Origin of the sequence: Microcoleus sp. (assembly GCF_041354475.1) — a bacterium.
Taxonomy (GTDB): Bacteria; Cyanobacteriota; Cyanobacteriia; order Cyanobacteriales; family Microcoleaceae; genus Microcoleus.
The window spans coordinates 1-57370 of record NZ_JBGJZU010000037.1 but is presented as its reverse complement, the minus strand read 5'-3'; the positions used below and the strand labels follow the sequence as shown (position 1 = coordinate 57370).

Here is a 57370-nt window from a genome sequence, read left to right as displayed (position 1 = left end):
TACAAACCCGATCGCACACCTGCTTTGATAGCAGCGCGAAAAGATTTAAATCCAGTCTGCAAGGATTAAGTTAAATCGGGATGACAGGATTTGAACCTGCGACATCCTGCTCCCAAAGCAGGCGCGCTACCAAACTGCGCTACATCCCGGTGTGGTAGTTATCCACCCCATGACCATTAACACATAAAACCAGGAACTTGTCAAGCTATTTTTTCATTTCTGCTCGAAATGTACTTCCAAGGGTGATGCCAGCGTCAATCTGGCCTTGCTGCCAAAAATCAACGCTGACGTAGACCGATCGACTAATCTGGATACCAGAACATACCTTTAATCCCCTCTGGATCTGACATAAAGCCCAAATTTCGGTAAAAATCCACAACTTGAGGGTCAGCAAATAAGGTAATGTTGCTGATGTCTTCACTACGGAGTTTTTTAATGATGTATTTCATCAGTGCCTTGCCCATACCCTTACCTTGGTAATCAGGATGAACTACCACATCCCATAGCGTGGCATTAAAAGCATGGTCTGAAGTCGCTCTGGCGAAACCTACCAGCCGTCGCTGGGTGCCCCGGATCTCCCACATAGAGACGACTAAGAAGCTGTGTACAATAGCTTTTTTGACTTTTCGCAGGGGACGGCGGGACCAACCAACTGCATTACAAAGTTCTTCGAGTTCGTAGAGGTCAATATCCCGATCGCAACTAAAAAAGATGCGAGCGTTGCCGAGGGAGTTGGGCTTGCGAAAAGTTGGGGACAGCGGATCGCCAGACCCAACAGTCACATCTTCCTCAAATTCTGCTGTTTGGGGTACAGAGGCAGACTCAGAACTACTAAATAAGTTTTTCCAAAAACCCATGCAGGCGCGGTTAAGGTAGTAGAAGTTGGACGACGTTACAGAGAGCCCGAAAGATAGACCCACTCCGATCGGGATGGGATGAATTGCGGGTAATCTTTTCAGCAACAGTTTACGGTACACTCATCTTACGCCGAAAAGACGGATTTGTCGTCCCACATTGAGTCTCCACTATTCTGATGCTGATCAACTTGGGTACAAATTCATCCGTGGAGACTTTAAACCTCTTCGCATCGTTCCTGTGCATGGCGACCGGAACCTAGTATATCTCCCGCACCTTCCCCTCAATTATGGCTTCGGGTTTAAAACCATCTACACTAGAACTGCTCAAGCGCTTTAACCGAGCGTTTCCGCAGTTTTACGAGCAATTTGTCAGCAGTGAAATTCAACTGCAAAACCTCAAATTAGCTTATCAACTGTATAAAACTAGACAAGCAGTCATCGAAGTCAGACCGGAAGGTAACAAAAGTGCCCTGCATTTTGCTTATCGCAACCAGTCTTTTTTGTTGAGTGATATTTTTGGAGTCCTGGCCGCCTATGGACTAACGATTCACAGTCTGAGTCTATACGGTCAAATTTACCCGCCGATGTTGGTATTTATCAAATTGGTAGTATCTCGCGGAGGCAAGGTACTGGCAGATAAAACCGCAGAAAACGTCTGTAGGGCGGTTAGAGAGGCCTTGGCAGGACATTTTGAAGTTGAAGAGATGTTGGCGGTAGAATTTAATCTAGACGCGGGTTTAGAGGACGTGGCAACGGAATTCTACGTCGATCCAGTGTTCCACTTGCCAGCTTTGCTGATTGAAGCAGACAACCAGCCTGGACTTTTTTACAAAGTTATGTATGCCATTTGGCAAGAGGATTTGTTGGTGGTGAATGCTAATTTACTGGTTTGGCGGGGGCGGACTCGCTTAATTCTCTACTTGTTGGGCCCCAATGAAAGTTTAATTCCTGAGTATTTGGGGCAGAAAATTGCTGAGGGGGTGCGCCAAAGATTGCTGGGCGATCGATTTTAAACAGGTGTCAGTGGTTGACCAAAAATCCGCTGTCGGCGAACCCTTCTTGAATTAGGATAGGACTATGGCAATCATTGACATCCTAGGGGTTCGGCACGCCTACGATTTGACAGCACCGAGAACAACTCCCCACGTTTTAGTTTTTGTCCACGGCTGGCTGTTGAGCCGTCACTACTGGCAAGCGACGATCGCACGTTTGGCAGATAATTATCAATGTCTAACTTACGATTTGCGCGGGTTTGGCGATTCCATTGCCTACGATGACACTCACGGGATTTCCCAACCTGGGAATTCCTCCTACACTCCTGCTGCTTATGCTCGTGATTTGGGAATTTTATTAGAAAAACTCGATATTTCCAGTGTTTGGCTGGTGGGACATTCTCTGGGGGGTACGATCGCCCTGTGGGGAGCTAGCCAATTGTCCGATCGAGTTAAAGGTGTCCTCTGCGTTAATGCCGGTGGTGGCATCTATCTTAAGGAGGAATTCGAGCGGTTTCGAGCCGTGGGCAAGCAGCTAGTCAAACTGCGCCCCCTCTGGTTGTCTTACTTGCCCTTACTAGATTTTGTGTTTGCCCGTGATTCTGTGGCCCACTCCATCGGTCGTGCCTGGGGAAGGCAGCGGTTGATAGATTTTGTGGCGGCTCGCCCAGAAGCGGCTACTGGGGCTTTGCTGGATTCCACCACAGAAGCGGAAATTCACCGCTTGCCAAAAATTGTGTCCCAACTCAAACAGCCTGTTTATTTTATTGCCGGCACTAAAGACCAAATTATGGAACCCAAATACGTGCTGCATTTGGCCAGCTTTCACTGGCTGTTCCAAGGTTGTGGCGAAAATGTGCTTCAGATTCCAGATTGTGGTCATTTGGCAATGCTGGAACAGCCGGATGCAGTGGCTAATTACCTGACCAAAATCCTCCACGAGCATGATTAAATGGCAACGGGCATCGGGCATTGCTACGATCGCCAAGGAATCACAAATAACCAATAACCCATAACAAATCAGTTGTTTCTTCTGCTATAACTGAATAGTGGCAAATTGTTTGAATTCAAATTCAGCTTAAATATCTGTGCGCGTCAACCTCACCGATCGGCAACAACACATCCTGTGGGCAACGGTTCGCCACTATATTGCTACAGCCGAACCCGTTGGCTCAAAAGCTTTGGTTGATGAGTACAAACTCACTGTCAGCCCAGCTACAATTCGCAATGCGATGGGAACTCTCGAAAAAGCAGGACTCCTCTATCAACCTCACACTTCTGCAGGACGTGTCCCCTCTGATTCTGGCTACAGACTTTATGTCGATCGACTGATCCAGCCTTCAGAGAAACTCGCCGGTAAGGTGGAACAGGTACTCGACCAGCTCAATTGGTCTGATGGTCGTCGCTCGGCGGTACTTCGAGGTGCCGCTCAAATTCTGGCGACTATTAGCGGTTACATTGCCCTGATCACCATACCCCAAACCAATATCGCTTGCTTGCGACACTTGCAACTGGTGCAGCTAGAACCCGGAAAGGTGATGCTGATAGTGGTGACAGATGCCTACGAAACCCAGTCAGTGTTGGTGCAGTTACCTCAAGACACAGAAGGTAAAAAGCTGGATGTAGAAATAGTCGATCGCGAATTACAGATTTTATCCAATTTTTTGAACTCTAAATTGCGCGGGCGCTCGTTCTCCGAACTCAGTACGATCGCGCTTAGCGAATTAAACCAGGACTTTGAACTGTACGCTGATTTGATGGGAACCATGCTGGCGGCCTTGAGCCGTCGGGCCGAGACTCCCACATACACGCGGATTTTGATCGGCGGTTTGGCAGAAGCATTACGTTTACCGGAGTTCTCCCAGTTGCAGCAAGTTCAAACCCTCGTTCAACTCCTCGAACAAGAACAGGAACTACTTTGGCCTTTAATCTTTGAATCTCCAGACTTGGAAACCCCCGGTAGACGGGTGACAGTCAGAATTGGCTCGGAAAACTCCCTAGAACCAATTCGCGGTTGTACTCTGATTTCTTCCACTTATCGGCGGGGATCTTTGCCTGTGGGGAGTGTTGGGGTTTTGGGACCGACGCGGATGGTGTACGAAAATGCGATCGCAGTTGTGGAAGCAGCAGCAGATTATTTGTCGGAAGCCATTGGCGGAAATCGAGCTAATTTTCCTGAAGCCAATCCAGAGATGCCGCATAGTAGATTCATAGATGCACCCTGATTTGATACCCCCAAGTTTAACTAGCTTGGGTTTTTTTTGGGTATATTATAGCATATTTTTCCTTCATATTTTGAAGTTCAGGGGCGGATGTAATAAAACTAAAGTTAATATTCATTAGTCATCTGCGACTCTGCGGGGTCTGCCACTATTCCTCTGTGCCACTGCCCCACTTTCAGGGCCTAGGCTATTTTCAAAAGAAAAGTCAAAATATTAAGACATTTTTTAGAGTTGGTCAAAAATAGGTAAAAAAGATTAATGTGGTTATTAAACCCCTTTGTCTGTTGGGAATAACCAGGGTTGGCAAATTGCAAATAGCTTCCAGCAAATTTAGCAAAATTGCCACTCCAGCTAAGGTTCAACTCTTAAGTTAAGATCGAAGGCGAGATTTAGGTAATTTTTTTTAGGATTAAATGAAATCGATCGATAACAGTAAAAATACCTTTGCGATCACAACCCCTCTGTACTATGTAAACGATATACCTCACCTTGGCAGCGCTTACACGACTATGGCTGCTGATGCTATAGCCAGATTTGAGCGGCTGCGGGGTAAGTCAGTTTTGCTAGTTACAGGGACAGACGAGCACGGGCAGAAAATTCAACGCACCGCCGAGAGTTTGGGGCGATCGCCCCAGGGTCACTGCGATCTAGTTGTTCCGGGCTTTGAGGCGCTTTGGGAAAAATTCAACATCCAGTACGATCGTTTTATCCGCACGACATCCAGACGCCACGAGTATATTGTCAAAGAATTCTTCCAGCGGGTTTGGAATTCCGGCGACATCTACTTGAATCAGCAACAAGGCTGGTACTGCGTTTCCTGCGAAGAATTTAAAGAGGAACGGGACTTGTTACCGGGGCACCGTTGTTCTGTCCACACCAGCAAAGAAGTTGAGTGGCGCGATGAGGAAAACTACTTTTTCCGCTTGTCGCGCTATCAAGAGCAACTTTTAGCCCTCTATGCTGAACGTCCCTATTTCATCGCGCCGGAAAGTCGGCGCAACGAAGTTCTCAGCTTTGTCAACTCTGGACTGCAAGACTTTTCGATTTCTAGGGTGAATGTGGCATGGGGTTTGCCGGTGCCGGTTGACCCTAGTCATACCATCTATGTCTGGTTTGATGCTTTGGTAGGATATATCACCGCCCTGGTGGATGCTGACATCGACCCCACTTTAGAGAATGCTTTATCTAAATGGTGGCCAGTTGACCTCCACTTAATTGGCAAAGATATTCTCCGTTTCCACGCAGTTTATTGGCCGGCAATGCTGATGTCTGCTGGTTTGCCGATGCCTGGTCGTGTCTTCGCCCACGGCTTTTTGACCAAAGACGGCAAAAAAATGGGTAAAACTGAAGGTAATACTTTAGACCCAGTGGAATTGGTCAATAAATACGGTGCTGATGCGGCTCGCTACTATTTCTTAAAAGAAATTGAGTTCGGACAGGACGGCGATTTTAATGAAACTCGGTTTATCAATACATTAAACGCTGAATTAGCAAATGATTTGGGAAATTTGCTGAACCGTACTTTAAACATGGCCCGTAAATATTGCGGTGGTTGTGTTCCTAATGTATTGGGCGAAAACATTTCCAGCGATAACCTTCTCAAGGGTATGAGCCTGAATTTGGGCGAAGAAGTCGCTGGTTTTTATGAAGACTTAGCTTTTAGCAAAGCTTGCGAAGCCGTACTGGCTTTGGTTCGAGCTGGAAATAAGTTTATTGACGTACAAGCACCTTGGAGTTTGTATAAACAAGGACATTTAGAATCTGTCCAACAAGTGTTATATTCGGTTCTGGAATCTGTTAGACTGGCATCTTACCTTTTATCGCCGATAATACCCAATATCAGCAGTGCGATTTATCAGCAGCTCGGTTTTTCAATTGACTTTAACGATAAGGTAGCAGTTAACAGTTTAACAACATTTGCGACTCACTCGGTATGGGGTGCTTTACCAGCAAACCAAGCTCTGGGAGAAGCTCAGCCTGTTTTTAGGCGACTAGAACTGCTGGAAAAAGTACCTTCTTAGTTGACATTAGGCGATCGGGGTGCGATGACCGATCGCAAATTAGCACTTATTTCATTACCTAATCTTTCATAAAAAATTGAGGCATAACAATCATGTTGAATAGAATAGAAAGCAACGATCTTTTTACGCCGGAACAAGTTTTAGAAAATCGCGGACGAGTGGCAATCTTTATTGATGGCTCTAACCTGTTTTATGCTGCTTTACAATTAGGGATTGAGATTGATTATACCAAGCTTCTGTGCCGTTTAACGGCTGGTTCCCGGCTGTTGCGGTCTTTTTTCTACACTGGTGTCGATCGCACTAACGAGAAGCAGCAGGGGTTTTTGCTGTGGATGCGCCGCAACGGATACCGGGTAATTTCTAAGGATTTGGTGCAATTACCAGATGGTTCTAAGAAAGCGAACTTAGATGTAGAAATTGCCGTGGATATGATGGCTTTGGTTGGCTCCTATGACACGGCGGTTTTGGTCAGTGGCGATGGCGACTTGGCCTATGCTGTGGATGCTGTCAGCTACCGTGGCGTGCGGGTTGAGGTGGTGAGTTTGCGATCGATGACCAGCGACAGTTTAATTAATGTAGCCGATCGCTACATCGATTTGGAAATGATTAAGGACGATATCCAAAAAACATCGCGCCCTAACTATGCTTATCGCCCCTTGTCGGGCTTGAGCTTGATGGACGAACATGACGATAGATAGGAAGTAGGAAATCGGTAATTGGGAATGGGTAATGGGGAATGGGTAATAGGGAATAGGGAATAGGCAATGGGTTAAATAATTCAAAATTAAAAGTCAAAAATTTAGATAAAATATTAGGAGATTTTAAATTTTTGATTTGCTTTTTTTAATTACTAAATTACAAATTACCAAATTACCAAATTACCAAATTACAAATCACCCAATTACAAATTACTAATTATTAATTACTAAATGATTAATTTGCCATCAAAAACTTCCAATTTCTCATCCCCAAAAGTGATGCTACTAACTTTAGTTGCCTTGCTTTTGGGGATTGGTGCTTGTGGCGCTCCTTCCGACACTCAAAAAAGCAAGTTAGCTGAAGATCTCAAAACTGCTGAAAAGTCAAACAGCACTTTAACATTGAACAAAGTAATTCTAGAGCAGGCCAATGAAAAAGGCGAGTTATTCTGGAAAGTGAGGTCGAAGGATGCTGTTTACAGCAAAGACCAAAAGATAGTGAACGTTCAGAAACCCGTGGGCAAATTGTTTCAGGACGGCAAAGAAATTTACGATATTCAAGCAGAAACAGGAGAGGTATTTCAAGAAGGAAATCAGGTATTTCTGAAAGGCAAAATAGTTGCTACTGACCTCAAAAATGGAGTGGTGCTCAGGGGGAATGAATTGGAGTGGCGGCCGAAGGAAGATGTGTTAGTGGTTCGGAATAATCTGACTGGAGACAACAAACAGGTGAGTGCTTCTGCGAAGGAAGCGCGAGTTTTCACTAGAGCCAGAAGAATGGAGTTATTCGGCTCTGTAGTCGCAGATATTAAAGATCCAGTTTTGCAATTGCGAACAGAGCATTTAATTTGGTTTCTGGATCAGCAAAAAGTCAGCAGCGACAAACCGAGTCAACTGGACAGATATAAAGATAAAAAAGTTACAGAAAGCGGTTTTGCTGACCAGACAGATGTAGACTTAAAAACGAAGATTGCGACGCTGACCAAAAATGCTCAATTGATGCCATCCGATCCGCCACTGCAAATAGAAAGCAGTTTGATGAGTTGGAATTTTCCCGCACAAAGTGTGGTTTCGCCGGGGCCAGTCAAGGTGTTTCACCGGGTGGAAAAGGTGACGATGACTGGGGATACTGGTAGGGGAGATTTAGATAAAAAAGTTTTTTATTTGACGGGAAATGTGCTAGGAATAGGGCAGAAACGTCTATCTCAGTTGAATAGCGATCGGGTAATTTGGTATTTAACTAATCAGACTTTCGATGCGGAAGGAAATGTGGTTTATCGGCAATTAGATCCGGTGTTTAATTTGACTGGGCCGAAGGCTTCGGGACAGCTTAAAGATCAAACTGTGATTGTCAAAGGTGACGGTGGGGGTGGCCAAGTTGTGACGGAGTTTGTGCCGGATGAGCATAAAGCAACTTTGGGACAGTAGATAGGATTGGTGATATCGTTGACCGTTGCATCGGAATGATTTAACCTTACTAGAACACAGAGAACACAGAGAGCTCAGAGAGAAATGAATAATTCCGATGAAGAGAGGAATTGATATGACAACTTAACGTCAAACCGACAGTCTTTCTTGTTTGTGTCGAAGTCTAGATCCCCCCTAACCCCCCTTAATAAGGGGGGACTTGAACGCTGATATAATGAAGATTTAATTGAGTAAGGAGCAGTTGGGATGACAACAACTTTAGAAAAGTTAGAAAGGCTCGATGAACCTATCTTAATTGACGAATTGAGCTGGAGAGAGTTTAAGGTGGTTGAACAGTTGCTCTCACGCCCAGGGGTGAGATTGTCATTTTTAGATGGGGTATTGGAGATTAGACGTATGCCTGGAAAAAAACATGAAACTGTTAAGCAGCGGATTTCAACGCTGTTGGATTTGTATTTGGAATTCGGAGGGATTGATTTTACGCCAACGGGTTCGGTGACACTAGAAAGTGAAACTGGAAGGGTGAAGCGAGAAGCGGATTTGTCTTACGAATTGGGGCCTAATCAAGAACTTCCTGATTTGGTGGTGGAAGTGGTGGTGACTAGCGGCGGTATTGACAAGTTGGAAGCTTACAAACGCCTGCAAATTCCTGAAGTTTGGTTTTGGGAAAATTGTAGACTGCGTTTGTATTCGTTGGGGGCTGATGGATATGCAGAGGTCGATCGCTCTTTGGTGTTGCCAGATTTAGATATTGTATTATTGGCGCGGTGTATTAATATTGAAAATCACCTTCAGGCGATGCGGGAATTTAAACAAGCGATTCAAGGTTCTTAGAAGCCTGTTTTGAGAGTTGATTATTGAACCGCGAAGACGCGAAGGAAGAGTTGAGTGGGGGCGGGTTTAGGAGATTATCGGTTTTAGGCAATTATTGTTGCTGAAACCCGCCCCTTGTATCTACTTTTTACAATTGTCCGAAACCTTTTTTGGGTTTATCTTTTTTCTTTTTCTTTTTCTGTTGTTGGCCGCCCATGTAGCCACGGGCACCGGGCTGCATTCCTGCCATTCCTGGCATTCCTGGCATTCCCGGTAATCCTCCCATACCTGTAAAGTTACCTTGACTCATTTGCTGCATCATGGTACGCATTTTTTGGAAATCGCTGACGAGTTTGGTGACGTCGTTTTCTGCATAGCCTGCACCTTTTCCGATGCGACGGCGGCGGGATGGTGAACTTGCTAATAGTTCGGGATTGCGGCGTTCTTCCACTGTCATGGAATTAATCATGGCTTCGGTGCGTTTTAGCTGCACTTCTCCTTGTCGCATTTGTTCGTCGGAGAGTTTGTTCATCCCTGGTATCATTTTCATGATGCCGCCTAGGGAACCCATGTTTTTTAGCAGTCTGGTTTGTTTGAGAAAGTCGGTAAAGTCAAACTTTGCCGTCAGCATTTTCTCTTGCATTTTTTCGGCATCGGCGATGTCGAATTCTTCTTGGGCTCTTTCTACTAGGGTGAGGACATCGCCCATGCCGAGTATTCTCGATGCCATGCGATCGGGATAAAATGGTTGCAATGCTTCCACTTTTTCGCCGACTCCGACAAATTTAATCGGGGCACCGGATATTTGCCGTACTGACAAGGCTGCACCGCCGCGGCTGTCACCATCTAATTTGGTTAAGATTGCGCCGGTAATGCCGATTTGTTCGTGAAAGGTACGGGTTAAATTTGCTGCTTCTTGGCCTGTCATGGCATCTACAACTAACAGTGTTTCGTGGGGTTGTACTGTTTGTTTGATGCGGCCTAATTCTGCCATCATGTCTTGGTCGATTTGCAGGCGGCCTGCGGTATCGACGATGATTGTATCGACGCCTAGTTGTTTGCCGTGTTCGATGCCTTGGCGGGCTATTTCTACGGGGTCAGTATCGGTGCCTAGTTCAAATACTGGTACGTCTATTTGTTTGCCTAGGGTGAGCAATTGGTCGATCGCGGCTGGTCGATAAATGTCGGTTGCAACCAGCAATGCGGTACGATTTTGTTTGCGGAGGTGCAGTGCTAGTTTGGCGGTGGCTGTGGTTTTCCCGGTTCCTTGCAAACCAGCCATCAGGATCACTGTGGGCCCGGATTCGGCGATGGCGAGGGGTACGTTGGTTTCCCCCATGACGCGGACGAGTTCGTCGTGAACTATTTTAATGAATTGTTGGTCGGGACGGACGCCTGAGACTACTTCTGCTCCTTGTGCTTTTGCCGTTACTTCGGCGATGAAGTTTTTGACGACTTGGAGGTTGACATCTGCTTCCAGGAGGGCGCGGCGGACTTCTTTGAGCGCGTCTTGGATGTTGCTCTCGGAGATTTTATTCTGTCCGCGCAGTTTTTTCCAGGTGGATTCGAGTCGATCGGCAAGGGCTTCAAACATAGGGCTTTGTTGGCTAGTCAGTCTTTTTTATTTTAAGGGTAAATGGCGGTGTTTGGATTCATGTTTTGCTAAAAGTGGGATTTTTTATGTATGAATGGGGATTAGGGCTGATGAATTTGGATATTTTTGAACTTATTTGATGTGGCTTTTTTTGTATTCAGGACTTAGGCACTCTATCTACCTCTGCGCTTGAAAATAGGAGCGTATACCCTATAAAAGCTTCTGTTAACATAACTCCAAAAATCGGGCGTGCCACAGTTTGCCACTCTCTGTCAAACCTTGCGATCGCACTTTAATTTTGACGTTTTTGGGATTCGCCTCATAGAGTCGGCTAATTTCCTGCATTTCTGTGGCGCTAAACCCGGTTCCGACTGCTCCCATTGGCACTAATTTGCCCTGATTTTCTTGAGCTACTTCGATCGCACTAAAGGGTCTTCCCGCAACTTTTGTCGGTGTTAACCCCACAATCCACAGCTCGAATTCCAGACAATATTTTGTCCTCACCATGGGGAATTTTTTGATATCTTTCCCCCCTACATAGGGGCAGTTATGCAAAACCCACACTTCGCCTTCTTTATTTTCCGATTCTTGCTGATTTGCTAGTAAAAGTTTTTCGGTGGCGGTGCGAAAGGTCGGTACAATTTCAAATTCTTTAGATAAATTCACCAGTATTTCGCCAATTTCTACTCCCGCAGCAATTCGTGCTGATTCCGGCAACGGAGTTAGGTCATTTCCTTGGTAAAACAAACATTTAAAAATAGCATAAATTGCTGAGGGTGCCAGGGTGGGAAAACCTCTTTCTATATTAACTGTAGCAGCTTGGGAGCCTGTGCGGTGTTCGCTGCCGGTACAGCTTTTGTAATATAGTTCGCCGTCTAAAACAAAGATGCCTATTTTAGTTGCTGTGTCAATTAATGCTTGCTCTATTTCAATGGATGGCTGTTGGCGTAGGTTGGTTGATCGCGATTGGTAGTATACTTTGTCTGGAGTGGCGATCGCGACTACTCGATTGCCGTCGCGTTTTGGCTGTCCCCAATAATCTGAATTTTCGATGTAATAAGAACGTGCATTCGGTGCGTCTACGGGCTGCATTGTCACAACTTTTCCCGGCTGTAAGTGTGGCGGTAATTGGGCAATTATGGGATTGTTGACAGTTGTTTCTATTTTGGGGGCGGAATTTGATTTGGCGTTGGCAACGAGATTGGTGGTAGCATTGGGTTCTTCCTTGAGAGCGAGTGGCTGTTGTCCAGTTTCCAATTCAAAAGCTTTTTTCCAAAATCCCATCGCCATGTCTGGATATCCTTCCGACTCCGCACAGAGTGCAAAACTAATCACTTTCGCCGTACCAATACCGCGCCCGTAATCAGCTAAATATTGTAGGGCCCCCGCTTCACCCATCAAGTGTAATTCTCGCTTAACGATGCGATTGTTCCAGCGTTCTCGAATGTCGGCACTGATTTTTTTAGCTGCTTTTCGTTTGGCTTCGACGTATTCGGTGCAGTTCATACTGCCTCCTGTTTGTAGGGCTATTTATACATTCTACAAAAAAATAATTTATTAGTCAAGTTTATAGCAAGAAACATTAGGGTGTCAGTAAAAATGCTAAGATAGACTCGATCGTATACTCACATTAATGATGCGGGGCTTGGTGGATTGCTAAGTGTAGTTAGCCAATTTGCGATCGCAGGTTGGAAAATTTAAGATCGAGTCTAATTGTAGTAGATGATGAGATTGATTTTGTACAGCAAACCTGGATGCCACTTGTGCGAAGGGTTGCAAGAAAAACTGGAACAGATTGAAAGCATCAAGTTTCAATTGGAAGTGCGAGATATTACCCAACATGATGACTGGTTTCAAGCTTACCAGTACGAAGTGCCAGTTTTGTTTAAAGTGTACCCTCTCGGAAACAATTCTGCCGATGTTGCATCCTCGCCCCTAGAACAATTACCCCGTCCTTCTCCGCGCTGCACAGTCGCACAATTGGAGCAAATGTTACAGAAATATTTACAAAGCGATGGGTCAAAATAGATTCAACACAGTTTAATGAGGAGTGATTGACATGAAATTGAGAGAATTATTAGCAGCGGTTCCCAGTATTTCCTTTGACTTGCAACATCCCGCCCTCGATGCGGAAGTCCAGGGTTTATCGACTAATTCCCACGCTTGTAAGTCGGGGGATTTGTTTTTGGGAATGCCGGGAACGCGGGTAGATGGGGGAGATTTTTGGCAAAGTGCGATCGAAGCTGGTGCTGTAGCTGCCATAATTTCCACCTCAGCCGCCCAAAAAATACCCCCCCAACCCCCCCTTGGCAAGGGGGGGCTAGAAAGCTCGAAAATACCCCCTCAACCCTCCAGCCACGGGGGGCTAGAAAGCTCGAAAATACCCCCCCAACCCCCCCTTGACAAGGGGGGGCTAGAAAGCTCGAAAATACCCCCTCAACCCTCCAGCCACGGGGGGCTAGAAAGCTCGAAAATACCCCCTCAACCCCCCCTTGGCAAGGGGGGGCTAGAAAGCTCGAAAATACCCCCTCAACCCTCCAGCCACGGGGGGCTAGAAAGCTCGAAAATACCCCCTCAACCCTCCAGCCACGGGGGGCTAGAAAGCTCGAAAATACCCCCTCAGCCCTCCAGCCACGGGGGGCTAGAAAGCTCGAAAATACCCCCTCAGCCCTCCAGCCACGGGGGGCTAGAAGAGGTTCCCTGTGTGATTTCAGCAGGGGATATGGCTCAAGTTTGCGGTCAAATAGCAACGGCATTTTACGGTAGTCCTGCTAGCCAATTGAAACTGGTTGGTGTTACGGGTACTAATGGCAAAACTACAACTACTCATTTAATCGAATTTTTGCTGAATCAAATGCAGTTACCTGCGGCGATTTTCGGCACGCTTTATACTCGCTGGCCTGGCTATGAAAAAACCGCACTTTACACCACACCTTTTGCTGTGGATCTGCAAAGAGAATTAGCAGAATCTGTCAAGGAGGGATGTAAATATGCGGTGATGGAAGTCAGTTCTCATGCTTTGGTACAGCAGCGTGTTTTGGGCTGTAATTTTGATGTTGCTGTGTTTACCAACTTGACTCAAGACCATCTGGATTTCCATAGCGATATGGAAGATTATTTTAATGCAAAATCGCTTTTGTTTAGTCCAGATTATCTCAAAGGTCGGGCGGTTGTGAATATTGATGATGCCTACGGAAGGCGAATCATGAAAAGTCTCAAGTCTGAGCAAGTTTGGAGTTACAGCACTAGCGATCAAACTGCTGATTTATATGCTGATGATTTGCAATATCAGCCCAACGGCGTTAAAGGAGTCTTGCATACTCCTAAAGGAAAAACTGCTTTTGTTTTGCCTTTGGTTGGTCAATTCAATTTATCAAATATGTTGGCTGCTGTTGGTGCTGCTTTGGAGTTGGGTTTAGATTTGTCGGCAATTGTAGAGAAATTATCGGAATTTGTGGGAGTTCCGGGACGGATGGAACGGGTGCAAATAAGTGCCGACCAAGATATTAGTGTAATTGTCGATTACGCGCACACTCCTGATAGTTTGGAGAACTTGTTGAAGGCTTCGCGGCCGTTTATTCCGGGTCAGATGATTTGTGTGTTTGGTTGCGGTGGCGATCGCGATCGCACTAAGCGTCCAAAAATGGGTAAAATCGTGGCAGAATTGGCAGACTTAGCTGTTGTTACTTCCGACAATCCGCGCACTGAAGTTCCTCAGCGGATTTTGGAGGATATCCTAGCAGGAATTGGACCGGAAGTCAATCCCATCGTCCAGTGCGATCGAGCTGCTGCAATTCGCACTGCGATTATGGATGCTAAACCCGGAGATGGCGTGCTGATTGCGGGTAAGGGACACGAAGATTATCAGATTTTGGGTACTGAAAAAGTTCATTTTGACGATCGAGAACAAGCCCGAAATGCTCTCAAAGAAAGAATGTATGGGGTTGGCAGCTAGTTAAAAACATACCCAGATGCCAGATTTATTTAAGAAGTCTGGCATCTCAACAGCAATAAATCACAAGTCATACTTAACAAAAAAAATATAATAAACCAGTAATTATACTTACACCGTATTTAATCGACCTCATTATAATTAGATAAAACACTTTAATAAAAAATAGAAAACATAGTGATATAAGTCACTGTCTCTCGAAGTCTCGATCACATCCAATCAGGTATCGATATTACTATAATTAGGTTTTAGCAAAGACTTTTGTAACGAACAAAAAATCTTTATCAAACTATTTTACAGCTAACACTAAAATCATGACGAATTATCCCAATTTGGTAAGTTCCACATCCTTCGATCCTCTGTCACCTTCGGTAGACTTATCTGTTTCCTTTCTACCCACGCTATCGCTGTCTTTCTGGGCCTCTCAACAGCCCAAATATTCGCACATCCAGCATCCGCGATGTCGAGATGTTTCAAGTCTATATGTGGGTGTGTCTGCTGGAAGGAAATTTGCACGCCCTAGAGACGGAACTGTTTCCGCTGTGCGTCATGATTTACCCCAAACTAAATGTGAGTTGGGAACTTGTCAGCCAAATGACTCACTTACTACGCAAGGAAATTTGTGCCTGTCTGTCACCCGAACAAGCAAAATATTGCGAACCTTTCTATGAGATTCTGCGCCGTATGTTTTCAGCGGAAGTTTTTCCGAACGCTTGATAACTACTATCATAAAGATTAAAGTTTCTGCGGGCAGCACAATGGAAAAAGCTACGTTTGCAGCGGGTTGTTTTTGGGGGGTTGAAGACAAGTTTCGATCGGTGCAGGGGGTGTTATCGACTTGGGCGGGCTATACGGGCGGTCATTGGCCACATCCCTGTTACCTCGATGTTTGTGCGAGAATTACGGGTCACGCTGAGGCCGTGCAGGTAGAGTTCGATCGCTCTGTGGTAAGTTACGAAGCATTGCTGAATGTCTTCTGGAACTGTCACGATCCTACTCAAATCAACCGCCAAGGGCCCGATCGGGGAGAACAGTACAGGTCGGTGATTTTTTATCACAATTTAGAACAAGAAAAAGCGGCGCGCTTGTCTAAACACAAGCTGCAATTATCAGGGAAATATGATAAAGATATTGCTACGGAAATTCAACCTGCTGGTGAGTTTTATATGGCTGAAGATTATCACCAGCAGTATCTGGATAAAAAAAGGCGTTTAAGTTGGCAGACATGAGGCGATTGAAATTGGGGCGATCGCGCCTTAACACAGCTTGAACACCGACGTAATTGATGGTAGGAATCGGGAATTAGGAATAAAATTAATCTCCTCCGATCCCCGACTTTTTAATAAGTCTGGGAGTACCACTGGGTACGCATCAAAAATGACTGTGTTTTTTTCATTAAACCTATAGCAGTCCTAAATGAGTCGTAAAGTTTTTTACCCCACCCCAACCCTCCCCTTATTAAGGGGAGGGAGTAAGAAATTCACAAATGATTTAGGATTGCTATAGTATAACATAGTAGATAAGGGTGCAGATTTGGCTGGAGCTTAGGCGAGGATTATTTGATAAATATGAAGGATGACTAACCTATGGATGCGATCGCTGTCATCTCGCTAAGCAGCCAATTCCCGCAGATAAAATCAATCCTGAGATTCCGCTAGTTTTATCGGAAATTGTCAGTAAACTAATGGAGAAGAATGCGGAAAACCGCTATCAAAGTGCCTTGGGGCTCAAGCACGATCTAGAGATTTGTCTGGCTCAATTGCAAGAAACTGATGAAATTCAAGGGTTTGTTTTGGGTGAAAACGATATTTGCGATCGCTTCATTATACCAGAAAAACTCTACGGGAGAGAGAGCGAAGTAGCTGAATTATTAGCCGCATTCGATCGAGTAGCAAACCCTCATTCCCAGGCAGAATCTCGTTCCCAGGCTCCGCCTAGGAATAAATATCAGGAGGCTCTGTCTCCTCTTTCAGTGCCTATTCTTTCTCAACTAAATCGCGAGGCAGAGCCTCTGGAAATGCGTTACCAGGCAGAGCCTGGGAACGAGGGAACAGAGCCTGGGAACGAGGGAACAGAAGGCTCCCCCCTTATTAAGGGGCTAAATCGCGAGGCAGAGCCTCTGGAAATGCGTTACCAGGCAGAGCCTGGTAACGAGGGGAACGAGGGAACAGAGCCTGGGAACGAGGGGAACGAGGGAACAGAAGGCTCCCCCCTTATTAAGGGGGGCTGGGGGGGATCGAATTTATCCCGCAGCGAAATGATGTTAGTTGCAGGATTTTCCGGCGTTGGCAAAACCGTTGTAGTCAACGAAGTTCACAAACCCATAGTTCGCCAGCGCGGTTATTTCATCAAAGGCAAATATGACCAATTTCAACGCAACATTCCCTTTAGTGCTTTTGTGCAAGCCTTCCGAGATTTAATGGGGCAATTATTGTCAGAAAGCGATGCTCAACTTCAGGAATGGCAAACCAAAATTCAGCAGGCTGTTGGCGAAAACGGTCAAGTTATTGTAGAAGTAATTCCTGAACTAGAACGAATTATTGGCAAACAACCGCCTGTCTCAGAACTTTTGGGAAGTGCCGCCGAAAACCGCTTCAATTTAGTGTTTCAAAAATTTATCTCTGTCTTTACCACAAAAGAACATCCTTTAGTAATATTTTTGGATGATTTGCAGTGGTCAGATTCAGCATCCCTCAAGCTTTTGCAACTGTTACTGGGCGAAAAAGATAGCCAAAACTTAATAGCACTTACGCAAAGAAACCGGGTTTCTCTGAAAAATCCTGGCTTTCTCAAGTATAGATCTAGGAAGAAACTTGGTTTCTGGCATCGAGCTGCCTAACTCCTGATAAAGTTATCTAAGCATAACAAGTTATGGTAAAAACTGCCCGACAGGAGGTAAAGATTGATGGGAGATGCCGATCGCATCTGGGAAAGCGCAGCCGCAGACTTAACAATATCGAGCACAGACATTCATATCTGGCGCGTTAATCTCGATCGACCCCTATCGCAGATCCAAAACTTAGCACAAACCCTCTGTGATAGCGAATTACAGAGGGCAGAACGCTTTAGGTTCGATCGAGACAAAAACCATTTTATCGTTGGCAGAGGCGCGCTCAGAGCCATCCTGAGCCGCTATTTGAAGGTCGCTCCCAACCTAGTGGAGTTCAGTTACGGCCCCTGCGGCAAGCCAGAAATAGCCGCCAATTTGGACAGCACACTTAGTTTTAACTTGTCTCACTCTCAAGGCTTAGCTTTATATGCCCTGACTCGGAGCCGCCAAATCGGAGTAGATATCGAAAAAATCCGTCCCGTTCCCCACATGGAGTCAATTGCTGAGCGGTTTTTTTCCCCCCAAGAAAACACCGAATTTAAGACAGTTTCAGCCGAGGAAAAATTAGTAGCATTTTTTAATTGCTGGACTCGCAAAGAAGCTTACATAAAGGCGATCGGAGACGGATTGAGCTTTCCCCTCCATCGGTTTAGCGTTTCCCTAACTCCAGGGGAACCCGCACGGCTTTTGAACGTCGAGGGCGATTCCCTACGGGATGGGGTCGCGCCTACAGCACCGAATTTATGGTATTTAAAAGCGCTGATTCCTGCACCAAATTATCTAGCAGCAATTGCTGTAGAAAGACGGGGTGCAGAGTTGAATTGCCAGCATTTGTTACTGGATTGAATTCGATTCAACAACAATCTCATCATGAGCCATAACTATTGCAGTGGCAAAAACACCGTCATCACCTCACCCTTTTGGGGCCGCTGACGAATCACCAATTTTCCCCCAGCCGCCCGAAATAAATTCTTAGTGACGCTCAAATTTAAACTCAAACTTCCAGTTTCTGGCTGCACCATCAACAAAGGTCCGATCGACCGCAAAGGACTATTAGCCTTAGTGGCAAAAGTTGAGGTATCATTACCTTCAGATAAATGTTCCGATTCCAACTGCAACTTTAACTGATTTCCCGCCAATGTTACCCCCACTTGAATGTGACTCCCCGATGGCAAAGTGCGAGTAAAATTTTCAATCAAACCAGTTAAAACCTGGTCTAACATAGTCGGATCGCTAACTACTGTCGGCAATTTTTTCGGGACAATTACTTCCAAAGTATGATTCCGCTGACTTGCTTGTTTTTGCCAGCGCGGAATGCTATCCAGCAGCACTTCACCGAGGGACATGGCTGTTAGTTGTACGCCGGAATTTTTCGCTTGAGACATTTCCATTTCTACAGCCCGGAAAATTAAGCCGAAGCGATCGATCTGAGCGGTACACTCGGCATCAATCATTTCCAAACGCTTGACTACCACGGCATCTAGTTTGGGACGTTTCAGCAACAATCTAGTGAGAGTGCGAATCGTCGCCAAGGGAGTGCGGACTTCGTGGGCGATCGCCTGTAGCAATTCCACCTCTTTAGTAGCGTGAGGAATCGGAGATTTACAGTTGAGATTCTTCCCCTGTAATTTTTCATGTCTGTCTCTCAAACTATCATCAATTCTTTCCTCTTTAAATCTGCCTGTTTCTTCTTTGCCAATCGGCAAATTATGCAACAACAAGCGACTGAACTGCATGACTGTTTGATAATTTGGCTCCACAGGAGAAAACTGCTGAAAAATTGCATCTAATTTAGTAGAATGAGCAGTAAATTGACTCACATCTAAATTGATGGCGCTGTCAAAATTTCCTAGCAAACCTTCACTTTCAGTCACCCTGCGTCGCAAAACTTCCCAAGCTTTTGCGACTACTTGGGGATCGAAAGAAAATAGAAAAGCTGGAATGCCCAGAGCATTTTCGCCTAAAACCATCACCAAGCTAAAACTAGCTGTGAGAACCAAACAAAACTGCTCGTTAGCTAAAGGATCGCCCATCGCCAAAGCCAGTGCAGGCGCAGCAGCCGGGCCTGAGATTTGCACATCACCCGCCGGCAGTAAAGCTAAAGTTTGTCGGGTCCGAAAAGACCACAAAGCTGCATCGTTGTCGGGAATACTGGTAAAAATCCAATTGGCAAAGCCGGAAGCCACGGCTGGGTTAGTTAAAACGGAAGATGGACCCGATAGCACTAATCCATGGCAGGAATTGGGAACAGTCGAGGGACAATTTGTTCCCCAGGAATCAGTTTTTTGTCCCTGTTGTTGTCGATCGAGCATTTGATTTAAAGTGGCGATCGCACCGTACCATTCCTGTTCCGCTTTCAGCCGGGAAGCCCCGCGACTACCTGGACAGCGATGGCGGTTGTTTTCTCCCGCCAACTTCCCATCACAGAAGCTGAGCTCATGTTCTGGGCCAGAGGCGGCTAAAATTTCGCTTATTGTCGGTAAAAAGTAAGTATTCACAGTTATAAATCCACCTTCGGAGGCATGAAGGATGAAGTATTTATTTAATTTGAAAGTTCAGGAGTTAGGATTGAGGCACCACAAGGATTAACAAATTGCGTTAAATTTTTGCCTTTCCCTCCTGACTCACAGCATATCTACCTTTGTCAATTCCCGATATTGGCACAACCGTACCAAGTAAGCCGCAATCTCCGCGCTAGGGCTGATATTTTGGCTCAACTAGACCGATCGCCCTGGCAAAAGTGCAAAATAGATGCAGTTAATCACCTGCTTTCCTCATGCCCACCTCGATTGCTGACTCAAAAAATCTGCTGTCCGACTTAATGGCACGCTACCGCAACCAGGTAGATTATCTAGCAATTCGCCTAGAAGAAGCCGAAGGTACTGACATCCTGCTCCGGGGTGAAAAAATTGAAACCCTGAGTGAAGGAATTTCCATTGGCGGCCAAGTTCGAGCTTGTCACAAAGGCGGCTGGGGCTTTGCTAGTTTTAACCGACTTTCCACCCTCGCCGACAGAATTGAAGAAGCCATCGCCTCCGCCAAACTGATCGGCGAGTCAGAAACAATTCTGGCACCTGTCACCCCAGTACAGGATATTTGCTTCCTACCGCTGACTGGAACAGACCCCCGTCTGGTTCCCCTGATCGAAAAAAAGCAATTGTGCGATCGCTACGCGGCAATTCTGCGCAGCATTGACCCGCGCATCGCCACCATCTCCGTCCGCTACGGCGACAGCACCCAGCGCATCATCCTCGCCACCTCCGAAGGCACAATGCTGGAACAAGGTTGGGCAGATATGGAAATGCGTTTTGCCGCCACAGCCCGCAGCGGGGAAACCGTACAAACCGGCCGCGAAACCACCGGTTCCCGCAAAGCTTACGAAGACTTAATCGATCTCGATGTTCAAGTTCGCAGCGCCGCCCAGAGAGCTGTAGATTCCCTAGCCTTACCCCCCGTCTGTGGCAACACCTACACGGTGGTTATTGACCCAATTCTGACCGGATTATTCGTCCACGAAGCCTTCGGCCACCTCTCGGAAGCTGACATGGCCTACGAAAATCCCGACATCATGGAGGTAATGACCCTCGGCCGCCAATTCGGCCCAAAAGAGTTGCAAATTTTTGACGGCGCAGCACCTGGGGGACACCGGGGTAGTTATTTCTACGACGATGAAGGCACTCCGGCTACTACTACTCAGTTAATTAAGGATGGTGCTTTAGTGGGAAGGCTGCACTCCCGCGAAACTGCTGGCAAATTGGGAGAAGTACCGACTGGGAACGCTCGCTGTTTGGATTATCATTATCCGCCGATCGTCCGCATGACTAATACTTGGATCGAACGGGGTACGACACCGGTGGCTGATTTATTTTCCGGCATCACAGAAGGTGTATATGCACGGAATTGGCAAGGTGGCATGACTAACGGTGAAATGTTTACCTTTGGTGCTGGGGAAGCTTGGATGATTCGCCATGGCAAATTGGCCGAACCAGTAAGGGATGTCACTCTTTCTGGTAATGTTTTCAGCACTTTAGCTGACATTGAGGCGATCGGCGACGATTTTTATTGGGATGAATCCGGCGGCTGTGGAAAGGGTGGACAAAGCGGTTTACCCGTGGGCTGCGGTGGCCCTAGTTTGCGGATTCGCAATGTTGTTGTCGGTGGCGAAGCTGCTGAGGAGGACTAATTTCCATTGTCTTGCTTTCCCATAGCAAAAGGCGAGCTGATGTCCCATCAGCACGCCTGCAAAGCTTATTAAATTTTTCCGAATTTATTTATCAGGTAACTGGTAAATACTAGGAAACAGTTTTGCTGGCGCGACGGCGACGGGCGGCAATCAAGCCACCGAAACCGAGAGCTAAACCAGTCATTGTCATTGGTTCGGGGACTGCTTCGGCACTCACGGTGAAGTCTTGGAAGTCTGTGTCGTTGCCGCCACCGCGATCGTCGAAGGAGATTAGTGTGCCTCCGTTAAACAGAGAACCTATTCCATCTGTGTAGGAGCCAGCGGCTTGGAATGCAGAGGTTGTTTCTTTGCCGAGTGCGTTCCACAGGGAGGATGACGCACCAAATACGGCTTGCTGGCTGCCTGTATAGGCGACGTTCAGGTTCAGACCCGATGTGGAGTAGACCATGCCGTTATCGCTGGAGAGTCCCAAGGTGTAAACTTTATTGGCTAGGAAGGTGAAGACTGAGGAACCAGAACCCAGGACTGTATTGCCCAGTGTTCCTTTCCATTCGTTAACGCTGCCGTCGTCTGAGGATTTAGTTTCCGAAAACAAGTCGGCAACTTTAGAGAGTGAGAAGCCGTTGACTTCGTAGATGCCCAAAGAGGAAGTGAAAGCCCCGTGAGATTCTTTGAAATTAAATTGGACATCTTGATTTTGTCCGAAGGTGATGCCATTGGTGCCAAAGGAGAAGGCTTGGGCGGGAGCGGATGCACCCAATAAAGCGGTCGCAGCAGCGGTGGCAGTTAAAGCTGAGAGGAGTTTGGTGTTCATAACTTTTTGCTCTTTTGTTTAGTGACGATGTTCGTAATAATTTAATTATGGAATAGTTTTTGGATTTTGTTGCTACTTGCGATCGCTTTTGACAGATTCTTCATCAAGACTTTACCTAGTCTTTACAAATTCTACTAACTCTGGTTAGCGATCGCCCAATTCTCAACTCATTTTTGCTTCGTTTTTCGCCGACTTGTTTTTTGATTGCCGATGCAAGTCCTCACCTACCTCATACTTACGAATAAACACTGTGTTATGGGCGCAATTTAAAGCCCACTGGAGTCTACAATCAATTGTCAGCCAAGAATATTGGTGGTTTGGAACTTGCGTAGAGAATTTAAAATAGTTGAGTTATCAGTTAAATTACGTAGTCGCTCCCGTGTTTTGGTTGTCTTAAATCTAGATACACATAAACCCATTGGTCACGTATTGAGGGGGGACACGATCGGGATTTTTAAAGTTGGGCGACAGATCCTAAAACGGAAAAATATTTTAGGGTGTTATGACCACAGGTAGATTAGTTATTTAATCAACTGAGACTGGCTATCTCTACAGGGTTAGTAGGGGTTGTCCGCTACTGTCTACTATTCGACCGATAGCAGGAGTCATGAGGCAGAGGCGATCGGACCTCATGTTTGAGCGATCGATCCTCAAGGACCCCCGCGCCTGGAGCTTCCTATATTTGCTTCTGGTTTGCCCACAAAATTGCCCAGCCCACGGATTCACGCTCTACAGTAAATGACGGCAACGCTCAGTATAGCTTGTAAGGACCCCGATCGCGCGATCGATCGAAAATTTGGCCTTTTGGCCAATGTTTTTTAGTTCATTGGGGGGCAATATTAAGAGCATCAAGTTGGCACTCCATCGCTGAGCATATAATCTTTAACAAGAAGATATTGTTAAATAATGGATTTATGAGAGTTTTGTGTAAGGTTACACAGCTTTGCGTACAAGTCGCGTGCATTCACGCCCCTGGAGTGTCAAAATATGGTGATGTCGATCGCATACAAAACTTTTGATGGGTAAAAAATTATGCTCGTAACTTGCTTGATTCCCTTAACTCTGTTTTTAGTGGCTGCGGTGATTACTACAGGGACTGACAGAAGAACCCTCGACGGCATTCCCGCTCCTATAGCGGCCATCATTGGCATGGGTTGTTTAATCTGGTTTATGGCGGTGTGTCCTTGGCCGATCGAACTCGGTCTGGTGCTAGTCGTGCTAGTTTGGGGCAAAGCTTACGTGCAAAATATGTTGAATTTTCAGAGCCGGCTGTGAAACAAAGTGGCTATCCACTAATCACTGAACCAAGCTGGACAACCAGCGATCGCGGTGAACAGATAGCCAGCCTCAGTTAGAAGTAGGTTAACTCTAGATTGTCCCCAGAGCGAGCTGTTAAATTGGCAAGCGATTGATATCTTTATTAGAACCAATTACCACCATCGCCTCACCCTGTTTCAAACGCTCATTGGGCTGTGGATTAATTTCAAATTTCTCATTTCGCCCCACTGCAAGCAAATTCAAACCGTATTTGCGACGGAGTTCCAACTCCGCGATGGTTTTGCCATCAAATTTTTCAGGAACGAGCAACTCAACTATACTGTGATCGGGATCGAGGTCGAAGCGCTCTAAAATACTGGGTTTTGTCAGAGTACGTGCCAAAGAGTAGCCCATTTCTCGTTCGGGAAAAACCACATGATCTGCCCCGACTTTTTTGAGAATTTTTAAGTGAGTTTCCGAAGAAGCTTTAGCTATGACATTAGTTACCCCGCCTTCCTTAAGATTTAGGGTTGTGGTAATACTTGCTGCTAAGTAATTGCCGATCGCCACAATGACTGTATCAAATTCAAATAAGCCTGCTTCCTTAAGAGCCGTAGGCTCGGTAGAATCTAACTGTACAATATGAGCAGCAATGCGATCGCTCAAAGCTTGAGTGACTTTTTTTTCATCGCTATCAACCCCCAAGACTTCATAGCCTAAACTGTGCAAAGTCGAACACACAGCATTGCCGAAGCGTCCCAAACCAATAACTGCAAACTGCTTGTTTTCAGCGCGCAAACTGCGAAAAAAGTTTAAAGATGATGGGGTCGCTCCAAGTTCCGTCACTTGTGGAAAAAGGCATCAATAATAAGAGAGCACCTAGGGTAATGACGGCTATAAAACCCAAGCAAATAGTTCGCGAGACAGTCATTCGATTTGAGATTTTAGATTTGAGATTGAACGTGGGTTGAAATTTCAAACATTCGGCCTTGAGTTCCGGCTATAGAATCAGATCTACCCCTGGAACTTAAATCGCAAAAGATGACAAGAATGGCAAAAGAACGGTAGAATTTCTTTAATAACTTGCGATCGTGCGATGACATCAACACTTTACCAGCAAATTCAGCAATTTTATGACGCTTCCAGCGGTCTGTGGGAACAGGTGTGGGGCGAACATATGCACCACGGTTACTACGGCCCGGATGGAAACTTAAAGAAAGAACGCCGACAAGCTCAGATAGATTTGATTGAAGAACTGCTTGACTGGGCAGGAGCACCATCCGAGACCCAAATCTCTGAACCTTACAGCATTCTCGATGTCGGCTGTGGCATCGGTGGCAGTACGCTGTATTTGACCGAAAAGTTTAGTTCTGTAGCTGGAAATAATTTTAGGTTAGATGATGAGGTCGATCGCAATTTTAGTCGATCGCCTGGACAAAGTAAAACGGAAACTAGGATTACAGCTACCGGCATTACTCTGAGTCCAGTACAAGCCAACAGAGCCAAGGAACGGGCTAAAATTGCTGGACTCGAAAGCAAGGTCAATTTTTTGGTGGCAGATGCTTTGAATATGCCTTTTCCTGACAACTCCTTCGATTTGGTTTGGTCCCTAGAAAGTGGCGAACATATGCCAGATAAAATTAAATTTTTGCAGGAATGTTACCGCGTCCTCAAGCCGGGGGGAACTTTGATTTTGGCCACTTGGTGTCACCGTCCAGTGGGAGAAACCGCCGGAGAATTAACAGATGCAGAAAGAAAAGAATTGGCAGAAATTTACCGGGTTTATGCTTTACCTTATGTGATTTCTTTGCCGGAATATGAAGAAATTACCCGCAGTTTGCCTTTTAAAAATATTCGGACTGCTGACTGGTCAAAAGCTGTGGCTCCTTTTTGGGATATAGTGATCGATTCTGCTTTTACTCCTAGTGCGATTTGGGGTTTGTTGACTAGCGGTTGGACGACCATTCAAGCGGCTCTGGCGCTCTCGTTGATGAGTCGTGGCTATCAAAGCGGATTGATTCGTTTCGGGTTGATTTGTGCTGTCAAATAACTCTGGAAGCACAGGGAAGCAGGAATCAGGAAGTGGACGGGGAGGGTAGGCAAAGAAAGTAGATGGGGAGGATGGGGATGGTAGGCACGCACCATCCACTACCCCTACAAAACCCTGATTTGTCACCAGAATGAAACAGCCCTGCCCCCAAGGGGGGTTGCCCCATACTCCATTCCCTAGGCCCCATTACCATTAGCCATTAAACCAACCACTTTCTCCAGCAATTGCTGCGGTTTAATCGGTTTTACCAAACAATCATTAGCTCCCGCAGTCACCAAATAAATCTCACTAGCTGGAATTTCTTGAGCAGTTAAAGCGAGAATGTTCATATTTTTAGTAGCTGGTTTTTGGCGCAATTTTTGAATAATCTCTCCGCCATTCATACCGGGCAAACGCATATCAATAATCACCGCATTTGGTTGCAATAGTTCAATTTGTTCTACCGCCCCCGAACCTTCAATCATCCACACCACCTGAAGTCCCGCTGCTGTCAATATATCGCAAATCTCCATCGCCGTTTCTTCCTCTTCTTCTATCAGTACCAGACTACCTCGCAAGGAGGAAGAATGCAGGGGTAAAGATGAATTTAATTTTTCATACTTTAATTTTGAGTATTCCTCTTTAGTGAGACTCTGAAGGGGTATGAAAACTGTAAAAGTAGATCCTACATCTACGGTGGATTCAACTTCGATCGCACCGCCGTGGAGTTCTACTAACTGTTTAGTTAACGCTAATCCCAAACCGGTACCACCGTATTCGCGACAGTAGGGAGAATCCAATTGTTGAAATTTTTGAAACAAGAGAGAACGCTGATCTTCGCGAATTCCAATGCCCGTATCTTTGATTTGAAAAACCGCGATTCTGCCTGGGGATGTAGTACCGGGAATCCGCACTATCGGTGTGCGTTTATTATCTTCTGTTACCCAAATCCGCAGGATAACTCGCCCGCCTTCGGGAGTAAATTTAATCGCATTTCCTAAAAGATTAAAGAGAATTTGTCTCAAGCGGCGTGGGTCAGCGGTGAAGAGGTCGCATTCTTGATTAATCCGCTGTTCTTGCACCAGTTCGACCCCTTTGGTCACAGCTTTTTCCTTGAGGGCGTGCAGACTTTGAGATGCTAATTTAGAAAGAGAAAATTCGCTAATTTTTAAGACTGCTTTTCCCGCTTCTACTTGGGACAAATCCAAAATATCGTTAATTAATTCTAATAAGTGATCGCCACTGTCGCGGATGGTTTTTAGGTACTGTCGCTGTTTGGCGATCGGCACTTCTTTACTGCCCACTTTGCCATAGGACCAGCGCAGCAGCGTGTCGGAAATGCCGATGACACAGGTGAGGGGAGTCCGCAATTCGTGACTCATAGCTGCTAAAAATTCGCTCTTGGCGAGGCTGGCTGACTGGGCGGCTGCGAGGGCATCGCGAAGTTCTGTGGTGCGTTCAATTACCCGCTGTTCTAAGGTGCGCTTTTGCTGCTGCACTTCAGCATAGAGTTCGGCTTGATAAATGGCGATCGCCAAATGTTCTGCTATTTGCTGCAAAAAGATTTTTTTACTTTCTTCCCAGTCGCGACAAGTAGAATGGTGGGCAATTAGCAGTCCCCACAATTCATCTTGAACCACTATGGGCACTAGCAATTTAGCCCGCACCTTAGCTTGTCGCATCAAATTTAAAAAACATGGCTGGGAAGCATAGGCTTTTTCCACATCTTTAAGGGCAAATGTTAAACCTTTACGATATTTTTCTTGGTCGATAACTCCCTGTGGTAAGCAATTAGCATCTTCGCCAAAATTCAGGACAGAGGAAATAGTATTATTTGCTAAAGATTCGTAGGTTACGCGACCTAAATACTTGCGATTTTCTTGATGCAATTGCCTGTTTGCAGGTTGATTAAATAGCGTTAAATTTTCTATATCTAAGTCGTGTTTTTCCGCTTTCTGCGATTTTTCAAATTGATAAATTATCAAGCGGTCTACTTCCAAAAAATCTCGAACTCGTTCCACTGCTTTTGACAATATTGCTGGCAATTCTAAACTCTGACGAATCTGAGTTGTTACCTGATTTAAAAGTCGCTCCTGTGCGAGTTGCTGCTGCAAAGCATCTTCCACTGGTTGACAAAATGCTACACAAGAATTAGGGATGCTAACTTCACCAACCATGTCTAAATTGTGGCTGTTTGGGTTTTCTTCATTTCGCCCTTGTTCCGATAAATTGCTCTCGATTATCCCTGGATATATACCCAAATAATCGTTGTTTTTCCGAGAGCTATCGGCAATAATCCCTAGCAAGTCGAAAGTGAATTTACTTTGAAGTTTCGGTGAATTTGGCTTGATATTTTTGAGTCTTTTTTTGAGAGCAATCGGGTCTAGGGTGAGTGAGGCCTCTGGCGTTGTTGTGGAGAGTTTGTCGGCCAGGGGAGAGAGAAAATTTGCGATCGCCTGCGGCTCGAAAGTCAACTCCACATTCCATAGAAGATCGAGCTTATTTGCACTTTCTTGATGCTGGTTTGTACCTAAATTATTTTGCCTTCCACGCACCAAGGCGTTAAACCGCTCCGACAACAAGGCTGCAAACCTTTCGGATGGAATTACTTGCTCATTTTCCAAGGAAAGGAAATTTTGCTCTCCCAGCCAAATCGCCCCTGGAAGTTGAACCATTTGCTGTAACAAATGGTACACAACCTCCAAGGTTGTTAGTGGTAAAGTAAGATTTAAGGTTTTTGGTTTCAATCTAGGTATTTTCCCGGTTGCTTTAAATAATCAAACATGAAAAACTGTGTTTTGGAGATGTAACCTCAGTTGCAGCAGCCATTACCACTTCCAAAAACTTCAGAGGCAAGTAGTAGTCAGGGAATTTTAGGCTTGAGCTTCAAAATTTTCCTCAAGATAAAAAGCTTATCTGGTGGGGAAGGATAAACAATCTTATTTTAGTATAATGTAAATATATAAGTTGTTAACTTCTACTTATTGACACTACAGGGTAAATGAGCAATCTAAGTCACCTCGCCCCCGATTCCACAATCGGACATCTGCCGTCTCACCAGTTCCAAGTGAGTTCTACAACTCTGGGACAAGTCGTGGCTCAAAAATTTGGGCAAGAGCCAGAACTGCCGGGAGTTATTATTACTCATAACTCTCAGGTACTGGGCATGATTTCTCGCGTCAAGTTTCAAGAGCAAATGAATATTCCCGATCGCGTAGAACTGTATGGGGAGCGCCCGATTAGATTCCTGTTAGATTTTCTGAGAATTCCGCCTTTGTTGCTGTCGGAAAAGTGGAAAATAGACGATGCAGTACAAGCAGTTCTCAATCGACAAAAAGACCTGGTATACGAACCCATTATTGTGGAAATGGAAAACCGCAATCTCCGCATTCTGGATGTCCATACTTTGCTAATGGCTCAGTCTAATATTTTAACACAAGCTAACAAAATAATTCACAAATATCGCTTAGAAAGACAAAAATATATCGCCAAGATTCAACAAGAACAGGCCAAAGTTCAAGAATACAGTCAACTGTTAGAGTCCAGGCAGCGTCAAGTAGAAAAATCTCATCATATTCCCAATCCCCAGCAAGCTGCACTGGTCAAACAAGCTCAAGAAATTTCTCAACAAAATCAGCAATTTTTGAAGATTGCCAAGTTGATTTCGGCAGAAGGTCGTGTGGCATTTCAGGCTACTTTTCAGGGCGCTAATGCTATTTGCAACAATACAGATAAAATTTTAGGGGTTGGTAAAGCAATAGCTAATGATTTGGAAACGGTTAATCGCACTTCCAGAACAATCGGGGAAGCGATCGAACAAGTGAGGCATTTAGCAGTACAGGTTGCCGTAGTCACAAATCAAATGGGAAATCAACCTAATGGTTTGAGTCAAGTGAGTATGGAGATTGCAAGACTTGCCAGTAAAACTTTTGAATTGGGGACGCAAATGGAGCAAATAGGAAGCAGATTTAAACTGCGCGTTCAAGCACTGACAGAGGCGGCCAGAGCTGGTGCTAATGTGGCTAAATCAGTTACAGAAAAAATTGAGCGGGCAGAAATGGCTCTGTTAGATTTAGAAGAATTTATCTCAGAAAAAGATGGAAATTCTGAATCTAAAAATAAAATACATTTGCATGAAAATGAAACATCTACTTCTCTAATTCAAGAAATACAGCAGGCAGAAGTAGCAGTTTCTCAGTTAGAAGACATTGTTAAGCAGCAAGATTCATCGCAATATCTGATTCAAAAAATTCAACAGGCACTCAAACACAAAAAGCCATGACTGCGAGTTGATTTTTATAACTCGATGGGACGCTTTTACCTGTTGTTTGATGTGAATTTAAGAGTTTAGTATCAGGCTTTACCACCAAATAGAAGGTATTTAAATAGCGAAAAATAATCTCATCAAAAACCAAAACCTACCCTGATTGAGAACTGTAAATCCATGAAAATTCTAATAGTAGACGATGACAAAATGACGGTCAATTTACTGACACGCTCCCTGGAGGCTCACAATTATACTTGCAACACCGCAGGAGACGGTGAAACAGCCTTGCAATTGGCGCAAATCTACGATTACGACCTAATTCTGTTAGATGTAATGATTCCGAAACTCGATGGAATTAGTGTGTGTCGAGAATTACGATCCTGTGGCTACCAAATCCCGATTTTATTGCTGACAGCTTTAGACAGTAGTGGGGATCGAGTCCAAGGTTTAGAAGCTGGTGCAGATGATTATGTAGTTAAACCCTTCAATGTACCGGAATTGCTAGCTCGAATTCGGGCTCTGTTGCGTCGCGGAAAGGCCAACTTGTTGAGTCAAAATTTGACTTGGGAAAGATTGCAAGTTAATCTGGATACTGCGGAAGTAACTTATGGAGAAAAAGTGCTGCACTTGACTCCAAAAGAGTACAATTTGCTCGAACTTTTTCTGAGAAATCCCCGCCGTATATTCAGCCGCAGTGCCATACTCGATCGCATTTGGTGCCCTGGGGAGTTTCCGCAAGAAGAAGCTGTTACCGCTCACATCAAGGGCTTGCGACAAAAGTTGAAAGCAGCGGGGATGATGGTGGATTTAGTGGAAACAGTGTACGGGCTGGGCTACCGCCTCAAAAGTCTCCCGGAGGATGTCGATTTCCCAAAAGTAGCTCCACAAATCACAGAAAATCCCAAAAGTCAAGCAGTTTTATCCAGCCCAGCCACCACGCCTATTGATGAAGTTAACCTCAACTCCCATCAAGCAAAAGTCTGGGCTGTGATTGCAGAAATTAGGGCAAATTTCCAAGCAAATTTTACAGAAAAAATGGAGATATTTGAGCAGGCGATCGCCAACTTAAATGCCGGAACTTTGGACGACAAAATACGACAACAAGCTCAGATGCAAGCTCACAAATTAGTTGGTTCTTTAGGAACTTTAGGGATGCCAAAAGGTTCGGAAATAGCGCGCAAGCTCGAAGATTTATTTAAGACGGAAAACATCTTTCAACCAGGGGCTAAACAGCAGATAGATACCTTAGTTAATTTGCTACAACGTATCTTCGATTCGCCAGCAACAGCACCTGAGAATGCTCCTGTCGATCGCGTTTCGAGCCACCGTCAATTGCTGATCGTGGATGATGATACTTGGCAGAGCGATCGCCTCAAAACAGAAGCATCAGCCTGGGAATTTGACATAGAAGTAGCACTTTCTGGGGAAGCAGCCAAAATGGCGATCGCCAACCAGCCACCAGACGCGATTTTGGTAGATTTAAACTTTTCCAGAAGCCAGGAAAACGGACGTCCTCTCCTAGCCGAACTCCTCCGTCACAAACCAGAAATTCCCGTAGTTGTTTTTAGCGACTACAACCAATTGAGCGATCGGGTAGAAGTCGCGCGTTTGGGAGCTGCGGGCTTTTTACACAAATCCATGCCTCCAGCAGATATACTCAAAGCAGTCGATCGGATTCTTGACCAGACTAGCCCAGCAGAAGCTAAGGTGATGGTGGTAGATGACGACATACATCTACTGGCAGCCATCAAAATTATTCTCCAACCTTGGGGATTTCAACTAACCACATTAGACGAACCCAAAGATTTCTGGGAGGTACTAGAGACAACTTGTCCCGATTTGTTAATTTTAGATGTAGAGATGCCCGGTTACAACGGTATCGAACTATGTTTGGCAGTACGCAACGACTTGCGCTGGGGCAAACTCCCCGTGCTATTTTTAACCGCTCATTCCGAGTCAGAAATAGTCAGCCAAATGTTTGTCGCAGGTGCTGACGATTACGTGAACAAGCCAATCGTAGAACCAGAATTAATTGCTAGGATTCTCAATCGTTTAGAGCGGATTCAACTTAGATACAAGCTGGCACTCACCCAACGTTAACCATCCCTAACTAGGTGAAAATATAGCCTGTCTCAGTAACATGAGCTACGGCGGGTTTGTCGGTAATAGGCATCGCCCTGAGCGAAGTCGAAGGGTAATAAGTAATAGGTAATTCCAGGATGGGTAATTTGAGGGCTAGGGTGCATCTGTGTTTTGCAAATATATTCGTAGGGGCGAAGCATGACCGCAGAGAATTTATTAGTGATAACCAGAGATTTACAGCGGTCATGCTTCGCCTATGCAAAATCGGGATGCTCCCGATAGCTGGTTAGCTACAGACGATTATTTATGACCGATTACCCATTACCAATTACCGATTAGGAATTACCGATTACCGAGTACCCATTAACCATATAAAAAAATGATGATTCCCCCAGACCTAGATATTTATAATATCCCATGCCCACCAATTCACAGCCCTGGCTACATTCAATCTCATGGCATTCTTTTTGTATTAGAAGAACCCCTTTTGAAGATAGTACGAGTCAGCAACAATATAGGGGAAGTCCTCAATTTAGAACCCCACGCAATCCTAGGGAAATGTTTTGATGAATTTGTGGTATGTCAAAAAAACGATTCTCTGAGCGCAGTTTTTTCGGAAAAATCAAACACGACAGTTAATATTATTTTACACCTCAAACATCTCAGCACTAAACAAGTCTTTAATGGTAAATATTACCGTACCAATAATTGTTTAGTTGTTGAATTGGAACCTAGATTGTCCACGGAGTATAAAAACTTTTTTAATTTATTTACTTTAATTAAAAAAACATTAACCAAAATTCAGAATGCACGAGATATAAAAAATCTCTATCAGATAGTTGCCCAAGAAACAAGAAAAATTATCGGATTTGACCGAGTGATAGTCTATCAGTTTGATACGGTAGATGCTGGGGAAGTTGTAGCCGAAGACAAAGTAGATAGTTTGAACCCTTTATTGGGATTGCACTATCCAGATACGGATATTCCTCAGCTAGCAAGACACCTCGCCACCCATAATTTAATTCGGTTTATTCCTGATATCAACTTTCAACCTGTAGAAATAATTCCTGCCGATAATCCATTGAATCATCAGCCCCTAGACTTGAGTTTGAGTAGTTTACGAAGCGTTTCGCATTGCCACATTCAATATCTCAAAAATATGGGTGTTGCTGCTAGCTTGACGATGAGTATCATCAAAAATAAAAAGCTGTGGGGATTAATCGCTTGTCACCACCGAGAACCCAAATATGTCAGCTATGAAGTGCGCACTGCTTGCGAACAGCTTGCAAAAATTATCGCTTTAGAACTCAGCGTAAAAAAAGATAGTGAAGACCGGGAATATGAAGCTTATTTAAAATCAATTTTTGCAGAATTTACAGAAGATATTTCTCGCGATAACCGTTTTGCTGAAGGTTTACTCCAACATAAAGAACGGTTGCTAGAATTAGTTGGTGCTAGCGGTGCTGTTCTATGTGCCAAGGAAAATTTAACACCGATCGGCAAAACCCCGGAATTGGCAGATATTCAACAGTTAATTACCTGGGTAGAAACTCAATTAAATAATGATATTTTTTATACAGATTCCTTGCCCAAAGCTTATCCAAAATCCGAAAAATTTAAAGAAGTTGCTAGTGGCTTGTTGGTGATGGCGATATCTCAGATGCAAAAGCATTATATTTTGTGGTTTCGTCCTGAAGTAATTCAAAATGTCAACTGGGCGGGTAAACTGAACTCAACGCTGGAATCGGAGTCTGCTACTAGCAGTTTGTCTCCTCGCAATTCCTTTGAATTGTGGCAACAAACTGTGAGGTTAAAATCTTTACCTTGGAAGCAGTGCGAAATCGCGATCGCCCAAGAATTGAGAGTGACTCTTGTCGGAATAGAGTTGCGGAGAATAAATCAGCAATTAACCCTCGCTTTGTCTGCTACGAAGATGGGTTTTTGGGACTGGGATTTGCAGAAAAATTATATTACTTTGTCGAGGGAACACGAACAGTTGTTTGGATTAGCACCCGGAACTTTTGACGGAAGTTGCAAAAATTGGGCAGAGTGCATTCACCCCGAAGATTTAACAGATGTCAGAAATAGTATAGCTGTGGCCAGAAGCGATCGCCAAGATTACGTTCAAGAATACCGGGTGCTTTGGTCCGATGGTAGCATTCACTGGATTGAGGCGAGGGGCAAATTTTTTTACAGTGAAGAACGCGAAGCGGTGCGGATGGTGGGGACTGTCATAGAAATTAGCGATCGCAAAGCCAAAGAATTACAATTGCGCCTGCTAGAATCAGTTGTCACCACAACTAATGATGCTGTTTTAATTACCGAAGCTGGACCCATTGACGAACCAGGCCCGCGGATTATTTATGTCAATCCTGCCTTTACCCGACTCAGTGGATATACTTTAGAAGAAGTCATCGGCAAAACTTCCCGTATTTTGCAAGGAGAAAAAACAGACCGGGCAAGTCTAGAGCGCATTCGCACAGCTTTGATCGATTGGCAACCAGTGCGGGTAGACTTAATCAACTATCGCAAAGATGGCACAGAATTTTGGGTAGAATTGAGTATTGTTCCCATTGCTGATGAAACTGGTTGGTTTACCCATTGGGTGGCTGTGCAGCGCGATATTAGCGGACGAAAAGAAGCGGAAAACGCCCTCCAACAACTCAACGAAGAGTTAGAAATACGAGTTTGGGAAAGAACTTTAGAACTCGAAAAATCTCAAGCCGAAGTCCGGCAAAGTGAAGCTTTATTTCGATCTCTCAGCGAGAGTTCTCCCGTGGGCATTTTTAAAATTGATGCTGAAGGGAAATTTATCTATGCTAATCCCCGCTTGCAAGCAATTTTTGGTTTCACCTTGGCAGAAGCTTTAGGGGAAGGCTGGATGAAGTTCGTGCACCCAGAAGACATCAACCGCATTTTATCATTGTGGTCGGCTGCACAATCTCTCGATCGCGAATTGGCCTGCCAGTTCCGTCACATCCGCCCGGATGGCACAATCCGCTTTTGTCGAGTTAAAACAGCCCCTATTATTTCCGAGGAAGGTCAACTAATTGGTCACGTCGGCACTGCCATAGATATTACCGAAAGTCAGGAAATTGACAAAATGAAAAATGAGTTTATTTCTATCGTCAGCCACGAACTCCGAACCCCTCTTACCTCCATTCGCGGCTCCTTGGGTTTGCTAGCTGCTGGAGTGCTAAAAAATCAGCCGGAAACGGCCCAACAGATGTTAGAAATTGCGAAAAACGATACCGAACGCTTAGTGCGTTTAGTAAATGATATTCTCGACTTAGAAAGGCTAGATTCCAGTCAAGTTACCCTAAATAAGCAGTGGTATGATGTTGCTGATTTGATAGAGGAGTCGGTGAAAAGTGTACAAGCTTTAGCTGATGAAAGTAAGATTAATTTGTCGATTTTATCGAAATCAGCGCAAATTTGGGTCGAACGAGACAGGATCGTTCAGATGCTGGTAAATTTACTTAGCAATGCAATTAAATTTTCACCGGCACTGAGTACCGTAACTGTGAGGGTCGAAGATTTGGGCGATCGGGTTTTATGTCAAGTCAAAGATTCAGGGCGGGGTATTCCTGCTGATAAGTTAGAGAATATCTTTGGGCGGTTTCAACAGGTGGATGCTTCTGACTCTCGCCAAAAAGGAGGCACTGGTTTGGGTTTGGCTATCTGTCGCAGCATCGTGCAACAGCATGGTGGCAGAATTTGGGCTGAAAGTTTGGTGGGAGAGGGAAGCAGTTTCTATTTCACACTCCCTGCACCCTCCTTTGAACGCGGACGAGAATAAAAATTTGATATATTTAACCTTTTGAGTCTTAATTTATGTCAGCAAAGCAGATTCTAGTTATTGATGATGAAAAAAATCTCTGTAGCGTCATTCAGGCCTGTTTAGAACATTTAGGCGGTTGGGCAGTGCTGATTGCCCGCAATGGCAAGGAAGGATTGCTTGTGGCCGAAACTCAACTCCCTGACGCTATTCTACTAGATGTGATGATGCCGGATATGGACGGACTGACTTTGTTTAGTTTGTTGCAAAATAATGCGGCTACTCGGATGATTCCGGTGATTTTCCTAACTGCGAAGGTACAGGCTCTCGATTTGAGCGAATTTGCTGATTTGGGGGTAGCGGGAGTGATTGCTAAGCCTTTTGACCCTTTGAAATTAGCACAGCAAGTGGCGGAAATTCTCCGGTGGTAAGTATTTGGCTGGAAATCCCGAATCATGGTACCACCAAAATGATTTTCTTCATAATTTCCTCACATTCCTCAGATAATGTTTAATCCAAGGTCTTCCATGGAATATCGATCGCAGTTACAAACTTACTTATAAGACTCAGCGATTGCTAATAGCTACTACATCAATTTTTGTAAACTCCTAGAGGACTCAGAAATAACAGGGATATTTAAGCTTAATTTTGGCTGCATAGTAGTTAATCAGTGTTTAGGAACTGGGAAAATGAATAAAACTCTTGTCAATCTTACCTTAGCCGTAGTCACAGAGGAAGTGGAAAATATCTTGGATTCTTATCCGAGATATCCCTACCAAGAAGCTTTTGCGCCTTCGGGCTTGAGACAGGATTTAATTGCTTATGTACTCAGTCGCATTCCCAATACCTATACTGCGATCCCATCGTCGGATGCGATGTCACATAAAACCGTCCAGGTGCGGTGTTCTTCCGAACAGTTGATCCATATAGAAAACTTAATTCACACAGGGATTAGTGATGTCCTCCACAGCTATCACAAGACAGACCACCGCCTTCCTAGTCAAACTTGGAATTTGGGCATCGCGAGAATTGCGAACAGATACAGTTCTACAGCAGAAAGTCAAACGGTTAGACACTGCCTACAAAAATTTCTTTGAGGGGCGTGGTTTTCCTAAATTTAAAAACCGCAGTAACTTTACTTCTTTCACTTTTGTGATGGGTGTAAAAATACAGGGTAATAAAATTTACTTGCCAAAGTTGGGTTGGATGCGTTTTCATAAATCGCGCCCAATTTCTGGTATTTTTACCATTAAAGCTTGTGCGGTGAGGAGGCGACAAAATGGCTGGTATGTATCTATCCGTATCGAGGATAAGTCTATCCCTGATTACACGACAAAACCTCTTAGCCGAAACTGCGGTCATATCGATAAGTCTAATCGAGACGGCGAAAAGTTCATCTGCACTGAATGCGGATACCACGAACACGCCGATATCGGTGCAGCAAAAACTATTCGCGATCGAGCTTTGAATTTGGTACGCGGGGACTCCGCGAAACCTGGCGTTAGCGCCTAAACGCCCAAAAGATATCCTCACGCTCGATTGAGCAAACGTGAGGAGTTTGGGAACCCTGGAAACAGGGATATTAAGTTGGAAACATCTTAAGAATCCTCGCGCCTTCAGGCCGAGTGAGTGTCAAATATCCCCTTTATTTCTTAACCCGCGCAGGCGGGTTTTGTTTGTCTAGGAGCGGTTTCAACCGCCCAATCATAGAGGGGGTAAGATACTACTAAGTAAATCCACTTAATTAAACGTAAAATACGGATGACCGAAAAGCTGACTGCATAAGTCTTCTTCCTTCTTCCTGAATTTCCCCCCTTGGGGGGGGCAGGGGGGGGGTGACTTCTTCACATCGATCTTCTACTTATAATTCCGTAAATTTGCTGAAAAATCTGGTTTGTTTAGTCGGAGGTTTTCTCGTATTTATGGTGATAACTAATGGTTATCATTTAGTCAAATCAAGGGTTTCAGCTTTCATTGTTAAGGATTTTAGTATCAATTGCTACATTGGAATTGCCCATTTCCTGTTAAGTTAAACTTTCTAAATTTATGATAAATGGTGTGAGTGTGATGGCGAACAATACAAATTCGTTTCCAGTTTTGTGGTTATCTTTATTGATTTCTGGTCTCATAGTGCCTTTAAGTCCGATCGCCACAATTGCTCAAGTTCAGGATAACTCAAATCCAGAACTTGCGCTAGAAAGTAGTAGCGTCCAGGGGATTTCCTCAGAGCAAACCCAGAAAGCGGTTGAGTTTGAACCATCCCAGCTTAGGGGGACAATTACAGAGATTGACTCGGTAGCCGATCGCACTTTAGCACCGACAGAGATTGACTCAGTAGCCGATCGCACTTTAGCACCAACACAGACAGCAGAGACAGTCGCAACCATAGCACCCAAAATAATGGGGACAATCCGTGAATTGCCCCCAAAAGAGTTAGAAACTACAAACTTTCCTCAGTCTCAAAAAGTTTCTGAAGTTGGCGCAGTTGCCGATCTTAGCAGCGATACTAACAGCGCTGATGACCTCAGTATACAACAAGATGCCGCACAAGTCACATCTGTTTCCCAACTGTCTGACGTGCGACCAACAGACTGGGCTTTTGGCGCCTTACAATCCTTGGTAGAAAGATACGGCTGTATTGCGGGATATCCCGATGGTACATTCCGTGGCAACCGGGCCATGACTCGCTACGAATTTGCTGCGGGATTAAACGCCTGCTTAGACCAAATCACCAAACAAATTGGTACATCAACCGCGAATTTAGTCAAGAAAGAAGATTTACTTGCCGTCCAAAAATTGCAAGAAGACTTTGCCGCCGAATTAGCGACATTAAGGGGACGAGTTGATGCTTTAGAAGCACGTACTTCCGAACTAGAAGCCAACCAATTTTCGACTACAACTAAACTCAGTGGATTTGCCTGGTTCAACGTGACGGGAGCTTGGGCAAATGATAAAATTAGAGTAGAAACTACCGACACAAAAGCTGCTTTACCGATTCGTCCAGCCGGACGAGACCCTGTAACAAATAGACCAATTGTGCAGAAAGTAGACAACCCAGAAGTTACCTTCAGTCAGTTAGTTTGGTTGACTTTGAATACTTCTTTTACTGGCAAAGACCAGTTGATAACGCAATTAGCAGTAGGTAATGGCAATTCCCCAGCCAATCAATTTACTTCTGCGGGTTTGTTCAATACATTTGGAACTCCGTTTCTGGATCAAACAGCAGGAAGCAATCCTAATGAAGTAATCCTGCGAGAACTTTCCTATCGGTTTCCAGTTACTAACAAATTACAATTAGTAATCGGCCCAAGAATTAATTTTTATCGTTACTTTGACAACAATAAATTTAACTTTTTTGTCGATGGTGCAAGTAGCTTTAATTCTAACAACAGCACCTTGTTAACTGCTACTAAACGCGGTGCTGGTGCTTTGGCGTTGTGGGAACTGAGTCGCCAATTTAAACTGGGTTTCGGTTATTTGGGGGAGAGTATGGAATTTTTACCTTCTTCCGTATTTAATTCAGCTTCTAATCCATCTCAAGGCTTGTTTAATGCGACGAATACGAGTACAGTTGAGTTAACCTTTAGTCCGAGCGATCGGGCAAATTTGCGCTTTCTCTACTCTCGTTCCAACATTCGACAAATAGGCGGACTAATTGGTGCCCCGGTTGGTAGACCGATTAATGGTTTGGCAGATGACGGTTTCGGCGGGAAAGTTGGCGATGCTACTGCGAATACTTTTAGTTTCAATTTCGATTGGTCTGTCACTCGCCGTTTTGGTCTGTTCGGTCGCTATGGCTACGGCGAAACCAATATATTTCCCCGAACTAATCGACCTGATGGCACGATTAAAACTCAATCTTATCAGTTAGGAGTAGCGTTTCCCGATTTAATCAAAAAAGGGGCTTTGTTTACGATGTCATTTTTAGTACCCTTCGATGTTACTGGCGGTCGCAGATTTCTGATTTCTGGGGGCGGCAATGGGGGTACTCAGTATGAAATTGAAGCAAATTATTATTTACCACTTACGGACAATATTTCGATAGTGCCTGCACTTTATGTGATTGGTAATGCCAATAATTTTGACAACAATCCGACTATTTTTGTAGGCAATTTGCGGACGCAGTTTAGTTTTTAAGATCGACAATGATAGAGGGAAAGCCCTATTGAAAAACGGGGTTTTTATATCAAATCCGTTGACATCGGAATTATTATTTCTCTCTTCTCTTTCTCTGTGTCCTCTGTGTCCTCTGTGGTTTAATAATTCCGATAAAACCGGAATTAATATTAACCAATTTTTTGATAAATAAAACCCCCCTTGCTTAAACAAGGGGGGTTAGACGCATAAAGTACGTCGGATTCTCCTTACATCGAAGAACCTAAACCGGCATAAGCACCGTAGAAGAAAAGAGCCAAAATGCTTAGAGCACCGAGGCCAGCTACAGTAGCTACTAGCCACAAAGGAATTCTGCCACCACTAGACATAGCCATAACCTCACTAATTCACAACTAATTGACGCTTCCCGGCTTTTGGGAGCAGGGATTATCAAGAAACTACCAAATGGTAATTCTTACAGGCTTTGTCAAACTGCCTTTAATCGACATCAAATTCAAAGACCAGTTAGTTAAAGAAATAACTGGAAAACAAAATACCTAAAACAAAAATCAGCAACAAACCCAAATAAAGAGAAGTCCGGTTTAATTCAACAGGCTGCTCATTGGGATTAGGAACGCGCTCAGGCATTGTAAACTCCTATCTATCGTTGAATAAATTGCATTGCTGCGATCGCGCCCAAAAAGAAAAGAGTTGGGACACCTAAAGTATGAACTGCCAACCACCGCACCGTAAAAATCGGATAGGAAATCGGCTCATTGTTTGGGGTTCTGCCAGTCATTTTTTCTAACTCCTTGTTAAATTACTTGGCAATGAACTGATCAACTTGTTTCTTAGCTTCAAAGCGATCCGAAATAATCGGCACTTCTTCCCGTTGCGGGGTGAAATACTGGTTAGGGCGAGGAGTGCCAAAAGCATCATAGGCCAAACCAGTCTGCACAAACAGCCATCCAGCAATAAACAAAGCTGGAATGGTGATGCTGTGAATTACCCAATAACGGATACTTGTAATAATGTCACCAAAGGGACGTTCTCCAGTTGTACCGGCCATCTCAAATTCTCCTTTCAACAAATCGACAGACAATCTCTATCACTATTCTACTATCAAGCAGCTTGCGTGGAACCTTGATATTTAAGTAGAGTACCGTTCGCGCCGATAATAAATCCGCGTTCTGGGCCCATAAAGACAATCCTGTAAAAATTAGCAGGAACATCTTCTACTTCGCGGTCTTTTTGCCAAGTTTTCCCGCCATCCAAACTGCACAGCAAATTGCCGCCGCCGCCGGCTACCCAAACTTCATTATCAGTCCGGTAAGCCATATCTAGCAAACCCCAACTCGCTTTGCGATCGGGAAAAAACGGTTTTCCCCAACCTTCAGGATTAGACGGGTCACTAAACTGAATTTGACCACCACGGGCGAGCATCCACAAACGCCCATCCTTGGTAAAGCCCATATTTTGCAAGCGACGAGAACTATTGCGGTTGTGAGGTTCCCAAGTATTCTGTCCTGGTTTCCACACCGAATAGAAATTGCCCTTGGAGGAAACCGCAACATACTGTCCGTCTTCAGAACGGTTGATATTGCGAACCACTCCAAAGGAATCCTGAACGACAGCTTTCCAATTTTTGCCACCGTCATTCGTCCGGTAAATCGCCCCCACATCCGTCGTCATTTCTGCCGAATTTGGGCCCTGGGCGGCGATCGTACTGGGAGAACCCGGTAACTGAGAACTCAAAGCAATCCGAGTCCAAGATTTGCCCTCATCATCTGTGTGGAGCAAAACTGAAGGCTGACCGACTATCCAGCCTTCGGAACCCGAAAAACTCACCGAGGAAAAACGCGACCTGGTATCGTCGATATCCAGGGCGATCGGTTTCCAATTAGAACCGCCGTCAACAGTTTCAAACAGAGTCGCCTCAGAACCCACAACCCAGCCGTGCTGACCATTGCCCGTAAAGGCAATATCCTGCAAATTAGCTTCTGTCGGCAAGGAAATTACCTGCCAAGGGTTGTAACTCACAGAACCAATGGTGCTGCAACTGGCACAGATGAGTGCCGCACTCAATAAAATTACAATTCGTTGCCAAAATCTCACAATCGTCTTACTGCAAACCATACATACTAAGTAAAAACAAGAAACCAACGACCAAGCCGCCAAAAATCAGTAAACTTTTCTGACCTTCGGTCATGCCATTGACGCCGACGCCGTAGCGCTGATTTTCCTTAAATCCAGACGCTCCTTCCATCTGACCGAGATTTTGAAACATCGACTTGCGCGCCCCGCAAACGGGACACACCCAAGTCGGGGTCACATCTGTAAAAGCAGTGCCGGGGGCAATTGCATTTTTAGGATCGCCTTTTTTAGGATTGTAGACGTAGCCGCAGGCTCGGCACTCGTGCCGATCGAGGTTTTTAGTCTCAGTGGCTTGATCGCTCATAGATCGAAAAGAATAGGCTAGCTAATCTTAAAATATACATTAAAAATTATTGCAGAACATGGGCGATTAATCTCAACTAACTCGTAATTTTAGCTACCCAGAATCTATATAATGTAAAGACAAGTTACAGAACCCTTTCACAGAGGCAGTAATAATTCACCGTGTTTGCACTTAGCGGCTACGAGTATTTCTTAGGCTTCCTGTTAATTTCTAGCCTAGTCCCTATCCTCGCCCTCACGGCGGCGAAGGTACTGCGGCCCAAAAGTCGTCCCTACGACCGACGGACCACCTACGAATCTGGCGTCGAGCCGATCGGCGGAGCCTGGATTCAGTTCAACATCCGATATTATATGTTCGCCCTGGTCTTCGTCATCTTTGATGTAGAGACCGTCTTCCTCTATCCTTGGGCGGTTGCTTTCAACCAGCTAGGACTGTTGGCTTTTATCGAAGCCTTGTTTTTTATCACGATCCTCGTTATTGCTCTTGTCTATGCATGGCGCAAAGGAGCCTTGGAATGGTCTTAAGTTCTGACAAATCACAAAAACCTCTAATTGTCAACCCCGCGACTCGGCCGGAAGTCACCTCGGAATTATCAGAGAATGTCATCCTAACTACGGTGGATGACCTCTATAATTGGGCGAGACTTTCGAGTCTGTGGCCGCTGCTTTACGGCACGGCTTGCTGCTTCATCGAATTTGCAGCTTTGATTGGTTCGCGCTTTGACTTCGATCGCTTTGGCCTAGTACCGCGATCGAGCCCACGACAAGCCGACTTGCTAATCACCGCCGGCACGATCACCATGAAGTACGCCCCCATCTTGGTGCGGCTGTACGAACAAATGCCCGAACCCAAATACGTGATCGCGATGGGCGCGTGCACGATCACCGGCGGAATGTTCAGCGTAGACTCCCCCACAGCAGTCAGAGGCGTTGACAAACTAATCCCCGTAGACGTGTACATACCAGGCTGTCCCCCGCGTCCAGAAGCGATTATTGACGCGATTATCAAACTGCGGAAAAAAATCGCCAACGATTCTATGCAAGAACGTGGCAACTTGCAGCCCACCCACCGCTACTACACCAGACCCCACAAAATGAAGGTAGTAGATGACATTTTGGACGGCAAATATTTGTCAATTCCCGGCCGGATGGCGCCACCGAAGGAATTGACGGAAGCTATGGGAATGCCCGTACCACCAGCCCTGCTTGCATCACAAACACAGGAGGTAGAACGTGGCTGAGACAGAAACCTCAATTGTTGAAGCAGGTAAAGTTTCCCAGTGGTTGACTCAGAATGGCTTCGATCATGAAGCTTTGGCGACCGATAATTTGGGTGTGGAGATCTTAAAGGTCGATCGCGACTTCTTAATTCCCATGTCAACAGCACTGTATGCCTACGGGTTCAATTATATGCAGTGCCAGTGCGCCTACGACCAAGGGCCGGGAGAAGATTTAGTCAGCGTTTACCACTTGGCTAAACTGACAGATAATGCTTCCAAGCCTGAAGAAGTCCGCGTCAAAGTATTCATTCCTCGCGAAGATCCGAGAGTGCCATCAGTCTACTGGATTTGGAAAGCTGCGGATTTTCAAGAACGGGAATCCTACGATATGTACGGGATTGTCTACGAAGGACATCCGAATCTGAAACGGATTTTGATGAACGAAGATTGGGTAGGCTGGCCGCTGCGGAAAGATTATATTTCCCCTGATTTCTACGAATTGCAAGACGCTTATTAATAGAGTTTTGCGAGGGCGGGTTTTGAGGATGAAATTTGACTGTAAAAGTCAAATTTTATGCAAAACTCGCCCTCTGTTTTTTTAATCTATTGCTGTAGGGCGATGTTTGGCGATATTCTTAGTCTAAGAATTCTAATATCTCCGCATGACCTCAAACCCAAGTCGCAGACTCATTAATGATATCGAAGCTCTCCTGGCGACAAGCGCAAGGCTATTTGCGTCAGAAGGTTCCGTGCGTGAGGTGGCTCTCCTAGCAAATGCAGAGTATAGTATCAACTTGTGCGAGGAACAATACGGCCAAAACACTTACCACCTCTATCTTCAAGTTCCTGATTGCCTTTACTCGCAAAATTCTGACGATTTAATAATTGAAACAGATCGAAGTTTCTACGTCAATGCTCCCAAGCGATCGATCGCCAGTTTAGCCTAGTAGGTTGTAAAATATAAGTGTAAAGCTATAAAAACACCTATGACACTCACTCTCACTCTGACACCAGAAATAGAGCAATACTTAACACAAAAAGCTCAACAGCAAGGGCTTTCGACAGAAGCATACACTCTGCAACTGCTGATAGAACATATTCTGCTAAAACAAAAGCAAACAAAATCGGTTAATCTGCTTCAATCTTGGATGGATGAAGAAGATGCCGAAGAGCAGCAAGAAACAGGTCAGTATCTGATTCATGCTCTTGACGAAGATCGTTTATCCGATCGCCAGCTATTTCCTATTGAATTAAAAGGTGTAACTTGGTGAGCAGAGTCGTTTTGTTAGATGCAGGCCCAATTGGTTTAGTTACGAATCCAAAACTATCTCCTGAAAGCACCCTTTGTACTCGCTGGTTGCAAACACTTATTACATCCAATATTCGAGTGATTATTCCCGAAATAGCCGATTATGAAGTTCGCCGAGAGTTGCTGCGGGCAAACAAGGTAAGGGGTATTGCTCGATTAGATGAATTAGCCAACTCGATCGAGTATTTACCCATTACAACTACTGCTATGCGACAAGCTGCGATGTTTTGGGCACAAGCTCGTCAGCAAGGACAACCGACAGCAGGTGATAAGACGATTGACAGCGATATGATTTTGGCAGCACAGGCGATGACTCTTGATGTTGTGGATGTTGTAATCGCGACAACAAATGTTGGTCATCTTTCTAGGTTTGCGACCGCCGATTTATGGCAAAACATCAATCTCGGTTGAGCTTCTGGTGCTGATGGGAGAGATAGCTAAGGCAATAAAGGCGCGATCGCAGTTTATAACTATAACCGATGAGTTCCAGCGATCGCAAAACCAAACTAGAATACGGCGATTTTCAGACACCGCCGCCATTAGCCGAGATGGTTTGTCGAAAATTAGTAGAACTTAACGTCAATCCGAGCACCATAATTGAGCCCACCTGCGGTGTCGGTAATTTTATTCAAGCTGCTGTACGTTCGTTTCCATCCGCAGCCAAAATTATTGGGGTTGATATAAATCAAAATTACTTAACACAAATCAGACTAAATAAGCAATTATTTCAGGATGAGAGATGCAATATTTTTCACGGAGATTTCTTTCAGTTTGATTGGGAATCGTTAGTTAATCAATATACAGATAGACTGCTTGTACTCGGTAACTTTCCTTGGGTGACAAACTCGCAACAAGGAACTGTTGGCAGCGAAAATTTACCTAAAAAAAACAACTTTCAAAATCACATCGGCTTAGATGCTCTCACAGGTAAGAGTAATTTTGATATCTCAGAATGGATGCTGATTCAGGCGGTGCAATGGCTGCAAAAGCGCGATGCTGATCTGGCGATGCTTTGCAAGACTTCGACGGCCAGAAAGTTATTGAATTACCTTCATTCTCAAAAACTCAATCTCGCTGACTGTGCAACTTACAAAATAGATGCAAAAAAATATTTTGATGCAAATGTTGATGCTTGTTTGTTAGTCTGTAAATTTGATGCTGATTCGCGCAACTACTTCTGCGATGTATTTAGCAGTTTAGAAAGTTCAGAATGTCACAGAATCGGATATCACAACAATCTCCTGGTTAAGGATATAGATGCTTTTAGTCAAGTGAGCGATTTATATGCGGTGGATTCAGGGACAAAATGGCGATCGGGTGTAAAGCATGACTGTTCCAGTGTGATGGAGTTTCGGAAAGTTGACAATTATTTTGTAAATACCTTGGGAGAAGTTGCCGATATTGAGGAAACTTATCTGTTTCCACTAATCAAAGGATCTGGTGTTGCTCAAAATCGAATTAATGATACCGATCGCTATATGCTAATTACTCAAAAATTTATCGGGGAATCAACCGAAAATATCAAAAATATAGCTCCCAAAACCTGGCGTTATCTGGAGTCTCGCGGGCAATATCTAGATAATAGAAAAAGCAAAATTTATCACAATAGTCCTCGATTTGCTATTTTCGGAGTTGGCGATTATACCTTCAAACCTTGGAAAATTGCGATCGGCGGGCTTTATAAAAAATTGGAGTTCAGGTTGATCGGTAAAATAGCTGATAAACCTGTGATTTTTGATGATACTGTTTACTTTATAAGTTTTGAGGATGAGGGAATTGCACGTCAAACTTTTGAGCTTTTGAATTCACCGGCTGCAATTAAGTTTTATTCGGCGATCGTATTTTGGGATGAAAAGCGTCCGATCAAATCCAGTGTCTTAAATTGTCTGAATCTGGCATTGCTGGCAGATTCGGAATTTGTCACCGCCGATGCACGCAGATTTACGCAACAGATTTTTACACGACCAGAAAGTCAGCCTGCATCACAAATTTCGAGATAAACTGAGGGCTACTTACTCGGTTTGAACTTTTTGACAAACGCTACTTTCTAGGATATGATCAAAGTATGCTCATCACCTTGCCACATTTTGAATGTCTGCTTATGCCCAAAAAGATTAGAGAACTCAAAAGCCTGTTGCTAAAAGCTGGGTTTACTTATCGTTCGGCAAAAGGCAGTCATACAAGATGGCTTCATCCTTTACTACCTAATGAACCAATTACCATTGCTGGAAATGATGGCGATGATGCAAAACTGTATTTAGAGAGAGAAGTTAATCGAAAAATTGGAATATTGAAAGCAATTGAAGAAGAGGAATCTGAATCATGAAATTACCTTATATAATTGTTATTCAGTGGTCGGATGAAGATAACTGCTACCTAGTTCACTTACCTGATTTTCCATCTCAGCAGTTCCACACTTACGGAGATACCTACGAACAAGCTTTGCAGAATGCAGTGGAGGTATTAGAGCTTTTAGTTGAAGAATATCAGGCAGATGGTAAATCTCTCCCAGCACCTAAAACTTTAGTAGAAAACTTGCTGTTTGCTTGAACGTAGATTTGAAGTCATTGAGCATGATTCGGAGATTCCCAGATTAACTCCGAAACTCTCAGACGCCCTTCTACCGGTTCATACTCATCCTCTAAAAGCCAATACTGTGCTTCATCATAACTTTGACTGGAAAATATAATTTTATAACGCTCAGCCGGATCGTAAATCCGACAATTACCCTCAGCATCACTTAGCAACAAAAGCAAATAAGGAGGTGAAAGATTTGGATCGATCCATACCTCTGTAAACTCCCAGTTATGCTTCACTAGGTCGGCTTCTAGGTGTAACGTGGTATCGGTTTTCAACATCAACTTTTATCTCCCCATAATAAAGTAAATGTGCCTGCTGTCAAGGGTGATTGGGAGATTAATTCCACTCATTAATTAATTGCTAAGGATACAAGTATCATTAAATCACGCGATCGCCCTTAGCTATGATAATTCACGCAATATTTGGTCGATTACCACATCCGGCAAACCAAGCAACTGAGCGATTTGGCATGGTTCGATACCTTGACTGTGCAATTTGCAAACGACTTCAACCACATCTATTTCCAGCCGTTCGATCTGAGTTTTGAATTTTGATTCAGTGGGGCGATTGTTGTCAGGGTTGCTAGGCGAAAAAGGACAGGGTTTGAGGTTGAGGGTGTGGACGTATTCGACGTATTGATGAATATAATCTCTACCGAAGTTTGAAGTATTGCTGATATTTCTGCGATCGATCGCAGCTTTGAGATTGCCTTTTTGCATCTCTTCATCCATCACTGCGGAGAGATTTTTTAGTAGCTTGTAGCCGACTTCTCGGACATATTTTGTAGTGTAGCGGGTGTCGCGAGCGATCGTTTCGTAGGTTTTGCCATCATACATTCCCTGCAACACTAACTGTTGTAGCGTGTTGAGATGTTTGCCTGTTTTTTCAAATATTAGACTATCGACCAATTTCAGCAGTTCGTTATCGTCAGGGACGGCTTGCAACGGGCGATCGTCGTTGGGCTGCATGGGTTAAGTTAAGAAATATAAAGTTAAGGAAACTTCGGGCTTTTTCAGTCTTTTTAGGGCTTTTTTGGTCAAGACATAGATGAGACAGGTGAGGTAGATTTCTTAAATCACCAACACAGAGTAACAGTATATGCCTGACAATTTAGCTTTGCTGGACAAGAATGACATACTGAACGGTAGCAGCGCCCAGGATCAAGCGGATTGCGGCTGTCCCTTCAAAAAAGCCGCGACTCAAGAAACGGTATCGAATGCTCAGAATATCCAGAATATCCTTGGTTTGGGAAGCAACGATACGCTAGAAAGTTCGATCGCGCCAGACTTTTTGAATGGTAACACAGGAAAGGACTTGATTTCCGGTAGTGCTGATGGGGATATTGGGCGATCGAGTTCTCAAGTACGCATTGGCTCACTTTCGAGGGATGGTAGTGCTTATATTTTAACTGAGGGAAGCGACACATTTACGATTCCCCTTGGCTTGCTCGATACTCTCATCGGCGGTTTGCGGGGTTTAGGCGGTGCGGATTCGATTACAGGCTCAGAATCCGGGGATATCGTCTATGGCGACGAAGGAAATGACCGAATTGAGGGCCGAGGTGGTGATGATTTGCTGTACGGTGGCGCGGGAAACGATTTTCTGAGTGGCGGTGCGGGCCAAAACGGTCTGCTTGGCGGTCCGGGTGCAGACACCTTGCAGGGTGGTGAAAGTGCCGATGGTGTTAACGGAAACGCAGGTAAGGACGTAATCTTCGGTGGAGGCGGAGACGACTTTTTGCGGGGTGGTCGCGGTAACGATATTATCAATGGGCAAGATGGCAATGACTTCCTGATTGGCGATTTGGGCAATGACACCCTGACTGGTGGTGCGGGTCAAGATGTGTTTGTTCTGCGCTCTGAGGCGGCTTTAGGCTCTCCTACGTTTGACTTAATCACCGACTTTCAAAGAACGATCGATTTCATCGGACTTAGCACAAATCTTAAGGAATCCGATATTGTTTTGGAGTCGAAAGTGCAGCCTGCTGGTGGTTCGGCTGTGGATATTAAGGTGGCTGCAACAGGGGCTTTGTTAGGTACTGTTTTGGGAGTGACACCGGACGATTTAAGAGGTCGTTTTAGACCTTATGATGTGGAACCAGATCGTCCTGAAGATAAAGTCACAATTGATTTACCGGAAGTTAAAAAGCTATCTGATAACAAATTTCAGATGGAATTTCCGGCGAGTGATGGTAGCAAATATACAGTAGTTTTTCAAGATGATGCTGACGGACGTTTCGTAGAATCAGTTATATTCGTACCCAATCGTACAACGGGTGTTCGTGGTAGTACAACGCGCATGAGTCGAGATGGTACAAGGGCGGATATTACTGTTGAAGGCTCTAATGAAACGGCGCGAATTGAGAATCAACCGAGTAAAGAACCTGGAAAGCCGGATCAAGGTGTTATATCGCGGCTCAAAGATGGTCAGATTATTGACACTGTAACTTTTCCTGTGCCAACCGAGCCACCTCCAGTATCTACTCCTCCTGAGCCACCAAAACCAACGACTCCGACCGTTAGCGGTCGAGATTTTGCGAAAGATTGTGAGTCGGTTAAAAAGTTTTGCAGAGGCACTGGCAGACTTGCTAAAGTGGTTGATTTTGCTGCTGCTGCGTCAGCCCTTGGTGGTTTAGTATTGCCTCCTTTTAGGGTTGTTAACAAAGCAATGGAGGCCGCGTCTACAGGATTAAAAGTCATTGACTACAGTTGCAAACTTCTTACAGGTAGCGATAAAGACCTTGGTGATGCGGTAATTGACGAATTGACTGGAATAGGAGTTGGGAAAATTATCCAATCAGCAGGAATTGCAGGAGAAGTTATAGGAGGTAGTTTAGATTTAGCTTCATCTACTAAGGATCTCATTGATTTATTTTTTGGGGAAGAGAAGCCGACAGAACCTTCTAAAACCAATTTTTTGCCTCAGATCCGAAAGTTTCTTGCTGATAAGACGGGTATTCCATTTGACTTCTGCGATAAACCTGCGACTACTCCTGTAACGCCTCCACCAACACCAACTTGTTCAAGCGCAGTCTTTTTTGGAGAAATCATCCCTGAACCCGTCCCCTATGGACAAACGGCACAATACAAAATCACATACTGCGATCCACGAATAGACAACATAATCGTAGAACTTGAGACAGCAAGTGGAACACAAACCAAAATCATTCCCATTTCCTCACCGAGTGGTACGGTAAGTGTTGGAGTACGAAACAAGCCAAACGCTTTTGGGGACTGTGGAGGCAGTTTTGATAACTCGATCGGTATGTATTTTAATGGTCTGACTGTTGTTGCTCGAGGAAGAAGTGGGAGTAGTGATTTAATTGGATTGGGGGATTTCATGAATTTTCGTGCTTCTGGTAACTTACGTAATGGGCCCCTTTCCAGTGCGTGTGATGCAGAGTTGGTTTAAGGGCGATATTGAATAAAAATTGTAAGGGCGGGTTCGCCGATCGCTCTTGCCACCCACCGATAATCTTGATAAACCCGCCCTTCCCAACCGATAAGTGCGATCGCCCTTAAAGAAATAAACTAATATCTACTCGGAAAAAATCGGCAAGTTTTCTGGCTTCATCGATTTCGAGATCCCTTTCACCAACAATAATTTTGTCAACCTCTGTTTCCGTTCCCAAAACTGGAATTAGATCGGATTTGTCCAAATCTCTCGCATCCATTAAATGTCGCAACATTGAGGCAGAGTCGCCTTTTGGAATTGGATAATTTTCTGCTTCAAATTTTTCAATCAGCGTTATCAAAAGCTCCAAAAATAGCTCTTCCTCCTGCGATCGCATGGGGCAGTGTTCCAGTTCGCAAGCAAGAGCGATCGCGGCCTCGTTTTCTGCGCCCGTTGCGATCGGTTTTGGTTGATACCGAACAAGTAAATCTGTATAATATTTTGCATCAAAAGTACGGATCATTTTTCCACTCATCCTTATCATATTCAGCGTGAGTCAGAACATATTTGATGTAGATTCTTTGAGAAACGTAAAGCAGATCGACAACCAGCCGATATCGATTGCCCTTAATATTAAATACTGTAAAATTTCCGACTGCCTCAGCTTTTGGATAAATCTGCTGAACATCAATTAGGTTCTGCCATTGGGCTTTAGTTGACACTCTATACCAGTCATAAAGTGCATCACAGGAATCGGCATGGCTTTCACAGAAATCTCGCAGGATTTTTCGGCTGATAACACGCATTACACCCTTGTTTTCCAAACTACAACAGACTTGGCTCTGGTCATATTATAAACGGTTTTGAAGAACTTGCCCTTCCCAATAAAACAGCCGATCGCACTTTTTTGTGCAAGGGCGATCGCGCTTTTTTGCATAACTCCTAACTTCAATCCAACCGGATTAATTTAACCAACAAACTCATGATTTCTCCATGTTGCGGTGTAATAATGATGCGATCGTCGGGAATGGCGATCGGATGAGTCCAACGAACAGCTTCCTCGTACCGCAGTGCGTGTAGTTGGTGGATAGTTCGGCGTACTCCCAGCGGTGAACCGATGATAATATGACGGACTGCTTCGCGTGAGCCCTCAAAGGTTTGGTTGGTTAAAACATTGGGCGATGTTTGGTTCGATGATGAATCTTGCAACATAGCTGTGACGAATAATTTTGGATAGGTTTGATGCTTTGTCACGGTAAAACCGCGTACAATAACAGATTGAAGAAAAGACAGCAATTCCCCTACAGCACAAGTGGCTTAGCTGGTGCTGTCTAAATCTCTATTGTTTAAATCTAAATTAATTTAGGGCTGGTGTCAATTATTTTAGATAAAACATAAATAAATTAATATAAGTTAACAAATAGCCTATGGAAATCTCAGAAAGAGCCGAGCGATCGCCCCTAATGCGACTGAGAGTTCAGCGGTTTATGACTCAAAAGCAGCTAGCAGAAGCACTTGGAGTTACGGAAGCGACAGTCAGCAACTGGGAAGCGGGGCGATCCGTACCGAAACTAACGCCTGTTCAATACAAGAAATTGCTAGATATTCTGCAAATTACCTCTGCTGAATTACCAGACCAATTTGGTTATCCTAATGAACTTGATGGATAAAATCGAGATCGACAGAGAGTTGCTGATTCGTATCAGCTTTTTCGCTCGATCGCCAGTTAGGCACGCAGCACCGACTTCGCTTTTTGCAAATAATCCCGCCGATCTTCGAGGCCGTTGTAACCCCCATTCACGCGCAAGGTGACTGCTTCGAGGTCATCTCGATCGGCATAGTCGTTGAGGTGTCGGGTATCCCAGTACCAGCCTGCGACCCAAATCGCAAACGGAATCTGTGCGACGAGTTGGGGTTGAGCTATAAAATCCTTATCCATAGCCTTAGAAAACTCGGCGTAGTTCGATCGCCCAGTCAGTTGCATTAACCCCCGTCCCTTAAAGCGTGCGCCGTCGCCCGGTTGAGTGTTACCCAAATCGTCCCGTCCCTCGTAGTCTTGACCAGAAGCATATTCTTCCATTGCATTGAAACAGTCTGATTCATGAGCAACCTGAGCAATGAAATGGCAGATGCGCAGGGGAGTATTAATCTGATAGTAATTAAGAACCTCGTTGAGGCTGGGGGCCAGTTGTCGCAGGCGATCGCTCGGTGCCTTCGATCCGGCAATCTGAATCAGTTGCTCGCCCGTCATATATTGGGCGCTGGCCGTGGGACTCGCAGCCGTAGCCGTACCAGAGGCGAAGAGAGTTTGAGCTGTTTGGACTGGTGCAGTTTGAGCTGGTGCAGTTTGAGCTGGTGCGTTTTGGGCGGATGTACCCGGTGGGTTATTGCCGTAAAACAGCCGTCCCCAGCCGGTTTTCGGACCATCTGCCGTCCAGCGACAGGTCAATTCCCGGCGAGAATAGGTCAATCCGCCGCCCTCTTCAGAAGCGTAGCCGTCCAACAAATTGCCGAAGGGATCGTTGATAATGTAATCGCCGCCTGCCGTGCGACCGATCGCCACAATCATATGTCCGCCAGAAGGTGCTTCCGGTGGCCCGTGATGCAGAATACCAATGACAGCAGGCAGTCCACTGGCTAGCGATTTATCCAGATCGTCAAAATCGAGATTGGTATTCCAGGTTGATTGAATTTTCAGTTCTGCCAGCGCCTGAGTTTGGGCGCTATGGTCGGTGGTATCGCCATACTTAATCACGTACTGGAAGTAATTGTCATCCCCAGAAATGTTTGCCCCCAGGAACTTAGCCACCATCGCACAACTGGAGGTATTGCAAGTTCGGTAGGGTTGCTCCATATTGTCTCGTTGGGAGAAAAAGGGAACGGGAAGTTGAATTGCGCCGTTGCTTGCCACCGGGGCAGAGGGAGCCGGAGGAGCGCTCATCATCGGACTTGGGGCGGGGGTCGTTGCACCCATCATCGGTGCGGGAGCAGCAGAGGTCGCCATCATCGGGCTGGGAGCGGGGGCCGTTGCACCCATCATCGGTGCTGGCGCAGCAGAGGGCATCATGAAATTGGCGGGACTAGACCCGTTATTGCCAACGATCGCGACATCGGGTGCGCTGACAAACCAGACGTTGCGGTTTTCAGGGCCGAGTCCGCGATCGATCGCCACTTGCAGGTGATTGTTGTCAGCTTGAGCATAGGACATCAAGCCAAAGCTGTTGCCGCCACCGACCCAAATCTTATAGTTATCGGGCAACAATGATGAATGTTGGGGACTGAGCTTGAATTCGGTATTCTGGCGAACTTGGAGAATGCCCGCAGCCCCTGCGGCAGGAAGGGCGGGAGCCGGAGTCCCCCAAAGCTGTTGCTGTTGCTGTTGGGGGGGCCGGACGGGTTCGGGTCGATCGAACAGGGTTTTATCGGTGGCGACAGTGTTGGCTGTCTTAATAATTTGCTTGATTTGCTCGTTTTCTTTGGCTTGCTGTTGCTGCAACGTCGCGATGTAGTTTTGTACGTCGTTCTTGATGATGCTTTCGACCCGGGTGGCAAAGTTCGCGTAGCCGTCGATATGTTCGACCAGGTTGTCGTAGGAACCACTCAATTGCACGTACTGCCAGCCTTCAGCCTTGAGGTCTTCTGCCATTTTGCGATAATCTCGCCAGCGATCGCCATAGCGATGAAACTCATCTAGCGCCGCACTGACGGCAATCACCTGACTTAAGAAAAAGGGGACGTAAGGAAACCAATCGCGGAAGAAGGCATTATCTTTAGACAGTTGCATATTAATCCCCACCAGAGCAGGCAGCACCACCCCGCTAATAATCGTCGTCAGACGCAATCGGTAGTGCATCCGGCGGCACTGATCCGCTTTTTTATCCGCCCACACTACCTGATCGATCCAGCGCTGTTTGAGCGACTGTTTGTAGAGGTTGGGGAGTTTCAACTGTTCGACTAAGCTTCCCAACTCTTCGCGCAGGTATTGTTCGTAGGTCTTTTTCTTAGCCATCGGGATGTTCTGTTAGAGAGTAGAGGGTTGGGGTACATCTGAGGTTAGGCAAAATCCGCATAGGCGACCCATCTTTTAGGTCGATCGAGATGCTCATCAGAAAATCATAGCTAGAGACAGACACTGAAGAGCTTAATTTTTGGAGGAGGCATTCAGTCCCGGATTTCCGACACTCAACCCAGTCAGCATGATTAATTTTCAACTTTTAACTTTCAACTTTCAACTTTTCAAGCGGTAAATGGTACTCTGTCCACCGTAGTAGCCGTCAAAATCCGTATCGCTTTCCCACAAAAAGCAAGCTCTAGAGGATGAGTTGGAGAGGACTCGACTGCAACAATCGGTCAGTCCAATCCCAATGTGTGCTTCCCCATTCGCAACCACCAAATCGCCCGCTTTCGACGATTCTCTCGACACCAGTTGTCCTCGCCCTTGTTTGAGCGCGTCCAGGACTGCGGGAACGTAATTGGGATTGCTGCCAAGTTGGCTGAGACCTGCATCCTGCATGACTTTGTTGACCGTCCAGGCGCAGGCGTTGTTGCCGCCATCAGGGCCGTCGGCCGTAGACATTCCCCGCAGTTTGAGGGTGGAGGCGAGGATGCGAGCATTCAGGTCGGCGATCGCGGTTTGCGGCATCGGGGCGCTGGCAGAGGGGGCTGCTGCCAACGCGGCAGGAGGCTGGGCAAAAGCCATTGGAGTCGGTGCGGGTGGAGGCGCAAACGCGGCGGGAGGCTGGGCAACAGTCGGCTGAGGCATTGGGGCACTCGGTGCGGGTGGGGGTGCAAAGGCGGCGGGAGGTTGGGCGAACGCGGTTTGCAGCATCGGGGTATTCTGAGGGGGGACTGGTGCGATCGCGTACCCTGTAGCGTTTCCTGGAGCATTGAACGCAGCAGGTTGCGCTGGGATTCCCATTGCTCCAAAGCCATTGTTAGGGGGGTTGGCAGCCCCGTAAGGCGGCAGTTGAGGCCCAGGAGTGCGCTGTGCAAACAAGGTTTTATCGGTGGAAACCTTCTCGGCGGTTGTCAGGATTTGCTTGATTTGTTCTTGCTCCTTAGCCTGTTTTTGTTGCAACGTCGCGATATAGCTTTGTACGTCATTCTTAATCAGACTTTCGATCCGACCTGCAAACAGGGTATAGACATCTTGGTGGGTTGTAGATTCCTTGTTCTCAGTCGGCGGTTTGAGGGCTTTCCAGTCTTCGACATTGACTTCGGACATCCGACTGCGCGACAGGGGAGGCGGACTATCGTCTTCTTCGTGGGTTTTGTAGCGATAGGGGCCGCTCAATTGCAGGTATTCCCAGCCTTCTGCTTTGAGCTCTTCGGCTAGTTTTCGGTACTCGCGCCAGCGATCGCCAAAGCGCAAAAATTCTTCCGTTGCCGCACTGACTGCGATAATTTGGCTCAAGACAAACGGGACGTAAGGAAACCAAAAGCGAAAGTATTCATTATCTTTGCCCAGTTGAAAGTTAATTCCAACTAGGGCAGGCAACAGTACACCACCGACGATCGTCGTCAGGCGCAAGCGATAGTGCCAGCGTCGGCATTGTTCGGCTTTCTTATCCGCCCAAACCACTTGATCGAGCCAGCGACTTTTGAGCGACTGTTTGCAAAGATCTGGTAGCTCCAGTTGCTCGACCATATCGGTCATTTCTTGGCGCAGGTAGTCGTAATACGAGGTCTTTTTCGCCATGTGGACTTCTGTTTGCACTATATTGTTTAGATCCGCATCGTGGCTGCGAAATCCGAGTTGTTCACCCCCTTTATTTCACGAGGCAGCAGTTCGATAGCGCAAGCGCTTTGTTAGTTCGACTGATGACCAACGACTGGAATCCTATGAACTATCCCTCTTCTGTCACTCTCGCAAAACTGGCGTTGCTGAATACAGGTATGAATTCAAGTCCACCACCAATTCAGAACAGCCAATTTATTCGTCTACTAGAGAGTTGCTGACGACAATATTGATGTTTTATGGCTTCTTGAGTAAGTTTTATTAGACAAATATATTGTACCATAGGTAGATGACAAAGCAATCATTAAGCCGTTAGTCATTTAAATTTATTGCTTCAACCCCTTACAGTATGGGGCGTGGTCTACAAATAGTGCAGTTTGAATGTCGAACAGCTTATTTATAATTCAGTGCTTAGTCAATCAGTTGGAAAAGTAAACACTGTATGGGTTCACGGGGTGACAACCCCGTCAAATTCCGGATCTTCCCAAAAATCGGTGTACCAGATGGCGCACTGGCAGTTTAGCGCCAGTTTAGATGTTGTTCGAGTCCCATCCAATCCGATCGCGTGACTTACCAAAATCCCAGACATTTCTGGAGAAATCCAGAAATAGCTAAGTAAGTCCAGGCTTTCGTTATTAGCTAGACAGACGGGAATCCCCACACTATACCGCCTCGGTTAGTGTGGGATGAAAGGCGTGTGAGGTGAGGATTCCATCTGTTCACAATCTCAAAGCATAGCTTTGAGTAGTGGGCGGATGGATG

General features: G+C 45.3%; 55 protein-coding genes, 1 tRNA gene and 1 pseudogene. 34 read left to right on the top strand and 23 right to left on the bottom strand.

The annotated features are described in order from the left end of the window. Positions 1-75: 75 nt before the first annotated feature. Positions 76-149: transfer RNA gene (locus ACBR23_RS15455), tRNA-Pro, on the bottom strand. A 153-nt stretch (positions 150-302) separates the two neighbouring features. Further along, a complete protein-coding gene (locus tag ACBR23_RS15450) occupies positions 303-857 on the bottom strand; it encodes a GNAT family N-acetyltransferase (RefSeq protein ID WP_340517608.1) in 555 nt (184 codons plus the stop codon). 287 nt (positions 858-1144) lie between these two features. Here ACBR23_RS15450 and ACBR23_RS15445 point away from each other — a divergent pair, with 287 nt between their 5' ends. From ACBR23_RS15445 to ACBR23_RS15415, 7 genes are all read left to right on the top strand, one after another. Beyond that, positions 1145-1870 carry a hypothetical protein gene (locus tag ACBR23_RS15445; RefSeq protein ID WP_236505957.1) on the top strand — a complete coding sequence of 242 codons (726 nt, stop codon included), beginning with the start codon at positions 1145-1147 and terminating at the stop codon, positions 1868-1870. A 64-nt stretch (positions 1871-1934) separates the two neighbouring features. Beyond that, the gene (locus ACBR23_RS15440; protein ID WP_341739122.1) at positions 1935-2801 is read left to right on the top strand and encodes an alpha/beta hydrolase; all 867 of its coding nucleotides are present in this window, start codon (positions 1935-1937) and stop codon (positions 2799-2801) included. 136 nt (positions 2802-2937) lie between these two features. Continuing rightward, positions 2938-4074: a heat-inducible transcriptional repressor HrcA gene (gene hrcA, locus ACBR23_RS15435; RefSeq protein WP_341739123.1), complete on the top strand. Its 1137-nt coding sequence runs from the start codon at positions 2938-2940 to the stop codon at positions 4072-4074. A gap of 410 nt (positions 4075-4484) precedes the next feature. Next, positions 4485-6092, top strand: a complete 1608-nt coding sequence (gene metG, locus ACBR23_RS15430; RefSeq protein ID WP_371120774.1) for a methionine--tRNA ligase — start codon at positions 4485-4487, stop codon at positions 6090-6092. A gap of 92 nt (positions 6093-6184) precedes the next feature. Next, on the top strand, positions 6185-6790 hold the full coding sequence (locus ACBR23_RS15425; RefSeq protein WP_096831201.1) for an NYN domain-containing protein: 606 nt from the start codon (positions 6185-6187) through the stop codon (positions 6788-6790). A 279-nt stretch (positions 6791-7069) separates the two neighbouring features. Further along, positions 7070-8218, top strand: a complete 1149-nt coding sequence (lptC, locus tag ACBR23_RS15420) for an LPS export ABC transporter periplasmic protein LptC (protein ID WP_371120773.1) — start codon at positions 7070-7072, stop codon at positions 8216-8218. 246 nt (positions 8219-8464) lie between these two features. Next, positions 8465-9052 (top strand): Uma2 family endonuclease, encoded by a 588-nt coding sequence (locus ACBR23_RS15415; protein ID WP_371117187.1) that lies wholly within the window; start codon positions 8465-8467, stop codon positions 9050-9052. Positions 9053-9179: 127 nt separating this feature from the next. On the opposite strand, the gene ffh is transcribed toward ACBR23_RS15415, so the two are convergent. Together ffh and ACBR23_RS15405 are read right to left on the bottom strand one after the other, a co-directional pair. Further along, positions 9180-10625, bottom strand: a complete 1446-nt coding sequence (gene ffh, locus ACBR23_RS15410) for a signal recognition particle protein (RefSeq protein ID WP_371120772.1) — start codon at positions 10623-10625, stop codon at positions 9180-9182. Positions 10626-10850: 225 nt separating this feature from the next. Continuing rightward, a complete protein-coding gene (locus tag ACBR23_RS15405; protein WP_371117189.1) occupies positions 10851-12131 on the bottom strand; it encodes an ATP-dependent DNA ligase in 1281 nt (426 codons plus the stop codon). 219 nt (positions 12132-12350) lie between these two features. Between ACBR23_RS15405 and ACBR23_RS15400 the strand changes: the two genes are divergently transcribed. From ACBR23_RS15400 to ACBR23_RS15375, 6 genes and pseudogenes are all read left to right on the top strand, one after another. Continuing rightward, positions 12351-12653 (top strand): glutaredoxin family protein, encoded by a 303-nt coding sequence (locus tag ACBR23_RS15400; protein ID WP_341739521.1) that lies wholly within the window; start codon positions 12351-12353, stop codon positions 12651-12653. 31 nt (positions 12654-12684) lie between these two features. Further along, positions 12685-14580 (top strand): UDP-N-acetylmuramoyl-L-alanyl-D-glutamate--2,6-diaminopimelate ligase, encoded by a 1896-nt coding sequence (locus tag ACBR23_RS15395; RefSeq protein WP_371125660.1) that lies wholly within the window; start codon positions 12685-12687, stop codon positions 14578-14580. Between the two features lie 465 nt (positions 14581-15045). Next, positions 15046-15294 (top strand): hypothetical protein, encoded by a 249-nt coding sequence (locus ACBR23_RS15390; RefSeq protein ID WP_371120269.1) that lies wholly within the window; start codon positions 15046-15048, stop codon positions 15292-15294. A 41-nt stretch (positions 15295-15335) separates the two neighbouring features. After that, entirely contained in the window at positions 15336-15806 is a 471-nt protein-coding gene (gene msrA, locus ACBR23_RS15385; RefSeq protein ID WP_371120268.1) for a peptide-methionine (S)-S-oxide reductase MsrA, read from the top strand. A gap of 575 nt (positions 15807-16381) precedes the next feature. Then, positions 16382-17294: pseudogene (locus ACBR23_RS15380) on the top strand (AAA family ATPase); the annotation flags it as partial. Between the two features lie 188 nt (positions 17295-17482). Beyond that, positions 17483-18253, top strand: a complete 771-nt coding sequence (locus tag ACBR23_RS15375; RefSeq protein WP_341739436.1) for a 4'-phosphopantetheinyl transferase superfamily protein — start codon at positions 17483-17485, stop codon at positions 18251-18253. A gap of 35 nt (positions 18254-18288) precedes the next feature. Here the strand turns inward: ACBR23_RS15375 and ACBR23_RS15370 are convergent, their stop codons facing one another. Further along, a complete protein-coding gene (locus tag ACBR23_RS15370; RefSeq protein ID WP_371117193.1) occupies positions 18289-19905 on the bottom strand; it encodes a sensor histidine kinase in 1617 nt (538 codons plus the stop codon). Between the two features lie 278 nt (positions 19906-20183). Between ACBR23_RS15370 and ACBR23_RS15365 the strand changes: the two genes are divergently transcribed. Next, positions 20184-21590, top strand: a complete 1407-nt coding sequence (locus ACBR23_RS15365; RefSeq protein WP_341739438.1) for a TldD/PmbA family protein — start codon at positions 20184-20186, stop codon at positions 21588-21590. Positions 21591-21699: 109 nt separating this feature from the next. On the opposite strand, the gene ACBR23_RS15360 is transcribed toward ACBR23_RS15365, so the two are convergent. Continuing rightward, positions 21700-22404 (bottom strand): PEP-CTERM sorting domain-containing protein, encoded by a 705-nt coding sequence (locus tag ACBR23_RS15360; RefSeq protein ID WP_341739439.1) that lies wholly within the window; start codon positions 22402-22404, stop codon positions 21700-21702. A 1032-nt stretch (positions 22405-23436) separates the two neighbouring features. Between ACBR23_RS15360 and ACBR23_RS15355 the strand changes: the two genes are divergently transcribed. Further along, on the top strand, positions 23437-23679 hold the full coding sequence (locus ACBR23_RS15355; protein ID WP_341739440.1) for a hypothetical protein: 243 nt from the start codon (positions 23437-23439) through the stop codon (positions 23677-23679). Positions 23680-23796: 117 nt separating this feature from the next. On the opposite strand, the gene ACBR23_RS15350 is transcribed toward ACBR23_RS15355, so the two are convergent. Further along, positions 23797-24507 carry a TrkA family potassium uptake protein gene (locus ACBR23_RS15350; protein ID WP_371120267.1) on the bottom strand — a complete coding sequence of 237 codons (711 nt, stop codon included), beginning with the start codon at positions 24505-24507 and terminating at the stop codon, positions 23797-23799. Between the two features lie 250 nt (positions 24508-24757). Between ACBR23_RS15350 and ACBR23_RS15345 the strand changes: the two genes are divergently transcribed. Then, positions 24758-25711: a methyltransferase domain-containing protein gene (locus tag ACBR23_RS15345; RefSeq protein WP_371120266.1), complete on the top strand. Its 954-nt coding sequence runs from the start codon at positions 24758-24760 to the stop codon at positions 25709-25711. 176 nt (positions 25712-25887) lie between these two features. Here ACBR23_RS15345 and ACBR23_RS15340 read toward each other — a convergent pair whose 3' ends face one another. After that, positions 25888-28437 (bottom strand): ATP-binding protein, encoded by a 2550-nt coding sequence (locus tag ACBR23_RS15340; protein WP_371120265.1) that lies wholly within the window; start codon positions 28435-28437, stop codon positions 25888-25890. A 254-nt stretch (positions 28438-28691) separates the two neighbouring features. On the opposite strand from ACBR23_RS15340, the gene ACBR23_RS15335 reads away from it, so the two are divergent. From ACBR23_RS15335 to ACBR23_RS15305, 7 genes are all read left to right on the top strand, one after another. Continuing rightward, complete coding sequence (locus ACBR23_RS15335) at positions 28692-29972, top strand: chemotaxis protein (protein WP_371120264.1); 1281 nt, start codon at positions 28692-28694, stop codon at positions 29970-29972. Between the two features lie 162 nt (positions 29973-30134). Next, positions 30135-32057, top strand: a complete 1923-nt coding sequence (locus tag ACBR23_RS15330; protein ID WP_371120263.1) for a response regulator — start codon at positions 30135-30137, stop codon at positions 32055-32057. Positions 32058-32418: 361 nt separating this feature from the next. Beyond that, the gene (locus tag ACBR23_RS15325) at positions 32419-35838 is read left to right on the top strand and encodes a PAS domain S-box protein (protein ID WP_371120262.1); all 3420 of its coding nucleotides are present in this window, start codon (positions 32419-32421) and stop codon (positions 35836-35838) included. Positions 35839-35873: 35 nt separating this feature from the next. After that, entirely contained in the window at positions 35874-36248 is a 375-nt protein-coding gene (locus ACBR23_RS15320; RefSeq protein WP_341733225.1) for a response regulator, read from the top strand. A gap of 258 nt (positions 36249-36506) precedes the next feature. Continuing rightward, positions 36507-36914, top strand: coding sequence for a hypothetical protein (locus ACBR23_RS15315; protein ID WP_371120261.1), 408 nt, complete (start codon positions 36507-36509; stop codon positions 36912-36914). Positions 36915-37023: 109 nt separating this feature from the next. Continuing rightward, entirely contained in the window at positions 37024-37329 is a 306-nt protein-coding gene (locus ACBR23_RS15310) for a zinc ribbon domain-containing protein (protein ID WP_371120260.1), read from the top strand. Between the two features lie 555 nt (positions 37330-37884). After that, the gene (locus ACBR23_RS15305; protein WP_371120259.1) at positions 37885-39954 is read left to right on the top strand and encodes an iron uptake porin; all 2070 of its coding nucleotides are present in this window, start codon (positions 37885-37887) and stop codon (positions 39952-39954) included. A 227-nt stretch (positions 39955-40181) separates the two neighbouring features. On the opposite strand, the gene ACBR23_RS15300 is transcribed toward ACBR23_RS15305, so the two are convergent. The 6 genes from ACBR23_RS15300 to ACBR23_RS15275 form a co-directional block, all read right to left on the bottom strand. After that, a complete protein-coding gene (locus ACBR23_RS15300) occupies positions 40182-40301 on the bottom strand; it encodes a photosystem II reaction center protein J (protein WP_340521366.1) in 120 nt (39 codons plus the stop codon). Positions 40302-40437: 136 nt separating this feature from the next. After that, on the bottom strand, positions 40438-40560 hold the full coding sequence (locus tag ACBR23_RS15295) for a photosystem II reaction center protein L (protein ID WP_015176850.1): 123 nt from the start codon (positions 40558-40560) through the stop codon (positions 40438-40440). A gap of 13 nt (positions 40561-40573) precedes the next feature. Beyond that, positions 40574-40711 (bottom strand): cytochrome b559 subunit beta, encoded by a 138-nt coding sequence (gene psbF, locus ACBR23_RS15290; RefSeq protein ID WP_340521364.1) that lies wholly within the window; start codon positions 40709-40711, stop codon positions 40574-40576. A 21-nt stretch (positions 40712-40732) separates the two neighbouring features. After that, on the bottom strand, positions 40733-40981 hold the full coding sequence (gene psbE, locus ACBR23_RS15285; RefSeq protein WP_006635503.1) for a cytochrome b559 subunit alpha: 249 nt from the start codon (positions 40979-40981) through the stop codon (positions 40733-40735). A gap of 53 nt (positions 40982-41034) precedes the next feature. Further along, entirely contained in the window at positions 41035-42048 is a 1014-nt protein-coding gene (locus tag ACBR23_RS15280; protein ID WP_371120258.1) for a photosynthesis system II assembly factor Ycf48, read from the bottom strand. Next, a complete protein-coding gene (locus ACBR23_RS15275) occupies positions 42035-42370 on the bottom strand; it encodes a rubredoxin (protein ID WP_371118000.1) in 336 nt (111 codons plus the stop codon). Before ACBR23_RS15275 ends, ACBR23_RS15280 begins: the two co-directional genes overlap by 14 nt. Before the next feature lie 161 nt (positions 42371-42531). Here ACBR23_RS15275 and ndhC point away from each other — a divergent pair, with 161 nt between their 5' ends. The 9 genes from ndhC to ACBR23_RS15230 all read left to right on the top strand — a co-directional run bounded on the left by ndhC (position 42532) and on the right by ACBR23_RS15230 (position 47448). Beyond that, complete coding sequence (gene ndhC, locus ACBR23_RS15270) at positions 42532-42894, top strand: photosynthetic/respiratory NAD(P)H-quinone oxidoreductase subunit C (RefSeq protein WP_096831245.1); 363 nt, start codon at positions 42532-42534, stop codon at positions 42892-42894. Beyond that, entirely contained in the window at positions 42885-43610 is a 726-nt protein-coding gene (ndhK, locus tag ACBR23_RS15265; protein ID WP_371117999.1) for a photosynthetic/respiratory NAD(P)H-quinone oxidoreductase subunit K, read from the top strand. Before ndhC ends, ndhK begins: the two co-directional genes overlap by 10 nt. Next, positions 43603-44106, top strand: a complete 504-nt coding sequence (locus ACBR23_RS15260) for an NAD(P)H-quinone oxidoreductase subunit J (RefSeq protein ID WP_371117998.1) — start codon at positions 43603-43605, stop codon at positions 44104-44106. The genes ndhK and ACBR23_RS15260 overlap by 8 nt, the downstream gene beginning before the upstream one ends. 145 nt (positions 44107-44251) lie before the next feature. Next, positions 44252-44536 (top strand): hypothetical protein, encoded by a 285-nt coding sequence (locus tag ACBR23_RS15255; protein ID WP_371117997.1) that lies wholly within the window; start codon positions 44252-44254, stop codon positions 44534-44536. Positions 44537-44575: 39 nt separating this feature from the next. Then, positions 44576-44860, top strand: coding sequence for a hypothetical protein (locus ACBR23_RS15250; protein WP_371117996.1), 285 nt, complete (start codon positions 44576-44578; stop codon positions 44858-44860). Then, a complete protein-coding gene (locus ACBR23_RS15245; protein WP_371117995.1) occupies positions 44857-45309 on the top strand; it encodes a type II toxin-antitoxin system VapC family toxin in 453 nt (150 codons plus the stop codon). Before ACBR23_RS15250 ends, ACBR23_RS15245 begins: the two co-directional genes overlap by 4 nt. Positions 45310-45377: 68 nt before the next feature. Further along, complete coding sequence (locus ACBR23_RS15240; protein ID WP_371117994.1) at positions 45378-46898, top strand: class I SAM-dependent methyltransferase; 1521 nt, start codon at positions 45378-45380, stop codon at positions 46896-46898. Positions 46899-46999: 101 nt separating this feature from the next. Further along, entirely contained in the window at positions 47000-47224 is a 225-nt protein-coding gene (locus tag ACBR23_RS15235; RefSeq protein ID WP_341739504.1) for a type II toxin-antitoxin system HicA family toxin, read from the top strand. After that, on the top strand, positions 47221-47448 hold the full coding sequence (locus ACBR23_RS15230) for a type II toxin-antitoxin system HicB family antitoxin (protein WP_371117993.1): 228 nt from the start codon (positions 47221-47223) through the stop codon (positions 47446-47448). Before ACBR23_RS15235 ends, ACBR23_RS15230 begins: the two co-directional genes overlap by 4 nt. Positions 47449-47462: 14 nt before the next feature. Here ACBR23_RS15230 and ACBR23_RS15225 read toward each other — a convergent pair whose 3' ends face one another. From ACBR23_RS15225 to ACBR23_RS15215, 3 genes are all read right to left on the bottom strand, one after another. Further along, a complete protein-coding gene (locus tag ACBR23_RS15225) occupies positions 47463-47714 on the bottom strand; it encodes a hypothetical protein (RefSeq protein ID WP_371118004.1) in 252 nt (83 codons plus the stop codon). Next, complete coding sequence (locus tag ACBR23_RS15220; RefSeq protein WP_371118003.1) at positions 47704-47766, bottom strand: hypothetical protein; 63 nt, start codon at positions 47764-47766, stop codon at positions 47704-47706. The genes ACBR23_RS15225 and ACBR23_RS15220 overlap by 11 nt, the downstream gene beginning before the upstream one ends. 113 nt (positions 47767-47879) lie before the next feature. Continuing rightward, positions 47880-48446: a hypothetical protein gene (locus tag ACBR23_RS15215; protein WP_371117992.1), complete on the bottom strand. Its 567-nt coding sequence runs from the start codon at positions 48444-48446 to the stop codon at positions 47880-47882. A 130-nt stretch (positions 48447-48576) separates the two neighbouring features. Between ACBR23_RS15215 and ACBR23_RS15210 the strand changes: the two genes are divergently transcribed. After that, positions 48577-50889 carry a calcium-binding protein gene (locus ACBR23_RS15210; protein WP_371117991.1) on the top strand — a complete coding sequence of 771 codons (2313 nt, stop codon included), beginning with the start codon at positions 48577-48579 and terminating at the stop codon, positions 50887-50889. A 106-nt stretch (positions 50890-50995) separates the two neighbouring features. Here the strand turns inward: ACBR23_RS15210 and ACBR23_RS15205 are convergent, their stop codons facing one another. Genes ACBR23_RS15205 through ACBR23_RS15190 form a run of 4 tightly spaced genes read right to left on the bottom strand, consistent with a single transcriptional unit; the run spans position 50996 to position 52125 of the window. Next, positions 50996-51394 carry a type II toxin-antitoxin system HigA family antitoxin gene (locus ACBR23_RS15205; RefSeq protein WP_371117990.1) on the bottom strand — a complete coding sequence of 133 codons (399 nt, stop codon included), beginning with the start codon at positions 51392-51394 and terminating at the stop codon, positions 50996-50998. After that, a complete protein-coding gene (locus ACBR23_RS15200) occupies positions 51378-51677 on the bottom strand; it encodes a type II toxin-antitoxin system HigB family toxin (RefSeq protein ID WP_371117989.1) in 300 nt (99 codons plus the stop codon). The genes ACBR23_RS15205 and ACBR23_RS15200 overlap by 17 nt, the downstream gene beginning before the upstream one ends. Further along, positions 51677-51808 carry a hypothetical protein gene (locus ACBR23_RS15195; protein ID WP_371117988.1) on the bottom strand — a complete coding sequence of 44 codons (132 nt, stop codon included), beginning with the start codon at positions 51806-51808 and terminating at the stop codon, positions 51677-51679. The genes ACBR23_RS15200 and ACBR23_RS15195 overlap by 1 nt, the downstream gene beginning before the upstream one ends. Before the next feature lie 11 nt (positions 51809-51819). Next, positions 51820-52125 (bottom strand): hypothetical protein, encoded by a 306-nt coding sequence (locus tag ACBR23_RS15190; RefSeq protein WP_371117987.1) that lies wholly within the window; start codon positions 52123-52125, stop codon positions 51820-51822. Positions 52126-52298: 173 nt separating this feature from the next. On the opposite strand from ACBR23_RS15190, the gene ACBR23_RS15185 reads away from it, so the two are divergent. Next, the gene (locus ACBR23_RS15185) at positions 52299-52541 is read left to right on the top strand and encodes a helix-turn-helix domain-containing protein (RefSeq protein WP_371120257.1); all 243 of its coding nucleotides are present in this window, start codon (positions 52299-52301) and stop codon (positions 52539-52541) included. A gap of 56 nt (positions 52542-52597) precedes the next feature. Here ACBR23_RS15185 and ACBR23_RS15180 read toward each other — a convergent pair whose 3' ends face one another. After that, the gene (locus ACBR23_RS15180; RefSeq protein ID WP_371118188.1) at positions 52598-54880 is read right to left on the bottom strand and encodes a DUF4231 domain-containing protein; all 2283 of its coding nucleotides are present in this window, start codon (positions 54878-54880) and stop codon (positions 52598-52600) included. Between the two features lie 219 nt (positions 54881-55099). After that, positions 55100-56569, bottom strand: coding sequence for a DUF4231 domain-containing protein (locus ACBR23_RS15175; RefSeq protein ID WP_371120256.1), 1470 nt, complete (start codon positions 56567-56569; stop codon positions 55100-55102). Positions 56570-57370 lie beyond the last annotated feature (801 nt).

Excerpts from the sequence above, each read along its gene's own strand:
- ACBR23_RS15450 (WP_340517608.1), bottom strand. The coding sequence starts at position 857 with ATGGGTTTTTGGAAAAACTTATTTAGTAGTTCTGAGTCTGCCTCTGTA.
- ACBR23_RS15445 (WP_236505957.1), top strand. The coding sequence starts at position 1,145 with ATGGCTTCGGGTTTAAAACCATCTACACTAGAACTGCTCAAGCGCTTT.
- ACBR23_RS15440 (WP_341739122.1), top strand. The coding sequence starts at position 1,935 with ATGGCAATCATTGACATCCTAGGGGTTCGGCACGCCTACGATTTGACA.
- metG (WP_371120774.1), top strand. The coding sequence starts at position 4,485 with ATGAAATCGATCGATAACAGTAAAAATACCTTTGCGATCACAACCCCT.
- ACBR23_RS15425 (WP_096831201.1), top strand. The coding sequence starts at position 6,185 with ATGTTGAATAGAATAGAAAGCAACGATCTTTTTACGCCGGAACAAGTT.
- lptC (WP_371120773.1), top strand. The coding sequence starts at position 7,070 with ATGCTACTAACTTTAGTTGCCTTGCTTTTGGGGATTGGTGCTTGTGGC.
- ACBR23_RS15415 (WP_371117187.1), top strand. The coding sequence starts at position 8,465 with ATGACAACAACTTTAGAAAAGTTAGAAAGGCTCGATGAACCTATCTTA.
- ffh (WP_371120772.1), bottom strand. The coding sequence starts at position 10,625 with ATGTTTGAAGCCCTTGCCGATCGACTCGAATCCACCTGGAAAAAACTG.
- ACBR23_RS15405 (WP_371117189.1), bottom strand. The coding sequence starts at position 12,131 with ATGAACTGCACCGAATACGTCGAAGCCAAACGAAAAGCAGCTAAAAAA.
- ACBR23_RS15400 (WP_341739521.1), top strand. The coding sequence starts at position 12,351 with ATGAGATTGATTTTGTACAGCAAACCTGGATGCCACTTGTGCGAAGGG.
- ACBR23_RS15395 (WP_371125660.1), top strand. The coding sequence starts at position 12,685 with ATGAAATTGAGAGAATTATTAGCAGCGGTTCCCAGTATTTCCTTTGAC.
- ACBR23_RS15390 (WP_371120269.1), top strand. The coding sequence starts at position 15,046 with ATGTTTCAAGTCTATATGTGGGTGTGTCTGCTGGAAGGAAATTTGCAC.
- msrA (WP_371120268.1), top strand. The coding sequence starts at position 15,336 with ATGGAAAAAGCTACGTTTGCAGCGGGTTGTTTTTGGGGGGTTGAAGAC.
- ACBR23_RS15375 (WP_341739436.1), top strand. The coding sequence starts at position 17,483 with ATGGGAGATGCCGATCGCATCTGGGAAAGCGCAGCCGCAGACTTAACA.
- ACBR23_RS15365 (WP_341739438.1), top strand. The coding sequence starts at position 20,184 with ATGCCCACCTCGATTGCTGACTCAAAAAATCTGCTGTCCGACTTAATG.
- ACBR23_RS15360 (WP_341739439.1), bottom strand. The coding sequence starts at position 22,404 with ATGAACACCAAACTCCTCTCAGCTTTAACTGCCACCGCTGCTGCGACC.
- ACBR23_RS15355 (WP_341739440.1), top strand. The coding sequence starts at position 23,437 with ATGCTCGTAACTTGCTTGATTCCCTTAACTCTGTTTTTAGTGGCTGCG.
- ACBR23_RS15345 (WP_371120266.1), top strand. The coding sequence starts at position 24,758 with ATGACATCAACACTTTACCAGCAAATTCAGCAATTTTATGACGCTTCC.
- ACBR23_RS15335 (WP_371120264.1), top strand. The coding sequence starts at position 28,692 with ATGAGCAATCTAAGTCACCTCGCCCCCGATTCCACAATCGGACATCTG.
- ACBR23_RS15330 (WP_371120263.1), top strand. The coding sequence starts at position 30,135 with ATGAAAATTCTAATAGTAGACGATGACAAAATGACGGTCAATTTACTG.
- ACBR23_RS15325 (WP_371120262.1), top strand. The coding sequence starts at position 32,419 with ATGATGATTCCCCCAGACCTAGATATTTATAATATCCCATGCCCACCA.
- ACBR23_RS15320 (WP_341733225.1), top strand. The coding sequence starts at position 35,874 with ATGTCAGCAAAGCAGATTCTAGTTATTGATGATGAAAAAAATCTCTGT.
- ACBR23_RS15315 (WP_371120261.1), top strand. The coding sequence starts at position 36,507 with ATGAATAAAACTCTTGTCAATCTTACCTTAGCCGTAGTCACAGAGGAA.
- ACBR23_RS15310 (WP_371120260.1), top strand. The coding sequence starts at position 37,024 with ATGCGTTTTCATAAATCGCGCCCAATTTCTGGTATTTTTACCATTAAA.
- ACBR23_RS15305 (WP_371120259.1), top strand. The coding sequence starts at position 37,885 with ATGGCGAACAATACAAATTCGTTTCCAGTTTTGTGGTTATCTTTATTG.
- ACBR23_RS15300 (WP_340521366.1), bottom strand. The coding sequence starts at position 40,301 with ATGTCTAGTGGTGGCAGAATTCCTTTGTGGCTAGTAGCTACTGTAGCT.
- ACBR23_RS15295 (WP_015176850.1), bottom strand. The coding sequence starts at position 40,560 with ATGCCTGAGCGCGTTCCTAATCCCAATGAGCAGCCTGTTGAATTAAAC.
- psbF (WP_340521364.1), bottom strand. The coding sequence starts at position 40,711 with ATGACTGGCAGAACCCCAAACAATGAGCCGATTTCCTATCCGATTTTT.
- psbE (WP_006635503.1), bottom strand. The coding sequence starts at position 40,981 with ATGGCCGGTACAACTGGAGAACGTCCCTTTGGTGACATTATTACAAGT.
- ACBR23_RS15280 (WP_371120258.1), bottom strand. The coding sequence starts at position 42,048 with ATGGTTTGCAGTAAGACGATTGTGAGATTTTGGCAACGAATTGTAATT.
- ACBR23_RS15275 (WP_371118000.1), bottom strand. The coding sequence starts at position 42,370 with ATGAGCGATCAAGCCACTGAGACTAAAAACCTCGATCGGCACGAGTGC.
- ndhK (WP_371117999.1), top strand. The coding sequence starts at position 42,885 with ATGGTCTTAAGTTCTGACAAATCACAAAAACCTCTAATTGTCAACCCC.
- ACBR23_RS15255 (WP_371117997.1), top strand. The coding sequence starts at position 44,252 with ATGACCTCAAACCCAAGTCGCAGACTCATTAATGATATCGAAGCTCTC.
- ACBR23_RS15250 (WP_371117996.1), top strand. The coding sequence starts at position 44,576 with ATGACACTCACTCTCACTCTGACACCAGAAATAGAGCAATACTTAACA.
- ACBR23_RS15240 (WP_371117994.1), top strand. The coding sequence starts at position 45,378 with ATGAGTTCCAGCGATCGCAAAACCAAACTAGAATACGGCGATTTTCAG.
- ACBR23_RS15235 (WP_341739504.1), top strand. The coding sequence starts at position 47,000 with ATGCCCAAAAAGATTAGAGAACTCAAAAGCCTGTTGCTAAAAGCTGGG.
- ACBR23_RS15230 (WP_371117993.1), top strand. The coding sequence starts at position 47,221 with ATGAAATTACCTTATATAATTGTTATTCAGTGGTCGGATGAAGATAAC.
- ACBR23_RS15215 (WP_371117992.1), bottom strand. The coding sequence starts at position 48,446 with ATGCAGCCCAACGACGATCGCCCGTTGCAAGCCGTCCCTGACGATAAC.
- ACBR23_RS15210 (WP_371117991.1), top strand. The coding sequence starts at position 48,577 with ATGCCTGACAATTTAGCTTTGCTGGACAAGAATGACATACTGAACGGT.
- ACBR23_RS15205 (WP_371117990.1), bottom strand. The coding sequence starts at position 51,394 with ATGATCCGTACTTTTGATGCAAAATATTATACAGATTTACTTGTTCGG.
- ACBR23_RS15200 (WP_371117989.1), bottom strand. The coding sequence starts at position 51,677 with ATGCGTGTTATCAGCCGAAAAATCCTGCGAGATTTCTGTGAAAGCCAT.
- ACBR23_RS15195 (WP_371117988.1), bottom strand. The coding sequence starts at position 51,808 with ATGCAAAAAAGCGCGATCGCCCTTGCACAAAAAAGTGCGATCGGCTGT.
- ACBR23_RS15185 (WP_371120257.1), top strand. The coding sequence starts at position 52,299 with ATGGAAATCTCAGAAAGAGCCGAGCGATCGCCCCTAATGCGACTGAGA.
- ACBR23_RS15180 (WP_371118188.1), bottom strand. The coding sequence starts at position 54,880 with ATGGCTAAGAAAAAGACCTACGAACAATACCTGCGCGAAGAGTTGGGA.
- ACBR23_RS15175 (WP_371120256.1), bottom strand. The coding sequence starts at position 56,569 with ATGGCGAAAAAGACCTCGTATTACGACTACCTGCGCCAAGAAATGACC.